The 57671-nt window shown below is 49.3% G+C and carries 47 protein-coding genes, 2 tRNA genes and 1 pseudogene (2 of these 50 cut by a window edge); 30 read left to right on the plus strand and 20 right to left on the minus strand.

Annotated features, from left to right (window positions below; translation table 11 throughout):
• Nucleotides 1–1324: pseudogene (gene htpG, locus QZN53_RS07005) on the minus strand (molecular chaperone HtpG); it reaches 550 nt to the left of the window's first position.
• Nucleotides 1325–1590: 266 nt separating this feature from the next.
• The gene (locus QZN53_RS07010) at nucleotides 1591–2433 is read right to left on the minus strand and encodes an undecaprenyl-diphosphate phosphatase (RefSeq protein WP_163438268.1); all 843 of its coding nucleotides are present in this window, start codon (nucleotides 2431–2433) and stop codon (nucleotides 1591–1593) included.
• Nucleotides 2434–2588: 155 nt separating this feature from the next.
• Between QZN53_RS07010 and QZN53_RS07015 the strand changes: the two genes are divergently transcribed.
• Nucleotides 2589–3302 (plus strand): polysaccharide deacetylase family protein, encoded by a 714-nt coding sequence (locus tag QZN53_RS07015; protein ID WP_163438270.1) that lies wholly within the window; start codon nucleotides 2589–2591, stop codon nucleotides 3300–3302.
• 70 nt (nucleotides 3303–3372) lie between these two features.
• Complete coding sequence (locus QZN53_RS07020) at nucleotides 3373–4257, plus strand: phosphoribosylaminoimidazolesuccinocarboxamide synthase (RefSeq protein WP_012820053.1); 885 nt, start codon at nucleotides 3373–3375, stop codon at nucleotides 4255–4257.
• Nucleotides 4258–4401: 144 nt separating this feature from the next.
• On the opposite strand, the gene QZN53_RS07025 is transcribed toward QZN53_RS07020, so the two are convergent.
• The 6 genes from QZN53_RS07025 to QZN53_RS07050 form a co-directional block, all read right to left on the minus strand.
• A complete protein-coding gene (locus tag QZN53_RS07025) occupies nucleotides 4402–5088 on the minus strand; it encodes a hypothetical protein (protein WP_163438272.1) in 687 nt (228 codons plus the stop codon).
• Nucleotides 5089–5121: 33 nt separating this feature from the next.
• Nucleotides 5122–6207 (minus strand): glycosyltransferase, encoded by a 1086-nt coding sequence (locus tag QZN53_RS07030; protein WP_163438274.1) that lies wholly within the window; start codon nucleotides 6205–6207, stop codon nucleotides 5122–5124.
• On the minus strand, nucleotides 6204–8693 hold the full coding sequence (locus tag QZN53_RS07035; protein ID WP_163438276.1) for an NPCBM/NEW2 domain-containing protein: 2490 nt from the start codon (nucleotides 8691–8693) through the stop codon (nucleotides 6204–6206). Before QZN53_RS07035 ends, QZN53_RS07030 begins: the two co-directional genes overlap by 4 nt.
• Before the next feature lie 85 nt (nucleotides 8694–8778).
• Complete coding sequence (locus tag QZN53_RS07040) at nucleotides 8779–10437, minus strand: EAL domain-containing protein (protein ID WP_163438278.1); 1659 nt, start codon at nucleotides 10435–10437, stop codon at nucleotides 8779–8781.
• Nucleotides 10427–12304 (minus strand): diguanylate cyclase, encoded by a 1878-nt coding sequence (locus QZN53_RS07045; RefSeq protein WP_163438286.1) that lies wholly within the window; start codon nucleotides 12302–12304, stop codon nucleotides 10427–10429. Before QZN53_RS07045 ends, QZN53_RS07040 begins: the two co-directional genes overlap by 11 nt.
• 116 nt (nucleotides 12305–12420) lie before the next feature.
• Nucleotides 12421–13248: an HAD family hydrolase gene (locus tag QZN53_RS07050; RefSeq protein ID WP_163438289.1), complete on the minus strand. Its 828-nt coding sequence runs from the start codon at nucleotides 13246–13248 to the stop codon at nucleotides 12421–12423.
• Between the two features lie 161 nt (nucleotides 13249–13409).
• Between QZN53_RS07050 and QZN53_RS07055 the strand changes: the two genes are divergently transcribed.
• On the plus strand, nucleotides 13410–14369 hold the full coding sequence (locus QZN53_RS07055) for a bifunctional oligoribonuclease/PAP phosphatase NrnA (RefSeq protein ID WP_163438291.1): 960 nt from the start codon (nucleotides 13410–13412) through the stop codon (nucleotides 14367–14369).
• A 35-nt stretch (nucleotides 14370–14404) separates the two neighbouring features.
• On the opposite strand, the gene QZN53_RS07060 is transcribed toward QZN53_RS07055, so the two are convergent.
• Both QZN53_RS07060 and QZN53_RS07065 read right to left on the minus strand, forming a co-directional pair.
• A complete protein-coding gene (locus QZN53_RS07060) occupies nucleotides 14405–15013 on the minus strand; it encodes a LysE family translocator (protein ID WP_163438293.1) in 609 nt (202 codons plus the stop codon).
• A 5-nt stretch (nucleotides 15014–15018) separates the two neighbouring features.
• Nucleotides 15019–15507, minus strand: a complete 489-nt coding sequence (locus QZN53_RS07065; protein ID WP_163438295.1) for a hypothetical protein — start codon at nucleotides 15505–15507, stop codon at nucleotides 15019–15021.
• Nucleotides 15508–15564: 57 nt separating this feature from the next.
• Here QZN53_RS07065 and mraY point away from each other — a divergent pair, with 57 nt between their 5' ends.
• From mraY to QZN53_RS07085, 4 genes are all read left to right on the plus strand, one after another.
• Nucleotides 15565–16713: a phospho-N-acetylmuramoyl-pentapeptide-transferase gene (mraY, locus tag QZN53_RS07070; protein WP_163438297.1), complete on the plus strand. Its 1149-nt coding sequence runs from the start codon at nucleotides 15565–15567 to the stop codon at nucleotides 16711–16713.
• Nucleotides 16714–16899: 186 nt separating this feature from the next.
• The gene (locus QZN53_RS07075; RefSeq protein WP_163438298.1) at nucleotides 16900–17439 is read left to right on the plus strand and encodes a type II secretion system protein; all 540 of its coding nucleotides are present in this window, start codon (nucleotides 16900–16902) and stop codon (nucleotides 17437–17439) included.
• A 23-nt stretch (nucleotides 17440–17462) separates the two neighbouring features.
• Nucleotides 17463–18803, plus strand: a complete 1341-nt coding sequence (locus QZN53_RS07080; protein ID WP_163438299.1) for a UDPGP type 1 family protein — start codon at nucleotides 17463–17465, stop codon at nucleotides 18801–18803.
• Nucleotides 18790–19620: a lauroyl acyltransferase gene (locus tag QZN53_RS07085; protein WP_163438300.1), complete on the plus strand. Its 831-nt coding sequence runs from the start codon at nucleotides 18790–18792 to the stop codon at nucleotides 19618–19620. The genes QZN53_RS07080 and QZN53_RS07085 overlap by 14 nt, the downstream gene beginning before the upstream one ends.
• Here QZN53_RS07085 and QZN53_RS07090 read toward each other — a convergent pair.
• On the minus strand, nucleotides 19617–20450 hold the full coding sequence (locus QZN53_RS07090) for an ABC transporter substrate-binding protein (protein ID WP_163438301.1): 834 nt from the start codon (nucleotides 20448–20450) through the stop codon (nucleotides 19617–19619). The two genes, QZN53_RS07085 and QZN53_RS07090, sit on opposite strands and share 4 nt — an antisense overlap.
• 156 nt (nucleotides 20451–20606) lie before the next feature.
• On the opposite strand from QZN53_RS07090, the gene QZN53_RS07095 reads away from it, so the two are divergent.
• From QZN53_RS07095 to QZN53_RS07115, 5 genes are all read left to right on the plus strand, one after another.
• On the plus strand, nucleotides 20607–21074 hold the full coding sequence (locus QZN53_RS07095; RefSeq protein WP_163438302.1) for a Smr/MutS family protein: 468 nt from the start codon (nucleotides 20607–20609) through the stop codon (nucleotides 21072–21074).
• 78 nt (nucleotides 21075–21152) lie between these two features.
• Nucleotides 21153–21226: transfer RNA gene (locus tag QZN53_RS07100), tRNA-Pro, on the plus strand.
• Between the two features lie 301 nt (nucleotides 21227–21527).
• Complete coding sequence (locus QZN53_RS07105; protein WP_163438303.1) at nucleotides 21528–21788, plus strand: hypothetical protein; 261 nt, start codon at nucleotides 21528–21530, stop codon at nucleotides 21786–21788.
• Between the two features lie 115 nt (nucleotides 21789–21903).
• Nucleotides 21904–22179, plus strand: coding sequence for a type II toxin-antitoxin system RelB/DinJ family antitoxin (locus QZN53_RS07110; RefSeq protein WP_072977381.1), 276 nt, complete (start codon nucleotides 21904–21906; stop codon nucleotides 22177–22179).
• Nucleotides 22176–22478 (plus strand): type II toxin-antitoxin system YafQ family toxin, encoded by a 303-nt coding sequence (locus QZN53_RS07115; RefSeq protein ID WP_163438304.1) that lies wholly within the window; start codon nucleotides 22176–22178, stop codon nucleotides 22476–22478. The genes QZN53_RS07110 and QZN53_RS07115 overlap by 4 nt, the downstream gene beginning before the upstream one ends.
• Here the strand turns inward: QZN53_RS07115 and QZN53_RS07120 are convergent, their stop codons facing one another.
• Entirely contained in the window at nucleotides 22479–23078 is a 600-nt protein-coding gene (locus QZN53_RS07120) for a fibrobacter succinogenes major paralogous domain-containing protein (protein WP_163438306.1), read from the minus strand. It lies immediately after the preceding gene.
• Between the two features lie 74 nt (nucleotides 23079–23152).
• On the opposite strand from QZN53_RS07120, the gene QZN53_RS07125 reads away from it, so the two are divergent.
• Nucleotides 23153–23677 (plus strand): hypothetical protein, encoded by a 525-nt coding sequence (locus tag QZN53_RS07125; protein ID WP_163438308.1) that lies wholly within the window; start codon nucleotides 23153–23155, stop codon nucleotides 23675–23677.
• Between the two features lie 388 nt (nucleotides 23678–24065).
• A complete protein-coding gene (locus QZN53_RS07130) occupies nucleotides 24066–26618 on the plus strand; it encodes an AAA family ATPase (protein ID WP_163438316.1) in 2553 nt (850 codons plus the stop codon).
• Between the two features lie 87 nt (nucleotides 26619–26705).
• On the opposite strand, the gene hisN is transcribed toward QZN53_RS07130, so the two are convergent.
• The gene (gene hisN, locus QZN53_RS07135; protein WP_163438321.1) at nucleotides 26706–27521 is read right to left on the minus strand and encodes a histidinol-phosphatase; all 816 of its coding nucleotides are present in this window, start codon (nucleotides 27519–27521) and stop codon (nucleotides 26706–26708) included.
• 14 nt (nucleotides 27522–27535) lie between these two features.
• Nucleotides 27536–28627 carry a histidinol-phosphate transaminase gene (gene hisC, locus QZN53_RS07140; protein ID WP_163438323.1) on the minus strand — a complete coding sequence of 364 codons (1092 nt, stop codon included), beginning with the start codon at nucleotides 28625–28627 and terminating at the stop codon, nucleotides 27536–27538.
• Nucleotides 28628–28673: 46 nt separating this feature from the next.
• On the opposite strand from hisC, the gene QZN53_RS07145 reads away from it, so the two are divergent.
• The gene (locus QZN53_RS07145; RefSeq protein WP_163438325.1) at nucleotides 28674–29381 is read left to right on the plus strand and encodes a hypothetical protein; all 708 of its coding nucleotides are present in this window, start codon (nucleotides 28674–28676) and stop codon (nucleotides 29379–29381) included.
• Here QZN53_RS07145 and QZN53_RS07150 read toward each other — a convergent pair whose 3' ends face one another.
• Complete coding sequence (locus tag QZN53_RS07150; protein ID WP_163438327.1) at nucleotides 29382–31745, minus strand: DNA internalization-related competence protein ComEC/Rec2; 2364 nt, start codon at nucleotides 31743–31745, stop codon at nucleotides 29382–29384.
• Nucleotides 31746–31844: 99 nt separating this feature from the next.
• On the opposite strand from QZN53_RS07150, the gene QZN53_RS07155 reads away from it, so the two are divergent.
• From QZN53_RS07155 to QZN53_RS07170, 4 genes are read left to right on the plus strand one after another with little or no spacing between them, the layout of a single operon-like run.
• Entirely contained in the window at nucleotides 31845–33089 is a 1245-nt protein-coding gene (locus QZN53_RS07155) for a hypothetical protein (RefSeq protein WP_163438329.1), read from the plus strand.
• Nucleotides 33090–33125: 36 nt separating this feature from the next.
• Nucleotides 33126–33662, plus strand: a complete 537-nt coding sequence (locus QZN53_RS07160) for a DUF4416 family protein (RefSeq protein ID WP_294652213.1) — start codon at nucleotides 33126–33128, stop codon at nucleotides 33660–33662.
• Entirely contained in the window at nucleotides 33659–34645 is a 987-nt protein-coding gene (locus QZN53_RS07165) for a hypothetical protein (RefSeq protein WP_163438333.1), read from the plus strand. Before QZN53_RS07160 ends, QZN53_RS07165 begins: the two co-directional genes overlap by 4 nt.
• A gap of 11 nt (nucleotides 34646–34656) precedes the next feature.
• Nucleotides 34657–35604: an asparaginase gene (locus tag QZN53_RS07170; RefSeq protein ID WP_163438335.1), complete on the plus strand. Its 948-nt coding sequence runs from the start codon at nucleotides 34657–34659 to the stop codon at nucleotides 35602–35604.
• Nucleotides 35605–35694: 90 nt separating this feature from the next.
• Here the strand turns inward: QZN53_RS07170 and QZN53_RS07175 are convergent, their stop codons facing one another.
• The 3 genes from QZN53_RS07175 to ispE all read right to left on the minus strand — a co-directional run bounded on the left by QZN53_RS07175 (nucleotide 35695) and on the right by ispE (nucleotide 37338).
• Entirely contained in the window at nucleotides 35695–36315 is a 621-nt protein-coding gene (locus QZN53_RS07175; protein ID WP_163438337.1) for a 50S ribosomal protein L25, read from the minus strand.
• Nucleotides 36316–36351: 36 nt separating this feature from the next.
• Nucleotides 36352–36423 (minus strand) — tRNA-Gln (locus tag QZN53_RS07180).
• Nucleotides 36424–36471: 48 nt separating this feature from the next.
• Entirely contained in the window at nucleotides 36472–37338 is an 867-nt protein-coding gene (ispE, locus tag QZN53_RS07185) for a 4-(cytidine 5'-diphospho)-2-C-methyl-D-erythritol kinase (RefSeq protein WP_163438345.1), read from the minus strand.
• A 148-nt stretch (nucleotides 37339–37486) separates the two neighbouring features.
• On the opposite strand from ispE, the gene QZN53_RS07190 reads away from it, so the two are divergent.
• From QZN53_RS07190 to QZN53_RS07235, 10 genes are read left to right on the plus strand one after another with little or no spacing between them, the layout of a single operon-like run.
• A complete protein-coding gene (locus QZN53_RS07190; protein WP_088628224.1) occupies nucleotides 37487–37894 on the plus strand; it encodes a DUF2147 domain-containing protein in 408 nt (135 codons plus the stop codon).
• 24 nt (nucleotides 37895–37918) lie between these two features.
• Nucleotides 37919–38707 carry an outer membrane lipoprotein-sorting protein gene (locus QZN53_RS07195; RefSeq protein ID WP_163438347.1) on the plus strand — a complete coding sequence of 263 codons (789 nt, stop codon included), beginning with the start codon at nucleotides 37919–37921 and terminating at the stop codon, nucleotides 38705–38707.
• A gap of 2 nt (nucleotides 38708–38709) precedes the next feature.
• Nucleotides 38710–41109 carry an MMPL family transporter gene (locus QZN53_RS07200; RefSeq protein ID WP_163438349.1) on the plus strand — a complete coding sequence of 800 codons (2400 nt, stop codon included), beginning with the start codon at nucleotides 38710–38712 and terminating at the stop codon, nucleotides 41107–41109.
• Nucleotides 41106–42464, plus strand: a complete 1359-nt coding sequence (locus QZN53_RS07205; RefSeq protein ID WP_163438351.1) for a DUF1302 family protein — start codon at nucleotides 41106–41108, stop codon at nucleotides 42462–42464. Before QZN53_RS07200 ends, QZN53_RS07205 begins: the two co-directional genes overlap by 4 nt.
• A gap of 18 nt (nucleotides 42465–42482) precedes the next feature.
• A complete protein-coding gene (locus QZN53_RS07210; RefSeq protein ID WP_163438353.1) occupies nucleotides 42483–43469 on the plus strand; it encodes a hypothetical protein in 987 nt (328 codons plus the stop codon).
• Nucleotides 43470–43513: 44 nt separating this feature from the next.
• The gene (locus QZN53_RS07215; protein WP_088628228.1) at nucleotides 43514–43813 is read left to right on the plus strand and encodes an STAS domain-containing protein; all 300 of its coding nucleotides are present in this window, start codon (nucleotides 43514–43516) and stop codon (nucleotides 43811–43813) included.
• Nucleotides 43814–44947: a hypothetical protein gene (locus QZN53_RS07220; protein WP_163438355.1), complete on the plus strand. Its 1134-nt coding sequence runs from the start codon at nucleotides 43814–43816 to the stop codon at nucleotides 44945–44947.
• A complete protein-coding gene (locus QZN53_RS07225; RefSeq protein WP_163438356.1) occupies nucleotides 44947–47958 on the plus strand; it encodes an amino acid adenylation domain-containing protein in 3012 nt (1003 codons plus the stop codon). Before QZN53_RS07220 ends, QZN53_RS07225 begins: the two co-directional genes overlap by 1 nt.
• A 40-nt stretch (nucleotides 47959–47998) precedes the next feature.
• Nucleotides 47999–49720: an MATE family efflux transporter gene (locus QZN53_RS07230; protein WP_163438357.1), complete on the plus strand. Its 1722-nt coding sequence runs from the start codon at nucleotides 47999–48001 to the stop codon at nucleotides 49718–49720.
• 2 nt (nucleotides 49721–49722) lie between these two features.
• A complete protein-coding gene (locus QZN53_RS07235) occupies nucleotides 49723–51183 on the plus strand; it encodes a PP2C family protein-serine/threonine phosphatase (protein WP_163438358.1) in 1461 nt (486 codons plus the stop codon).
• 14 nt (nucleotides 51184–51197) lie between these two features.
• On the opposite strand, the gene QZN53_RS07240 is transcribed toward QZN53_RS07235, so the two are convergent.
• Complete coding sequence (locus QZN53_RS07240) at nucleotides 51198–54200, minus strand: DNA translocase FtsK (protein ID WP_294652223.1); 3003 nt, start codon at nucleotides 54198–54200, stop codon at nucleotides 51198–51200.
• 50 nt (nucleotides 54201–54250) lie between these two features.
• Between QZN53_RS07240 and QZN53_RS07245 the strand changes: the two genes are divergently transcribed.
• Nucleotides 54251–57439 carry a CHASE2 domain-containing protein gene (locus tag QZN53_RS07245; RefSeq protein WP_163438360.1) on the plus strand — a complete coding sequence of 1063 codons (3189 nt, stop codon included), beginning with the start codon at nucleotides 54251–54253 and terminating at the stop codon, nucleotides 57437–57439.
• 38 nt (nucleotides 57440–57477) lie between these two features.
• Here QZN53_RS07245 and panC read toward each other — a convergent pair whose 3' ends face one another.
• Nucleotides 57478–57671: the 3' end of a pantoate--beta-alanine ligase gene (gene panC, locus QZN53_RS07250; protein WP_163438361.1), read on the minus strand. Its footprint extends 658 nt past the window's final position; only the last 194 of its 852 coding nucleotides appear in the window; its start codon lies off the right edge, out of view — the gene reads right to left on this strand; it ends in the stop codon at nucleotides 57478–57480.

Raw genomic sequence — 57671 nt, forward strand, 5'->3', positions numbered from 1 at the left:
ATCGGGTTAGACTTCACGGCGTTCTTGTCGCCGATGAGGTAGTAGATTTCCTTCTGGCCTTCCGGCATGCGCTTTACGTATTCGTCGAGGCCCACGAGAGCGTCGCCGACCGTCTTGGTGCTTTCGAAACGGAGCAACTTCTTGAGTTCGTCAAGATGTTCCCAGTTCATGTAGAAGCCTTCCTTAAGGACCATACCGAGTTCACGCCACCAGGCGTTGTACTTCGCGGCATCCTTGTCGGCCATGTTCTGCAAGGTATCAAGCACCTTCTTGATCACGTGCTTACGGATGTTGGTGATGATCTTGTTGTTCTGCAAGATTTCACGGGACACGTTCAGCGGCAAGTCTTCGCTATCCACCACGCCGCGCACAAAGCGGAGCCAAGGCGGCAGCAGTCCATGATAAAGACTTTCTTCACATAGAGTTTCAGGCCATGCAAAGCATCGTTGTGCCAAATGTTGAACGGAGCCTTGGACGGAATGTAGACCAAGCTCCAGAATTCCTGAGAACCTTCGGCGTGGCTGTGGTTCCAAGCGGCCGGTTCGTCGGCTTCGTGGCAAATCACATTGTAGAAGTCCTTGTACTGTTCTTCGGTGACTTCCTTTTCACTCTGGCGCCACAGAGCCGTCTTGTCGTTCAAACGTTCTTCGGGCTTTTCTTCGATTTCACCCTTGTCGTTCTTGGTCGGTTCCGGGTGGAAGTAAATGCCGTAGCTCACGAAGCCACTATACTTCTGCACGATGTCACGAATCTTCCATTCGCTGGCAAAGTCTTCGGCATCTTCGTCATCCTTCAGGTACAGCGTAATCTTGGTACCCACCTTGTCACGCGGGGCTTCAGAAATTTCAAAATCGCCCGTGCCTTCGGAGGACCACATGTAGCCCTGAGTTTCGCCGGCCTTCAAGGTCAAGACTTCGACCTTCTTAGCAACCATGAACACAGAGTAGAAACCCACACCGAACTGACCGATGAGATCCACGCTACCCTTGTCGCCGTCCTTGAGGCTCTTGATAAAGTTCTTGGTGCCGCTACGAGCGATGGTACCGAGGCAGTTGATCAAATCTTCCCTGTTCATGCCGATACCGTTGTCTTCGACAACGATGCGCTTGCCTTCTTTATTCACCGAAAGGTCAATGCGCAGCTGGGTTCCTTGCGGCAAAAGGTCTGCATTGGAGAGGGAAAGGAAACGACGCTTGTCGAGAGCATCCGCCGCGTTGGAAACGAGTTCGCGGAGGAAGATTTCCTTGTTGCTATAAAGGGAGTTGATCATCAAGTTCAGCATGTCGCGAACTTCGGTCTGGAATTCCATCTTCTCTGTTGCCATTATTTATCTCCATTTATCGTTAAAATTTGAAGCGAATCAGCGAAATTGCGTTTCATTTTGAAACAAAATCTACTTTTCGCTTTGTTTTCGCACTTGTATCTGCAAGAACCATGCCAACACAAGACCGTTCGTGCTCACCGCCACTAAGCAATACGAACGCACTCACTCTCGCAACCGCCCCTGTTTAATAACAGGGGCTTTGTTGCTCACAGACCAAAAACAAAAAAAGGCGACCGTTGCGGCCGCCTTAATTCAATTTCAAGAACTTAGATAAAGATCAGTCCGAGGATACCCACGGCCCACACATACCAGGCAAAGTGCTGGAACTTGCCCTTCTGCAAGAAGGTCATGAGCCACTTGAGGGCGATAATGCCAAAGATAAACGACACGACCATGCCCACCAAAAGTTCGGGGGTAAAGCCACCAGCGTCGGCACACTTCATGGCCTTTTCCGGGTCGAGGAGAGCCTTTTCGGGAGTCATGCTCTGGCACTTGATCCACTTGATGCAATCGAGGAGAGCGGCACCGCCCACGGCAGGAATACTCATGAGGAAGCTGAATTCGCCTGCGTACTTGCGGTTCACGCCCATGAACATCATGGCGCTGATGGTAGAACCGCTGCGGCTGATGCCCGGAATGCAGGCGATGCCCTGCACTGTACCGGTCACGAGAGCGCGCCACCAGTTCATCTTGACGCCCTCGTTATCCGGATGCTTGGCGCCGGTCGCACCCCACTGGGACGTGAAAAGCAGGATGCCCGTAAAGAGTTCGGCGACGCAAACGGCACGCGGGTTTTCGAACAGGCCTTCGAGTGCGTCCTTGAAGCCGATGCCAATCAAAGCCGTCGGAATGCTAGCCAGAATGATGTAGCCCGCTTCGCGCAGCTGGTCCGGATTACGGCGGATGCAGCCCACGATGATGTCGGTAATCTTCTTGTGGAAAACCACGAAGATGGACAGCAAGGTGCCGGCATGGAGCATGATGTCGAAGAACATGCCCGCTTCGTTCATGCCTAAAAGTTCGTGTCCAATCACGAGGTGGCCGGAGCTAGAGATGGGGAGGAATTCGGCGAGGCCCTGCAACAGGCCCAAAATAATAGATTCTAACATAGTAGGGTAAATGTAGCTTTTAGACGAGAGACAAGAGACGAGAGACGAGAGATTTTTAGTTTTTTCATTGCGCGAAGCGCCTTTATTTCACTTTCGTCTCTAGTCTGTAGGACCGAAGGTCCGTTCTTTCGTCTAATATTACTATCTTCAAAGTCATGGCTCGCAAATTTCTCTTGTGCTTTCACGATTTCAGCGTCTGGAACTACCAGAAAGTCGCCCCGATTCTTGAAGAACTCAAGGACCTGGCGGGCGCCCCTTTCAGCGTACTCGTTATCCCGGACACCGAAAAGGCCCCGTCCGACATGGTCAAGGGCTTTCGCGAAACACTCCAGAAGCTAAAAGCAGACGGATTCGAGCTCGCCCTCCACGGCTACAAGCACCAGGCCGAATTCAGCCAGGGCCGCAGCTACGCCGGCCTTATCGGGATGAACCTGACCGGCGGCGAAGCCGAATTTGCAGGCCTTAGCGAATTTGAATCGAGCAGACTTTTGCACTTAGGGCTAGACGCCTGGAAAGAATTAATCGGAGACTCCGAAAAGCCCACCGCATTTGTTCCACCGACTTGGTACAGCAACAAGTTCTTGCCGAGCCAGGTACACGCCGAAAAAATGCTCTACGAAGAACGTTTCGCCCTGGTGACCGCCAAAGGCAAGCGCTACGCCTCCCCTGTCGCAAGTTTCGCAGGCATTCCCGACTTTTTGATCAAGGCCGCCTTCAAGTTCGGCGCATTCGCCCTGAAGGTTCCTGTCGGACTCCCCCGCATCGCACTCCACCCGGTGGATTTCCCTGCCCGAACCGACAAAATTCACGATTTGATCCGCATCGCCTTGAACAGCGGACGCAAGCTTTCGCAGTACAAAGATCTTTAACGCTCTGCCACCTACGGCAGAAACTTATAATCTTGCCTTAACTATTTAATTTTCCTAAATTTGGGTCACTATGAGCTTAAAATTTGAAACCCCCATTACCGAAGTTCCGCTGTTCCACCAGGGTAAAGTACGTGACATGTACGACCTGGGCGACAGCTTCCTGATGGTCGCCAGCGACCGTCTTTCCGCTTTTGACGTGGTGCTCCCCACCCCGATTCCTGGTAAGGGCAAAATCCTCAACCAGCTTTCGCTGTTCTGGTTCAAGCACCTCGGCATGAAGAACCACCTCATCACCGCCGACGTGAACGAATACCCAGCCGTGCTCAAGAAGCACGCCGACTACCTCCGCGGCCGTTCCATGATCGTGAAGAAGGCCAACCGCCATTCCGTGGAATGCATCGTGCGTGGTTACATCGTGGGTTCTGGCTGGAAGGACTACCAGAAGACCGGTAAGATCTGCGGTCACGTTCTCCCCGAAGGCCTGCAGCTCTGCCAGAAGCTCGAAAAGCCGCTCTACACGCCGAGCACCAAGCCCGACGTTGGTCACGACGAAAACATCAGCTTCGAACAGACTTTCGATATCGTTGGCGAAAAGGTTGCAACGACTCTCCGCGACATGTCCCTCGACATCTACACGAAGGCCCGCGACTACGCTGCCTCCAAGGGCATCATCCTCGCTGACACCAAGTTCGAATTCGGTGAAATCGATGGCGAAACCATCTTGATCGACGAAGTGCTGACTCCGGACTCCAGCCGTTACTGGCCGGCAGACAAGTACCAGGTGGGCAAGAACCAGGAAAGCTTCGACAAGCAGTACGTTCGTGACTGGCTCGAAACTCTCGACTGGGGCAAGACCTATCCGGGTCCGGAAATTCCGCCTGAAGTCGTGAAGAACACGCTCGCCAAGTACGAAGAAATCTTCGTGCGCCTCACCGGCAAGCAGCCCGAACTTTAAGAGACTGCTCGGCTCTATCGCATAAGCAAGAATGTGATATCGCCTCGCTCTCGCAACCACGCCTCGTTAATACGAGGCGTTTGTTGCTCACGGGAAACCGCACAATTAAAAAACGCAGACCTTCTGGCCTGCTTTTTTTGCAATTTACTTTTTGATCAGCCTCAAGATTCCCTGCTTGTTGTATTCAGGAGAATCCTTCGGGAACGGGTTCTTGGCTTCGGCGCGGAGCACGTAATGCACGCCTTCGCCTAGATCGACTTCGGAGCCGGACTTGGCCGGAACGCCATCGCCGAACAAGGAATCTGCCGCCATCAACAAAGCTTCTTGCGGGTCTTCGGCACTAGCCGCGATGCACAAATCCGGCAGCACAAATGTTGCAAGGCCGAGCGTATAAATCGCATCGCCCGCTTCTACAAAATTGATCCACGGGTCCATCGGATATTCGCCATCGCCCACTTCTTCGCGGAAACCCGCATCGGTCCAGGCAGCGCCACACTGCTGCATGTACACGCCAAGCGCCCCTGCGTTAAAGACCTTCAAGATAGCCATATTCACTTGGGTCACTTCTTCGATATTCTTCACTTCGCCAAGCAGGAACAGCAGCGACTTGTGCGCTTCGATTGCGGTTGCGGTTTCAGCCGGAATATCTTGGTGTTCCCTGAAAATATCGGCAAGGCCCGCCACACGCTCTTTGCGGATTACCTTGAACATCACGCTACAGCCAGGAATGATCGCAGATGTCGCATCGGCAGCAAGCGTCACGGTTTCGGTCAAAGCGAGCGGTTCATTAACTTCTTTAGTGAGAGGGAAAGCGAGAATGAATTGAGGCATAATGATTATGGATGAGAAATGTGAGATGTGTGATTAAAAATGAGAGATTAGTTCTTTAACAGAATCTTTCAGCAGATTATTGTCTTGGGGTTTTGGGAGGGCGACGCGGGCTTTTTCGCTGACTGCAGCAATCAAAGTTTCTGTTGAGAACTTGGATTCATCGATAGTCGCGGCAAAACCTTCGCGGGCAAGGTCGCGGCCCAGAATCACCTGTTCATACTGTCCGGGAGTCGGCACAAAAATACAACGGGCACCAAGCACCGCCATATCCATCACGGTACTATAACCGCCGCGCGAAACAACCCATTCCGCATTTTTTACGACAGCCGCAAACTGGTCATCGGGCAAGTGCGTGAACAAGTCCAAGTTCTGTTCGTTAGAACTCTTTACACCAAGCGACGGCTTCCCTAAAATAATCGCATGGCGACCGGGAATTTTTACAAGGGTCTTGCGCAACAGGTTTTCAAAGCGAGTTCGCGCAGGTTCCACCCCCGAAACGACGGCCACAAAACGATAGCGCACATCCGATTTCGCCGTCAAGTTTTCGCCTTCAAAACGCGAGAGCGCGCCCACATACTTTACCGGCACAGGGCATGTCTTCACATGCGACAGAGATCCCGCATAACCTGGAGTTTCAGGCAAATCCGGCACCCAGACTTCGTCAAAATGCTTCATGACAGAGGCATGCCAAAGCATACCAAGCGGTTCAAACGCCGAAAGCACCTTCGGAAAAGCAATCCGGCGCTGGTGCGTCATATAAATCGATTTTGCATTCCGGCTATAAAAACCGAAACGGTTATCCGACACCAGCACATCGTAATGGTAACGCCGCACCATTTCTTCGGCAAAACGGTGTTCAAAGTTCATCACCGTTCGCAGGTGCACCCCGTTCTTAACAAGCCAGAGGCCCATGTTGTAGCCGTGCTTGGGGTAAACGATGTTATAAGACGGCGCCAGTCGCTGACGCAAGTTCGGAAAGAACTCTCGCAGCAACGCCGCATTCGAGCGCACCACCGCAAGTTCGACCTCGGCTCCTTGATTCAGGAATTCCCGAATCACGGGCACGCATCGAGTCGCATGCCCCAGTCCCCAGTCGAGTGGTGCCACTAGAACTTTCAACGAGTTGCCTCCAGCCAGGCATTCGCCCAATCACCGTGGTCAAAGTCCTTGTCATGCTTGTCGCCTTCGTCCAAACGGAGTTCAAGCACGCGAACGCCCGTAATATCAATCGCAATCGTCTGCTTTTCTGTCGAATACATGCGCTTGCTGCGGAAAAGTTCGCGGTTGTCACCCAGCACAATAAACGAGGCGCCATCGCCGCCGACACTTTCGTCGTCAAGGCCAATAGTCGCATGGAACTTGTTGAACGAACGAGGGAGCGTAAACTTCATGAACGACGGCGCATGGGAACCGATACCGTAACGGAATATTTCCTTGTCAATCGTAATCTTACGGTGTTCCACCGTCGCATTCTTTTGCGGTTGTCCCCATGCCTGTTCGAAGCTATCCATCTTGAGATCCGACAGCAACAACACATTGGGAGACTCCACAAAGAATTCCTTCTTGAGCGTAAGCGTATCGGAATCCGGCATTACACAATCGAACATCACACGATTCATACCCGCCATAATCTTGGTCGAATCCAGTTCCAACGTATCAGACGGGAGCGACAGCATCAATTCTTCTTGCAGTTCGCCATTCAAGGAATAAGTGCAAGTGATGGTTTCGGGGAACCGCTTGTTCACAACCATGGCGTTATTTTCCATGTCGCTCACAAAGAAATTCTGCAAGTAGGTCGACACACCCTTCTTTGCGGTAATCTTGTACATTGCGAGCGGATAACCGAACAACTTGGGTTCAATCAACACGCGTTCACTCTTGTAATCTTTCAAGATTTCGTCCACCTGGTCAGTCGTCTTGAAGCCAACCACGCGAGACTTGCGGTTGAGTTCGCCATAACCATCCTGACCGCGCACCATGTAAATGTTTCCGCCCGAAACCTGCTGCCATTTGGCGAAAGTTTCGTTATCCCAGCTCATAAAGGAGCGTTCACTGAACGAGCTGTGTCCCGAAGCAAGCATCTGCCAGGGGCGTGCGTAAATGAAGATGGAATTCTTCGGATAGCTTTCAAGCGCCTTATCCAAATAGTCTTCTTCGCCCAGCAACTTGTTCTTGTAATAGAGCATGTTGTGGCGGTAGCTATCGCCATGGTAAATCATGAGGCCAACCGAGAGGGCCGTCGCGACAGCCAGAATAATCTTGCCGGCGGCATCGGGTTTCATCTTGGTCGAGAAAGCAAGAGCATCATAAAGGCCAAGAGCCATAATCAACGCAAACAACGGAAGCGCCACCAGCACATAGCGCTGGTTAATATCGATCGTAAACGTACCCGACACGTTCAGGAGAATCACGAAAATCTGCAGGCAGAACGTAATTCCAAGCAAGGCACCGCGCCAGTACCGGCGGGAATAAATCAAGCGGAACAGGAGCCAAGCCGTCGCCGCAAGCAGAATAATGGTAAAGGTCGTATAGAACGGATTCAGCATGATGCCGCCAAACGACGGATCCTGCTCCAGGTTCATCATGACTTCGATATTGGTCTTCATGTTGAACCAGAAGTTTTCCAGCGAATGCGCCGCATGTTCGCCACCCTGGAAATCGTAGCCACGGTAGGCAGCCATAGTATTCACCGACGGCCAGCTCACAGCAATCACCGAAGCCACAAACAGCGGAAGCCTATGCGGTTTTTCAAAGAAGTACTTGTAGTAGTAAAGGGCAAACGGAATAAACGCAAACACCGTTTCTTGACGGGTCTGGGCAAAGAATCCAAGCAGAGGGACCGTAAGCAAGAAATGCTTCCAGTTCACCTTGTTTGCCGGCACAAAGGCATACCACGCCATGAGTACAGCAAGCAAGAAGATATACAGCACTTCGGTCGAAGCAGAGCGCGCCTGCAACAAATAAATTGGCATACCGCCCAAGAAGGCTGTCGCCGCAAGTGCCGCCCATTCGTTCTTGAACCACTTGGAAAGCGCAAAGAAGAAGAACAGCAGGCTAAGCAAGTAGAACGGGAAGTTGACCAACAGGGCCGTATCGCGGTTGGGTTCCATAAAGTTGAACACCAACGAATAAACAAATCCCAGCGCCTTGCCCTTGAAGTTATTCACTTCGGTTTTGCAATCCAGCACTCCGTTTTCCCAAATACCCTCGTTACAGACGCCCCCCGTATGGTCAAAGAACATCTGGAGACCCATGGACTCCCAACTCGTTTCGTCACTAAGCACACGGTGCGTATTACTGATGTTTCCGAACATGAACACCGAGAACACGAGCGCAATACCCGCAAAGGCACAGAAGCTCTTGCCCGAAGGCCTAAAGCTTTTCCAGCCTCGCGCCACAACCGGGAAATTGACGACAACGCCTACGACCAGCAAAATGAATGTCGAGAGGATGGAGTAATAGCCCCAATCAATATCCCAACGGCGGGCATACGAAACGGTTAAATTATTGAAAATAAGGAATGCGACTACCAAAACGGCAAGCGTAATTCCAATTACCACAAAATGCCTGCGGCCAATGCCCAGACGTTCAAGAATATTCTTCATGCCGTTAATTTAGTTAATAGTTAACAGACAAAAGCCCTTCCAGACACCTGAAAGAGCTTTTTCATTATTCATTTTTAAAAATTCATTAAGATTCGATATACTTATCCATGAATTCGTTAACCGGCAGCGGTTTCGAATAATAGAAGCCCTGCAGGCTCTTAATCTTGAATCGCAGCAGGAATTCACGCATTTCAGGCGTTTCGATACCTTCAGCCGTCACCGAAGACGAGAAGGAGTCTGCCAGTTCCGAAATAAAGCGCACTGTTTTCTGATCAGAAGAATCCTGTTCGATATTCATGACGAAGCTGCGGTCGATTTTCACCGTAGTCACCGGCAGTTCACGCAACACGCCAATAGAACTGAAACCGGTACCGAAATCATCAAGCGCCACCTTGATTCCCTTGTTACGCAATCTCGTGAAAATGTCCTTGAGAAGAGCCATATCCAAAAGGCGGCAACGTTCCGTGATTTCCAAGCACAGATTCTGCGGCGGGAAATTTTCCTGTTCTAGAATATAAAGCACACTTTCGACAAAGTCAGGCTTTTCAAGCTGCGTGTACGAAAGGTTCACATTGATGACAAAACTCGGGTAAGAATCAAGGAACTCCTTAGCATCCTTAATGGCGGTTTTCAAGATCCACTTACCCAGTTCCGGGAACAAATTATCTTGTTCCAAAACATCAACAAATTCTACCGGGGGTACAACACCGTACTCTTCGTTTTTCCAACGAATTAGCGCTTCGGCACCAACAATCTTTTCGCTGTCGGCATCCACAATCGGCTGGTAGCACAAGTAGAAACCTTCGCACCCATTCACGATGCTGTTGCGAATCACATTGATTCGCTCGATGGCAAAGCGTTTGTCATCGTTCACATCGTTCTTAAGAATGTACAGTTCGCCCAAGTGATTATTCTTGGATTCATAATAGGCAAAGCGCAGGCAAGAATAAACAGTTTCTACGCTGACATCAAATTTATCCAAATTGATTGCGCCAGCGACAAACGAAAGAACCACGCGGGAGCCATCCACATTAAATTCATGCAAGGAATTGTACTGGATTCGTTTGTACAAATTCTGAAGATCTTCGGGAGTGGCGTTCTTGCACACGATGGCGAACTTGGTTCCATCCATTCGGTACCAATTACCCAGGCCATGGGCCTCGACCTTGATCATCTTTGAAAAATCCTGAATCACGCGGTTTCCGAACGTGTAGCCGTAAATTTCATTCAGACGAGAAAAATCATTAATGCCCAAAATCATCACCTGCAGGCTTTCACCACGCCAACTCGTCGACTGCAGGTCTTCCAAAAAACCGTAAAGGCTTCTCATGTTGGAAACATCGTCAAAATAGCTCAGGGTGTCATTGTTCTTGATCATCCCGCCGAAATAGTCCGGGTTTCCATGTTCGTCACGGAGCAAAACACCTCTACAGGTGCAAACAATGTAGCGGCCATCTTTTGTCAGCACACGATACTGAAGATTATGTTCATTCGTCTGGCCGGACATGACCTTGTCAATATTTTCTTTATAGGCGGCGCGATCATCCGGGTGGATTTTTTCCATCCAAGTATAAGCTACCCCCTGCATATATTCGTCAGGTAAGCCAAAATAGTGAACGGCCTCTTTAGACCAGCGGGTCCAATCCGTCCTCATATCGGTGACATAGGTGTATGCACCATTTGCAAGTACAGAAAAAGCCTCGTACAAGGAATCAATTTTAGCTTTGACAACGCTATCCATCATTTTCTCCTTCTGATACCACAATGCAGTTCTTGCCGTTATTCTTGGCTTTGTAAAGAGCCTTGTCGACACGAACGAATGCAGTATCAGCACTTTCGCCCCTCCGAAGTTCGGTTACACCGGCACTCACGGAACGACGTCCAGCTTTTTCAAATGTAATATCATTGAACGCGACACGCACCCTATCAGCAAAATCTATAGCCGTTTTTAACGAGGAATCCTGCAAAAGCACCATGAATTCTTCGCCACCCCAACGGCCTATGGGAGATTTTACATTCAGAATCACAGGAACAGGCTGTAAAGAGTCTCCACCATGAAGTTCGTATTCCATTGCACACATGTCTTCAAAATCAGTCATATTAAAGCCAGCCGCATCGACCCCGGATACTCCGATTTCATCGGCAACCCTTCTTAAAAGACGGCTAAATTCTTGAATGACATTATCACCTTCCTTGTGGCCCCAGGTATCATTAATTTGTTTGAAGTCATCGATATCGAACATTACAAGGCAGCCTGGCCGCCCTGACGTCACGCACTGGGTAATTCGGCGTTGAATTTCGCCACGGTTAAACACCTCCGCCAAGGAATCCGTAATAGAGGTCAACTGCAGTTTTGCGTAAGTTTCGGCTTGCTCCTGTGCCGTCACATCGATAAAAGTAGCCAGACGGTTAATCATGGAAACCTTGCCCGAGAACGCCTCCTCGGGCATTTCAAAGTCATAACGTTCCCCGCCCTTGCCTTCGCGCATTCCAGCAATCACAAGGGTCGCATTGTGCTGGTTCACGCAACAGCCCGTGCGCAAGAATTCGCTAGAGGAATAAAAACCCGAAGTAGACGCAATGCTCTGCAGCGGGAGCGTTTCACTACTGATTTCTTCTTTACCCCAAAAGATTCGACGAACCACACAAGAAAACGCCTTGATTATTTCAGGGCTAAACACCCCTACATTACGTCCGTCATTTCGGACACTTTCAAGAATAGTCCACGGGTCGCCATAAGCAAGTCGCACTTTCACGCCTTCTTCGATATCCGAAGACATGACTACGGAACCATCTTCGTTACAGGCTACCGGAGCACGCATGATGTCAATTCCATTGCGCTTGTAGAACAACGGGAATTCCAGCGTGTTGTAAATGAAGTGTTCGTCATTCTGGATATTCAAATAGCGGTGATAGATTTCATAAGCAGGCTCGCCATTCAGTTCATACAGCACCGGTCCCCTTGCTTTTGTCACTACAAATTCACGGCCAAGGGGTTTCCAGCCAATCACATGGGTGGTATGGACAAAGAAGTCTTCACCCCCCATCAAAAGCACTAGGACACCCTTTCCTGAATATCCGCCCACATTCGAAAAAATGCATGTTTCCGTACTTGTCAAGTTCGGATTAATGGCACCACCGCCAAAAATCGCAATCGAGGGGTCCACATCCTTGAACGCATCGCAAAACGGTGTCATAGAAACACCAAGAGTCGTCAGCTGCAGTTCAACCGCCTTCACCCAAGGATTCGCCTTGATTTCTTCTTTAATACTGCCAACCACATCAACGGCATTGTCCGCATCCATCGTATACTGCAACAATTTTAGCTGAGTCGTAGGGTATTCAAAAATCGTACAGACAACAGAAATTTCGGCATTGGAAATTCGCCCATCGATGATATTGCCACCTGTCGAGCAGCCCATGTAAATGGAATCCGGAAAATTCTGCGAAATAACGTCACAAACCAGGTCTATCTGCCCACGATCCATGGAGTTCGAATAAATCTGGAATACCACATGAGAAAACACTCGTGATTTACACCAGAGACTAATCTTGTCAAGGTCGCGTTTTAACGTAGTGATACTGTGGTAATCGAACTGGAATTGTTTCATGTCTCTGCGGTATCCCTATATTATATATCTATATAGAAGATACAACAAAGATTACCATTTTGTTCAAAAAAAGTTACCCAAATTATTCCAAATTGGAATATTTGAGGTAAAAACGCTTAAACCGCGAATTTCTCAATAATTTCGGCAATTCCGCCGTGATTATTGTCTGCTTTCGTGACGTAATCGGCCACAGATTTTGCCACATCAGAGGCATTCGCCATGGCAATTCCAACACCTGCAGCCTCAATCATGGGGCAATCGTTTTCTTCGTCGCCCACGGCAATGGTATCCGAGAGCGGGACCTTGTAATAATCGGCCATGAATCGCACCGCATCGCCCTTGTTGGACTGCATGTGCGAAAATTCCAGCATTTCGGGCTTGCTGAACACATCAAAGAGCTTGCCCGCCGTAGTCTTGCGCATTTCGGCGCGAAAATCGAGCAGGCTATCGTGATCGAACGGCGTAATGATATTCACCTTGATAGGCGGCTTTACCACCACGTTGATGAATTCGCCATAATACTCGCGAATATCCTTGACAACCACGAAGTCCATCTTCATCAGCCGGCAATACGTCTTGAGTTGTTCAGTCTCGTATTCCGAAACTACCAGGTCGCCCGAGTACGTGTGCGCGTGCATGCCCGCCTTGTGGGCCGCATCCATAATGAATTTGACCGATTCTACCGGAATGTAACGCGTCAGAATGGACTGTTCGGTGGCGTAATCGTAAATAAGCCCGCCGTTGAAACTCACCAAGAAAAAGCCCGGCTTGTCGAAGCCGTACTTTTGCGCCAGCTGCTTTGCGCTGGTCAGCGGACGCCCGGTGCAGAGCACCAGCTTGTGCCCGCGTTCAAGCATTCCCTCGATGGCCATCATGTCCACGTCGAGAATCTGCTTGTCGTCGGTCAGGAGCGTGCCGTCAAGGTCTGTAAAGAGCAACTTCATGTATGTAAATATAAAAATTAGGAATGTGAGATGTGGAATAAATGTGTCATCCTGAGCTATACGAAACTTAGGACTTTAGTTCTGTAGTTGAGTTATGCTCTTTGGGTAGAAGTGCGTAGCACGAAGTCGAAGGATCCCACATTATTGCTATATTCATTAGCATGAAGATCGATGATTTTTTAAGCGAAGCAAGTTCCGTAGCCATTTTCGGGCATGTACGCCCGGACGGCGACTGCGTAGGTTCGACCACGGGCATTTACAACTACATCAAGGACAACTTTCCCAGCATTAGCGTGGACTTGTTCCTTGAAAACTTTCCCGACAGCTACAAGATTCTGCGCGGGGCAAGCGATGCCCGCTCCACATGGACAGCCGAATGCAACGGTGGCAAGCCCTACGATTTAGCATTCTTGATGGACACGCCGAGCTTTGAACGCGTGGGCGCGAGCGGCGCCGAATGCATCAAGTCCGCCAAGAAGACAGTCAACATCGACCACCATATTAGCAACCCGTTGAACCTTTGCACCCTGAACCTGGTAGAGCCCGAAGCAAGTTCTGCAAGCGAGGTTCTATACGTAAACCTCAACAAGGCCAAAATCAGCCGCGAAACCGCCAGTTCCCTGTACCTGGGAATCGTGCATGACACAGGCGCCTTCAAGTTCAGTTGCACCGGCAAGCGTACCATGCAAGTCGTGGGCGACTTGATTGAAAAGGGTATTGATTTCGCGAAAATCGTGAACGAAACCTACTACACCCGCACCTACAAGCAGACGCTGATTACAGGCTATGCCATGCAGCAATGCAAACTCGGCTTGGGCGGTAAAGTCGTTTACAGCTACATCACGCCCGAAGACATGGAACGTTTCGGTGTCACGCCCGTGGAACTTTCCACCGTCATTGACACCATCCGCGAAGTCAGCGGCACCGAAGTGGCCTTACTCCTGTACCCCGTGAACGGCAAGTACAAGATTAGCCTGCGCAGCAACTACATTGTAGATGTGAACGCCATTGCCAAGGAATTTGGCGGAGGCGGCCACACCCGTGCCGCTGGCGGCGATACCAGCGACGCCCCCGAAGTTGCTATCGAGAAGATTCTGAAACTGATTGAAAAACAGCTATAGATCGCTTCGGGGTTTCACCCCTCGCGATGACGTTATTAGACTAAAAACAACGCGACTGCGAGAAGTACGAACACTGCCCCGCTGAACCAGTTGAGGTTGCGGTTTGCCTTCGGGCTATTCAGCAAGAACTTTTTGACAGTCCCGGCCAAAAGCGCTACCGAGCCGAACACAATAAATGTCGCCAAAATAAATTCGGCTCCGAAAATCACCATTTGAAGTGTCGGGTTCAACGGGCGCTCCATCTTGACTGCCGGCGGAATGAACGAAAGCAAAAAGAGTATCACCTTCGGATTCGTCAGGTTCATGATAACGCCGCGCAGGTAAAGCTTGCGAAGCGGCAAGTTTTCGCCATTTTCATTTAATTTAACGGTTCCAACACGCACCCGAAAGCTCTTGTACGCCAAATAAAGCAGGTAAGCCGCCCCTAGGCACTGCATTACAAAGAAAGCCTTCGGACTTGCGGCAATTAACGCCGAAACACCAGCCACCAAAAGACAAGTATGCACGACAACACCCGTGCAAAGCCCACAAATCAAGCAAAAGCCCGCCTTGGCGCCATGAGTTGCACTCTGCGCAAGCACAAACAGGTTGTCGGGGCCGGGAGCGACCGCCACCACTAGCGCAGCAATGAAAAATTCAAGCATAGGAACTACAGCTTATCCAAGAAGCTGTCGACATCGAGTTCGTCAAGGTCTTTCTGCAAATCCGAAAGCATGTCATCCGAAATAACTGCCGGGCGGACCGATTCGGCTTCGTTAGACGCCATGGCTCCAGCAATTTTCTCGGCCACATTTTCAAATTCCGACGGAGCAGATCCTTCACGCGGCGTCGGCAAGTTTTCGCCCTTTTCGGTACGTTCTTCGGCCAAGGCTTCGGAAGCTTCCACCATCTTCTTGAGGGCTTCGGCTACAGCACCCATTGCACCGCCGTTGCTGACAACGGCATCTATAGCGCGGCTCAGCTTTTTGCGGAGTCCGGCAAATTCGTCGCGATCCAGTTCAGCGACCTCACCATGGTAATACATCAAAGGGGTCTTGCAGCGGGCGCAGCAAAACACCATCATGTTGGCGCCATCACCTTGGATTTGCGCGTCAAAAGATGTACCGCAATGGGGGCAGTCAATATGGAATTCACTCATGACCTATAATTTAGAAATTTTACAACGAGTCCGCTTATATTTTTTTATTATTGCTACATGCTTTGTCAGTGGCTTTATCATTTAACCAGCATTGATCTTTTCGACGGCCGTCTGTTCCGTGCAGGTACAGCCGCCATGCTTTCCATCATTTTAGTCATGTGCCTTATGCCTGTCTATATCCGCAAGCTCCAGAGCCTTGACGCAACCAGTGACTTCGATAAAGACGGAAAATCCAAGTCTCCCCCGATCATGGGCGGCCTCCTCCTGGTAATTGTTGTTGAAATCGTGTCGCTCCTGGTGTGCAAGATGAACGGCTACACCATTTCGACCCTGATCGTGCTAGCCGCATTCTCTGCCGTAGGCGCCATTGACGACATCGCGAAAGTCAAGGCCAAGCGCCTGATTAAGCTCGGTAAGCTCAAGGCCGCCGACTACATGGACAAGGCCGATGGTATTTCCAGCAGTCTTCGTCTGTTCCTCTATTTCTTGTTTAGCCTGGTCGTTGCCATTTTCTGCTATAAGTTCATTCCCGAACTCAAGGGCGACCTAACTATCCCCTTCTGCCCCATTAGCGTTTTCCAGATTCACCTGCCCAACTGGATTTTCGTGGGCTTTATGACCTTTGTGATTGCCGCCTCGGCTAACGGTACGAACTTTACTGACGGTCTCGACAGCCTTGTTTCTGTACCCATTCTTTCGAGCATGATTTTCGTAGGCCTCGTGGCTTACGTAAGCGGCAACTTTATCTTTAGCCAGTACCTGAGCGTTCCTTACCTGCCGGGCTGCGACGAACTTTTCCCGCTCGCCATGTCCATTGCAGGCGCACTCCTCGCCTACTTGTGGTTCAACAGCCCTCCGGCCGAAATCTACATGGGCGACGCCGGTTCCGTGGGCTTTGGTGCAGCCATTGGCATCATGTTCATTCTGGTGCAGGCAGGGCTCTTCCTCCCCATCGTTTGCATTATCATCATCGCCGAAGCTTGCTCCGTATTGCTCCAGATTAGCTGGTTCAAGTTCACCAAGAAGACCACCGGCGAAGGCAAGCGCATCTTCCTTTGCGCACCGCTCCACCACCACTACCAAAAGAAGTGGGAAGGACGCTTCCCGAGCAAGCCCCTGATGAATTCGAAGATCGTGTGGCGCATGCACCTCATCAGCATCTTCGCCCTCATCGTGAGTATGGTGATTTTCTTCGGTATCCGCTAAAATTGGCCATAAATGAATTTTTAAGGCATTCCTCCCAAGGAATGCCTTTTTTTGACACTGATATAAAAACAAACTTTTTAAGTAACATAAAAATAGGCTGCGATTTCGTAAATAAAAGTTTATATTACTAGTTACGATGGGGAAATCTCCATCAAAAAACATCAACAATTAAAGGGGAGCTGTCATATGAAAAAACAGGGTTTTACCCTTATTGAGCTGATGGTTGTCATTGTGATTATGGGCATTTTGGCAGCCGTTGCAGTTCCCAAGTTGTTTGGCATGATTGCCAAGGCAAAGGTCGCTGAAATTCCTCCAGCGGCAATGACCTATATCAAACTACAAGATGTTTATGCTCATGAACACCATGCCGTAGGCGGGTGGACCACGATTGGTTATTTTGGTCCCGGTACCGAAATAAAAGGCTTTAGTGACGCTCAAGTAGCCACGAGCACAGCTCACTTCACCTACTGGAGTGTAATTGACCCTAACGGAAAGTGGGATAATGTCGGAAGAAGCGAGACAAGAGCGTGGGTCGCCACCTCAAAAACGGCTTTGAACGATTGTCCTTCAGAACACCAATGGGGCGTGCAGGCCTGGATTGACAGTAAAGACAACCGCCTTGGCATTGAAACATGGCTCGATGACGAGGAACACTGCTTACCTTTGGCAGCAACATTCCTGTATCTCGGCAACGGCAAAATTTTTATTCCTGGTGGACCTAGTTAATGCGCATTGCTATATTGTAGCGCATGAGCAACATCATCGAAACTTTGAATGCGGCGGGTCAGCAAGAGCTGGTCGCCAAGCTTGAATCTTTGAGCGGCGATGCCCGCAAGAATTTGGAACGCGACATTGCCACCCAGGATTGGGAAGAGCTAAAATCCCTTTATACCGAAAAATCCAACGCATCGCTTGACGACAACGTGTCGGGCGACTTGAAGCCGATGCCATTCAAGATCGCAACTGACGACTTGCGTTACGACTTCTGGAAAGAAACCGGTGAAATTTTGTTGGGTAAGGGCCAGGTGGCCGCATTCCTGGTGGCAGGTGGTCAAGGTTCCCGCCTCGGTTTCGATGGTCCGAAGGGCATGTTCGATATCGGCCTCCCGAGCCACAAGAGTTTGTTCCAGCTGCAGGCAGAACGCTTGCAGAACTTGGCAGCCCAAGTAGGCCATGCAATTCCGTGGTGCATTATGACAAGCCCGCTGAATCACGAGGCTACGGTCAACTTCTTTACCGAGCACAACTTTTTCGGATACGCCCGCGAAAACATCCGATTCTTTGAGCAAGGCACGATTTGCGCGCTTGACCCGAACGGGAAAGCCGTCGTTGACGAAAACAATCGTTTGGCCTTGGTGCCCGATGGCAATGGCGGGTGCTTCAGAGCACTCGCCCAGAGCGGCACTCTCGCCTGGTTGATTGAAAAAGGCGTTCGCTACGTATTCCTTTACAGCGTCGACAACGCGCTTTGCCGCATTTGCGATCCGGCTTTTGTCGGCGCCCTTGCAAGCGAAGGCCGCAGCATGTCCGCATCCAAGGTGGTGCACAAGGCCGGCCCGAACGAAAAGGTAGGCATTTTCGCCTTGCAGAACAACAAGCCCGGCGTAGTCGAATACAGCGACTTGCCCGAGAACTACCGCGACATGACGAATGCCGACGGAAGCCTTACCTTTGACGGCGGAAACATCGCTATTCACTTGTTCAAAACCGAGGGCCTCCGCAAGTTGCAGACGAGCAAGCTCCCGTGGCACACCGCCCGCAAGACCGTTTGCGGTATCGAAAAGTGCTGGAAGTTCGAACAGTTCCTGTTCGACGCATTCCCGCAGCTTGGCACGATGATGCCGTTCGGCGTGGTGCGCGAAGAGGAATTCAGCCCAGTGAAAAATGCCGAAGGAAACGACAGCCCGAAAACCGCCCGCGAAATGATTGGCAGACTCCACCGCGAATGGCTACGCAAGGCTCATGTCGAAGTGAAGCCGGGCAAGCTTTACGAAGTGTCGCCTACGCTGAGCTATGCCGGCGAAGGGCTTAGCCGCCGCGTATTCGAACGAGAACTCGGAAGAAATATTTTAGAATTTGACGAAGAGTAAGACATACAAGATTCTTGTTCATAGTTTGCTTCGAGTGCCGGATGTTTTCTATTCGGCACTTTTTGCGGTTGCGTTTCCAGTCTACAAGGCATTGCATACCAAGCGCGCTTACGGGCGCACGGTAAAGCACCTCGAAAACGCGAAGGCCTACTTAAAGACCAGTATTCTAGCGCGCGATGTATTCAAGGGAATCTTTTGGAATGCGCTCGATTCATATCGCGGACTCGCCCGCTTTAAAAGCGTCGAGAATCGAATCGTCTACGAGAACGAAGAAATCATCCGCGAGGCGGTAAAGCTTGGTCCAGTAGCCGGCATCAGCATTCACCAAGGCGCATTCGAGCTTTTGCACCGCGCCCTGTGCCGTTACAGCGAACACGTGCACCTGATTACCGATTCCGTGGGCGACCAGGCATTCCGCGAAGTGCTCAAGGAACTCCGCAGCGACCCGCACCTGACCGAATACCACCCCGAAGAAACCGGCAAGCTGATCCGCGACCTGTTCAAGACCAAGGGGATTCTTGCGATGGTATTCGACCAAGGAAAGAATACCAAAGGCAACGAAGTCCAACTTTTCGGGCAAGCGAGCACGCTCTACTTACGTCTCCCGCAAAAAGTGAACCAGATGGGAGCATCCGTCGTCACGTTCCGCACGTGGACCAACGCAAAGCGGCAAATCGTCATCCGTTTCGAAAGCGCCTATCCGCCCAAAACCGAGCCCGAAAAGCTCGTCGCGGGAATAGCAAAGGAAACTGAAACGTGGATATCAGAACACCCTGAACAGTGGAGCTGGAATTACCACGGAAACTTTAGGGTCTAGCCACCCAGCAGCGTATCCTTGATGCGTTGGAAAGTCGATTCTTCTTCGCCGCTACGCACCATGATCACAATTTTTGACGTGGCATAGTGATCCGTAAAGTTAATGATCTGGCTGCGTTCTTCGGTCACCGACAAGGCGGCAAGTCCGAGGTCAGCAGCCCCGGCACGAACAGAATCTATAATATCATCAAAATCCATATCGATGATTTCGAGATTGCGCCCCAGGTAATTGGCCACATAGCGGGCGATTTCAATATCGATACCCACGATTCCGCGTTTTTTGCAACGGAATTCAAACGGCGGGAATTCGGCATTGGTCGCCACCCTGAGAACTGGGCCGACAGCGGAATCTTGGGAAACATGGTATTTGGTCTGCCCCCCAATATAACTGTCGAAAATGGAATCGTAAACGCCCATGGCGCGCATCTGGATTAAAGCAATATTCACAGAATCCAACAGGCCCATATTTTCTTTTGCAACAATGCCTGCATACGATTCTTCTTTGAAGGTTTCGTTCAAGATTCGCAGCGAGGGATTTTTGCGGGCGAAAACCTTGGCGGGAGCATCGTCACTGAGCACGGCATCAATTTTGCCTTGGAGCAAGGCGTCAACAGTCTCGGCGAGAGTCGGGAATTTTTCAATCTGGAATTTAACGGAATCGCCACCAAATTCTGAGGCATAAATTTCGGCGGTAGTGCCCTCGATTACCCCAACCTTCTTGTTTCCGAGATCGTTAATCGAGAAAACCTCGTTTTTGGGAATATCAGTCTTAGTACAGCCCGTAAAGGCTATAAACGCAAAAAGCGCTGATAAGACCCACAAACGACGCATTGTTACGAAAACCTCAACTTTTTATTACAATATAAGAAAAAAGAGTCCAAAATCAATGCAAAAAATTGTAATAATTACGGATCAGAAGGCAAAAAAGGATTCAATATCGGCAATTTCGACAAAAAAATCTATTTTTTACCGCAAAAAGAGAGAATCATGGCGCTAAACGAAGAAGAAGAATTCCAACTGAAGTGGATTAACAACCACCATATGGAAGACAAAGACGCGCAGATGCAGATGGAGGCCGAAGCGGCCGCCGTACGCCCGACGCGTGCCCCGCGTGGGCGTAAAATGCGCCGCAACCCCAGCGCCTGGGAATTGCCCGTGCCCGAAGACGAAATTGACCTGCACGGCATGACCTCGGATGAGGCCGCAGAAGCCGTGGAGCGGCGCATCGATGACCTAATGATCGCAGGCCTCAAGATCCTCAGGGTCATCCACGGCGGCGGAAACCCCAGCTACGGCAACGTCAAACGCATCATCGACCGCAAGGTACGTTCCGAATGGAGCAACCGCATCCAACTGTACAAAGTCGAGCCCGACAACGCTGGTTCGAGCATCATGATCCTCGGAAAACCGCGCCCCGCCCCGACAAAAGCCCCCAGAAAGCCCGCCAAGAAATAAAAATTTGATTTTTTTCATTTTTTTGGACCTTTCCCCTTTAAATTCTTTCCATTTTTTTCTATTATTGGACCACCGAACCGGAATATAGCTCAGCCTGGTAGAGCGCTTGCTTCGGGAGCAAGAGGTCGTGAGTTCGAATCTCGCTATTCCGATAAAAAGAAAAACCACCCTTCTGGGTGGTTTTCTTTTTATTCCCGGAAATAGCGAGGTCAAGAACGAGCGACGCAGTCGTGAGTTCGAAAAGCGAGCGAGGCGAGCGTCGCGACAGACCGCTCGCGGGCTGTCATGACCGAGCCGATGCCGCGGACGCCGAAGGCGTCAATCTCGCCAAGTCCGATTTTGGCGCAAGCCAAAACCCGGAGGGCAAAGCCTGAAACGAAGTGAAGGCTTTGTCTAATCTCGCTATTCCGATAAGACAAAAAGACACCTTCTAGGGTGTCTTTTTTGTCTTATATGGATTTGGCGGGATTGAGAACGAGCGACGAAGTCGTGAGTTCGATTACGCTCTTAGTGAACGAAGTGAAACGTAGAGCGGAAGCCTTGACCTGCAACAACGTTGCAGGCAAGCCCGAAGGGCGAAACGGGAATAACAAGACCGTTTCGGCAATCTCGCTATTCCGATACGCCGAAGGCGTCAATCTCGCGTTCCCCCCACCATTCAAAAATTCCCACGATCTTGCAATCAACCTTTTGCACGCACCAGTCATTTCCTGATTTATCTTTTAAATTCATTCAAGGAAATGCAAAAAACATGACAAAAACGCCATTTTTATAACATTTACACCACAGACACTTTACAAACGCAACTAATTGTTGTATATTTAGAGGTATGAGTACCGTGGTAACAAACATACGAATCGACAAAGAGCTCAAGGCTCAGGCAACCGAACTATTCAACGACTTGGGCTTGACGCTTTCCCAAGCGTTTACGGTTTTCCTGAAGCAAGCCATTCTGCACCACGGCCTGCCTTTTGCCGTTACAAGACCTCCGTCCAAAGAACTCCTCGAAGCCATCAAGGAAGGCGAAGAACTCGCCCACGATCCTAATGCAAAAACTTATGCTTCGTTCGATGAACTGCTTGAGGAACTGGACATAAAAAAATGAGTTCTAAAGACGGATTCAAGTATAATTTACGGATTACAAGCCGCTTCAAGAAGCACCTTAAACAAATTGCCAAAAGAAACATAGACAACGTCACAAAGATTAGCAATGTTGTCAATTCTCTACAAAAAGGGGAAACTCTTGAAGCACGATTTAAGGACCATGCTTTAGTTGGAAATTGGACCGGTCACAGGGAATGCCACATTCTTCCCGATCTTTTGTTAATCTACAAAATCGAAGAAAACATTCTTATTCTAGAACTTGTAGACACCGGCTCTCACGCCGATTTATTCGGGAAATAATTACCGCACGCAGCGAACAGAGAACCCGAAATTCTTGGGTTTGGACATGTAGCCAAATGCCATGGATTTGCTGGTGAGGTACCACACGCGGGCAGAGCCGGGGGCAATGCCTTCGGAGGAATCGTCGGAGCTCCAGAAGAAGGCGAATTTAGCGGTATTGCCGTAGGTTTCGTCGTCGAAGCGGTTGCCGGCGGGCATCGCCGAGAATTTGAGAGTGTCGTTGCCATTGGTGTCGCCCGACCAGCCGTAATCGGCCTTGATCAAGTAACCCGCGTTAAAGTCGGCGCCTGCCGCAATCCAGAGGCTTTCGAAGTCGGCGTGCGTGGGCAAGCGGAACCCGGCGGGGCATGCTTTTTTGGCCGCATCCCAAGTGTAGAGCCTGCCGTAGACCATGCACTGGTCGTCATCATCCTTGTAGCAGAAACTGCCTTCAGTTTTATAATTCAGGTTGTCGCCCAGCCATTCGAGACCAGCGATTTTTACCGTGCGGTACGTCTGCTTGTCACGCGGGTCCTTGAACTCGTTTTTCTTTTTAGACTTGGGAGCCGCCGAGGCGTAAGCCACAAACAAACTAACAAATAAAACCAGCCAGAATTTCATGGTGTAAAAATAGCATAATCAAGGAGTCTCCCCCGCGCTTTTTTTCTATTTTCTATCCAAACCCAAGGAGTCCTATGTTTTTCAAACGAATTTCTGCCGCTATCCTATGCGCCATGGCCCTGAGCCTTGCGGCCCCCGAAGCCGAATCCGGGGAAGACATGATGATTTTCAAGGCGATCCTGCAGAGCCCGATTTTCAAGGACAACTTTGTGCAGTCGTGTACCGCACAGTCCATGGAATGGCTCGGTGCAAGCCAAGCCGACAAGACCTGCAATTGCGCGTTTGACCGCATGGTGAAAGACAGCAAGTTTATCAACCGGATTCTGAGTTCGATGAACAACGAAAGCATCGATTTTGAAAAATGGGGATTTGACTTTATCGAGCCGTGCATTCCCCAGAGTTACCCCGCCGAAACGGACAACGCCTTCGTGAAAGAATGCTTGAAAGCCGGCGACGTGGACAAAGCGACCTGCGAATGCGTGCTGAACTCCATCAAGAAAGATTACAGCGTGCGTGACCTGATGAAAACCGCCTTCGAAGACCAGAAAAAGCTGGAAGTCGACTTGATGCTCAAATCGGCGCAGTGCCTTTCAAAATAATTCGGGAAATATCTCTATAAAAAAACTAACGGCATCCCCCCCAAGGGATGCCGTAGTTGGTGTTTGGGATGTTTGGTTTCGTATCTATAAGATAGATTCGTACGGGGGCAAAAGGTATAGTTGTAAGACATAAAGCGTTGTTGTGCTTTACAACGCAAAGTAACAAAAATGTATCAAATGTAGCCACACGGTGAATTTCAGTCTCAAAATGAGTCAAAATGGCGTAAATTTTTGAAAAAAAAGCATTTTTTTATTAAACAACCCCCAATGGTATTGTTGTAAAACTGCCGTTTTTTAGCAAAAAAGTGCCCAAAACGGGCAAATTTTCTCATTTCGGGGCGTTGGCACGGCCTTTGCATATATATGGCGTAAAAAAAGAGAGGAAAACATGTCAGATTTTAATAACGATGCAGAAAAGGTATTGGCCAAGGCCCAGAGCCTGCGTGACCGTTGCTCCCATTCCTACCTGGGTGCGGCCCATTTGGCGGTAGGCCTAGTAGAAGGCCCCGATGCCACCCTGAAGAAACTTTATAAATCCAAGGGCGCGAAGACGAACGAGCTTCGCGGCAAGCTGGAACCGTTCGTGCAGAAGATTCCACGTATGGAAGGTGTAAACCCCGACGTGGAACCGGATAACGACTTGAACCGTATTTTGCGTGCCTCTGTGCAGGCGGCGCGTCAGGTGAACCGCATGGTGACCCCGGGCGATATGCTCGTGGCCTTGATGAAGTTCTCGGGCGACCGTGGACTCGCGAAGGTGTTCGAAGATGCGCTCGGTTCTGTGGAAGTCGTGGAAACCTGGCTTTCGGACCCGTTTGCGGGTGCCGCCAATGCCGAGGAACAGTCTCCCTTGAAATTGTACGGGCGTGAACTCGTGGAAATGGCTGCCGACGGAAAGCTTTCGCCGGTGATTGGCCGTGAAGAAGAAATCCGCCGCGTCATCTTGATCTTGAGCCGAAAGACGAAAAACAACCCGTGCCTGGTCGGTGAACCTGGCGTGGGCAAGACCGCTATTGTCGAAGGGCTCGCCGAGCGAATCTATCGCGGCGATGTGCCTGACGCTCTGAAGGGCAAGAAGTTGTTTGCGCTCGATTTGTCTGCCTTGATGGCGGGCGCAAAGTACCGCGGCGATTTCGAGGAACGTTTGAAAGCTGTGCTCGACGCACTTGAAGAAGACGGCAACACGTTGCTGTTCATCGATGAAATCCACACCATCGTGGGTGCGGGCAAGACCGAAGGCTCCATGGACTTGGGCAACATGCTCAAGCCGAAGCTGGCCCGTGGCGAGCTGCACTGCATCGGTGCGACCACGACGCAGGAATACCGTAAGTACATCGAGAAGGATTCCGCCTTGGAACGCCGTTTCCAGCCCGTGCAGGTCGACGAGCCGAGCGAAGAGGAATCGATTTCAATTCTTCGTGGCATTAAGGACGGCTTTGATGCGCACCATGGCGTGCGTCTGCACGACAACGCGCTCGTGGCGGCGGTGAAGCTTTCGAACCGCTACATCAGTGACCGTTTCTTGCCGGACAAGGCCATCGACCTGATTGACGAGGCCGCAAGCCTGGTGAAGACGCAGATGGACACCGTGCCCGAAGCCTTGGATACCTTGCAGCGTAAGGAACTCCAGATGAAAAACGAGGAGCAGGCCTTGGCGAAGGAAACCGACGACACCAGCGTAAAGCGCCTGAAAGAGTTGCGTGAAGAACTCGCGACGACAGATGCTGCAGTCAAGCTGATGCAGGACCGTTGGCAAGAAAGGCGCGCGAAGAATGCCGAGTTGCAGGGCCTCAAGAAGTCCTTGCAGCAGGCAAAGGACGAGATGGAGCAGGCCGAAGCCCGCTACGACTTGAACCGCGCCGCCGAACTCAAGTACAACAAGATCGTGAACCTCGAAAAGGAAATCGCCGCGAAGACCGAAGAAATCAGGAAGTCTGCAAGCGACGGCGACTTGAGCGAAGAGGTGACCGAAGAGACGATTGCACTCGTGGTGAGCCGCTGGACCGGAATTCCGGTGACCAAGCTTTGCGAAGGCGAAAAGGCGAAGTTGTTGCACTTGGACGAACGCCTGCACGCCCGCGTGATTGGCCAGGACGAAGCTGTGGAAGCGGTTTCGGAAGCCATCTTGCGTAACCGTAGCGGCTTAAGCCGCGAGAATGCGCCGATTGGTAGTTTCTTGTTCTTGGGCCCGACGGGTGTTGGCAAGACGGAACTTGCCCGTGCGCTTTCCACCGAACTGTTCGACAGCGAAGCAGCCCTAGTGCGAATTGACATGAGCGAATACATGGAAAAGCACAGCGTGAGCCGTTTGATTGGCGCGCCTCCGGGATACGTGGGTTACGAAGAAGGCGGCCAGCTGACCGAAGCCGTGCGTACGCATCCGTACTGTGTGATTCTGCTCGACGAAATCGAGAAGGCTCACCCCGATGTGTTCAACACGCTGTTGCAGGTGCTTGACGACGGTCGTCTGACCGATGGCAAGGGCCGTACCGTGAACTTCAAGAACACCTTGATTCTGATGACGTCGAATCTGGGCGCCGCTCATTTCCAGAACCGCGCGGGCGATGCAAAGCCCGTGACCTTGAAGGAAATCGAGCCGGAACTCCGAGGCTTCTTCAGACCGGAATTCCTGAACCGCTTGGACGAAGTGTTGGTATTCCAGAGCCTCACGAAGCCGCAGATCAAGGACATCGTGAAGCTGAAATTCAAGGGACTCGCCGAACGCGCTGCCCGTCAGGATTTGCAGCTCACGCTGACCGACAAGGCGCTTGAAGCGATTGCCGATGGAGCCTACCAGCCAGAATTCGGCGCACGCCCGATTCAGCGTTACTTGGAAAGAAACGTGGAACGCCCGCTGAGCCATGCAATCCTCGCTGGCGAAGTGAGTGCGGCAAAACCGGTAGTCATTGACTACGATGGAACTGCGTTCACGGTGAAGTAAAATTCTCCAATCATCCTCCTTCCTAACAAAAAATGACCTGCATCCTAAACGATGCGGGTCATTTTTTAATGTCTTTTGATTAGCGTTTTATTTGGCAGACATGATTTTCGCGACTTCGTCGTGAATCAGACCATTCGAAGCCATGCTCGTATAGCCTTCGTAAATCGGGGCAACAGGCTTGCCGCTTGCATCGAAAAGATCCGTAATGCCGTCGATGGTGCTGAACTTGCCGCCCGCCTCCTTGAACAGGAGCGGATACGGAGCAATGTCCCACAGCGACACCACAGGGTCAATCATCAGTTCGGCACGGCCGGCGGCAACCAGGTAGTAACCATAGCAATCTCCCCAGCCGCGATGCAGTTTGGCTGCGCGACGTACGGCAGCATACTTTTCGCCATAGCCTGCGGTTTCCATGGTATTCACGGTGCCCGAAAGCACTAGAGATTCCGAAAGAGTCGCAACTTTGGAGCAATTCACCGGCTTACCGTCGAGGAATGCGCCGCCATCTTTGACCGCCCACACCGCCGTATTCATGGCTGGAATGCGAATGAGGCTCGCAATCGGCGTGCCCTTGCGATACAACGCAATCAGGGTTCCGAACAACGGCACGCCATGAATGAAGGCCTTGGTGCCATCAATCGGGTCAATCACCCACTGGTATTCGGCATCGGGATTTTCGATTCCGAATTCTTCGCCAATCACGCCGAAGCCCGGAGTTTCCTTTTCCCAGAACTTGCGGGCAATTTCTTCGGAGCTTTTGTCGGCGACGGTCACAGGCGTATTATCCTTTTTCCATTCCACGCCTACGCTTGCCTGAAAATACTTCATGATATTTTCTTGGGCAAGGTCTGCGGCCTTAAGCGCAATTTTCAAAAGCTCTTGATTTTCAGCAGTCGCTGCCATAACACCTCCGGCGATTAATTCTCCGCCTTCCACTTTTTAACGAGGCTGACCAGGAGTTCGTTTTCTTCGCGCTTGCCGAGAGTCACGCGGATGTGTTCGGGCAGGCCAAAGCTTGTAAGTCCGCGAACGATCATGCCGTTCTGTTCAAGGAACAGCACGAGATCCTTCGCCTTCGCACCGATGTGGACGCAAATGAAGTTACCCTGAGTCGGCAACACTTTGAAACCGAGCGATTCAAACTCCGGAGTCAGATACTTGATGCCTTCGGCATTGAGTTCGAGCGTACGCTTGACGTGTTCCTTGTCGGAAAGGGCGGCAATTGCAGCCACTTGGGCAGCCTGGTTCACGTCGAACGGCGGCTTGATTTTCCACAAGGCGCGGATAACTTCAACGTTACCGAATGCGTAACCGATGCGCAGCCCTGCAAGGCCGTAAATCTTACTGAACGTGCGGTTGATAAACAAGTTCTTGTACTTGTCCAACATATCAATCAGCACAGGATAATTGCTTGCCGTTGCAAATTCAGAATAAGCCTGATCGAGGAATACGAGCACGTTGCTCGGTACCTTATCCAGGAAGTCAATCAGTTCCTGCTTATTGTAGTAAACGCCAGTCGGATTGTTCGGGCTGCAGATAAAGACCACGCGAGTCTTGTCGTTAATAGCCTTCAAAAGTTCCGAAAGCGGAGTCTTCTGGTCACCCACACCGATACCGATAAAATCGGCGCCGTTGGAAAGTGTGGTAAACTTATAGACCGAGAACGTCGGCGTAATGCCAATGCAGTTGTCGCCCTGACGGATAAAAGCCTTACCCACCATGTCGATGATTTCGTCGGAACCGTTACCAATAACAATCTGGTCAGTGTTCACGCCGTAAAAATCAGCGATGGCATTGATCAGCTTAGGAGCATCACCACGCGGGTACAAATGTAAAATATCCGCAATTTCACGATAGGCTTCAATAGCCTTGGGGGAAGCCCCCAGTGGGTTTTCGTTCGAGGCCAGCTTCACAACCTTGGTCAAACCGTACTTGGCACGGATTTCTTCCATGGATTTGCCGGGAACGTAATCAGAAAGTTTCAAAAGCTCTGGACGCGGATCAATCATGATATCCTCTTTTTTTTGCGCCTAAAATTTAGCTAAATTGAGTCCCATGAAAATTTCCCATTTCATTATTTTTGTGTTAATAGGCCTTTGCATTCAAAACGCCTTCGCTTTGGACCGTATTTGGAACATGCGTTACACTCTCGGCCCCGATGCTAGACCCTCGCCCAAGTTTGGCGCCGGTCTTGGCTTGCGTTCGGACTTCGGAAGTAACGTGCTCTTCCCCGTGAACATTTTGGGTTCACTAAACAAGGAATGGGAATTGGGCGCCAAGGTGGACATGTATACCTACAACAAGATGGACAACATGGAAGCCTCCATTGACATCGGTGGACGATACCGTATGGGCGCCGGCCGATTTGTAGAATTGGACGGCTACTTTGGACTCAACCGCAACAACGGTAGCGCCATGGTGCTCACCTACGGCAAAGAAGTTTATATCGCAAGCAACTTTTCTAACTCCTACGAAGCACGCGCCGGTTTCTTTGACGGCGTTACCGGAGAAGACGGCTACGTCAAATTCACCCTCGGAACCATTCCGACACTGCACTTTGGCAAAAGCTTCCTTTGTATGATCGAAATTACCTCGAGCGGAAGCGCCGGACATTTCCGCGACGACTTTATGGTCGACATCATCCCGAAGCTGGAACTCGCCCTTGGCAGCACACGTGTGCGCCTGGAATTCGATATCGGCGTTCTGCAGGATGATAACAACGACCAAAAGAGCATCGGTCTGTACGTGCAGACGGCCCTTTAGTTAGCGCCACATCGTTTCGACAAACATGGTATCTTGCCGGAAGACGACATCGATCGTTCCGCGTTCAGCCGTATTCAGGTACGGAATATTAAGAGAATCCAGTCTTTGAATCACCTGTTTGCTCGGATGGCGAAAGCGGTTCTTGCGGCCGCTCGAAATGAGGGCGAGTTTTGGTTTGACACGATTCAAGAATTTTCGGCTACTTGACGTTTTTGAACCATGATGGCCAAGTTTCAGCACATCGCTTTCCAAATAAGCATCCGTTTTCATGATTTCTTTTTCGCCTTGCACCGTCAAATCACCGGTCAAGACGGCCGAATGCCCGAGCCCCTTTACCCGAAACGAGATGCTTTGCGTGTTGGCGTCTACACAGCGCTTGGTATCGGGGTGAATCACCTTGATTTCAAAGAACTTTTCTTTGTACAGCAGCCCGCGTGAAATGTCGCGGAGAAGAATGCCACGCCGGTAAGCTTCGGAAATTACCTGCTGCCAGTTTTCTTTTTCATCAATTCGCGCGCAATCCGTTAGCCAAAGTTCCTTGACCGGAAACATCTTGATGATTGACGCCGCCCCGCCAAAATGGTCCTGGTCCGCATGCGTAATGACCAAGGCATCTAGCTTGGATACCCCGATATGGTGCAAGTACGGGACAATGATGTCTTTCCCGGAATCTTGCCGCTTGATATCGCCCGCATCGACCAGAATATGGGAACCCGAAGGAGTCGTAAGCAAAAGACTGTCGCCTTGCCCGATATCGATGGCCGTCAATTTCCAACTCGGTTTGATAATGGCATAATAGCCTTTATAGGCAAACGTAACCGCAAAAAGAATCATGCAGCACAGTGAAAAGCGTCGGGCGATTCTGTTTTTACCGACAACGGGCATCAACACAATCAATACGCCGCATAAAAGTAGAATCGACGGATCAAAAGGCCCTACTGTGATAGAGGCTTGCGAAGAATCCGACAACAAGCGCGTTAAAAGCGAAGCAAGCCTCAAAAAGAAACGCGCCGCATAACAGAAATGCTCCCGCAAGAAATCAAACGGAGAAAGCAACGCAAACAGTCCCGCTTGCATGCCCATCGAAATCGCAGGCACCACCACAATATTGCCAAGCCACGCAAACGGCGAAAGGGTTTTGAAATGATGTATCAGGAAGGGCGCCGTCGAAAGTGTTGCGCACAGGGTCACGTAAGTCGGCTCCACCACAAGCGATTGCAGGCGCATCCACCATTTATTCTTCTGGAGTTCTTCAGGCAACTTTTTGAGCGGGTTCCAAGAACCCCCTATCAAGATTCCCATGGTCGCCGCCACCGAAAGCTGAAAGCCCGGATTCCAGATGACAGAAGGCTCGGGAATCATAATGAAAAGGAGAGCGACCCCCAGGCTATTCATAGTATTCGCTGTCCTTTGGAACAATGCGCCGACCTGCGGCACGGCGAACATGAGCACCGCCCGCCTTACGGCGGGCGACCCGCCGGTCACAGGAATATACAAGAACAAAAGTACAATCGCCAAAATGCGCACACTTCGATGCGGAAGTCCTGTCGCCTTCAAAAAAATCATGAGCATTCCGGCAAGCAATACCACATGAAACCCTGAAATCGCCAAAACATGCACAAGCCCCGAACGCTGAAAATCGCTGCGCAAGGCATCGGGAATACCACTCCGGTCGCCCGCCAAGAGCCCAAGCAAGAGCCCTGTTTCGGACGGATCCAAGTAATCGCTAAACCTAGACCCAATCCATTTACGGAACTGATAAAAACTGCGCTCCGGCACCCAACTTTTGCCATAAGCAGTCCAATGGACAAACTTGCCATACGCCAAGAGTCCTTGTGACTTGAGCCAACTGCGGGTATCAAAAGCTCCCGGCACTGTAGGCGGCAAAGCCGGATAATACGACGCCTCGTAACAAAGCGAATCCCCGGGCATGGGGTACTCGGGCAACGAACGTTTTTCTGTCAAACGAACTCGATAAGGCGAAAGCGGCTCCCCCGCAACCGTTTGCGTCGTGCGAATGACAATTGCCATGCCACTCTTTTTGGATTGCGTCGTTTCAACAATCCCACAAGCCTCTTTAAAAGCACCAATCGCAGGCAAATCATTTTCATTTTTGCGCATCGATAATTCATGGCAAACAAAGGCCACCACAACACTAACCAGAACAACCCATTGCAGCGACTTCTTGAAGACATGCGTCACAAGACATATAATCGGCCACAAAAAACAAGCATACAGCGGTTCATCGAGCCCCGCAAAAAAAATCGTCATTACAATGGCGCTCAATAAGGCAGGTTTTCCCATGAGCGGAGTCAGCAGATTGTATAAATCAGCCAGAATTTTGTATTTTTTTCTAGAATTCATAGTTATAAAGCCCTTCAGAAGAGTCCCTCTTCTATACACGCTTTTTTGGAGGCACCGGAACGTTTTTTTATGAAAAATTTTTGTAAAAAATTTTGTGTATTGTACTTTTTAGGCTTGGTGCTTCTCCTGGCCGGCTGTGGTGATGATCCAGAGAAAGAATTTATCCTTTACCCGGACAGTGGACTTGCTTTTGGACTTTTCCCCAATGACTACGCCCAAAACGATTCTTCGGCGGCAAACCTGGCTCACGGCATTACGCTCATAGTTCACCCCAAAGCCTCTTACCAGCTATCGTTCGACGTAGATCCCAATTTTGAAGCCCCCAAGCTCCAGCTTTTTAGAATTTACCTGAGCAAAAACGGCGAAGATTTGCGCGCCCAAGAGGTTCGCACCTTGGATCCAGAAGTTAAAAACGGTCGTTACATATACTCCTTTGTTTGCGAGGAACGAGAAAGCGCCTTGTGGGCAACAAGTTTGATTCAAAACGATTCTTATTATCAAGGTCACGTTTCAAACATCCGATTCACGGGCGAAGGCGCCTACTCCGACCATTTTTCAATCAACCTGATTCTGGTCGGCGATATCGAAGATGAACTCGAAGACTTTAGTGCCAAGGAACTGGCTTCTAGCTTGCTGGCGGAATACCGCAAGCACTATACTTCTGTAACGATTGACACGATTTATATCAACCGAGCCGCCGAGCACCCGACTCTCGGGAAAAACTACCCGGCAAACGAGCCCTGGATCGCAGGCCGTTCTTCAGATGACGTTATGGTCTCTGAACTGGGTGGCTGGCCCGGAATTGAAAACGCATTGGATATTACCCTAGTGCACTTTATTGACCAAGAAGGCATTTTGGGATATTCAAACCTGTTTAGTTCCAACCTCGGTAAGGGAACCGGAAGTACAGTCGTTCTGGGAACGCACATCAAGACCCCGGCTGGCGAAGAACCGATTGACATGCAAGGAATCATTGAAACGGCACTCCACGAAACCGGACATTTCTTTGGGCTCCGCCATACAACCGCAACGAGGGCCGATATTGAAACAATCTTTGACGACTACGATTTTGGCGATTACTCGAACCTTGAAGACGGCCTCGAAGATACGCCCTCTTGCAATTCACTTGTTGCAGCAAGTTTTGCCAAAGTTCAAAGAACCGATTTTCGCATCAATCGCTTGATGCCGCGCATCCGCATTTTCGCCAACACCCCGTTCAAAGTCGAGAACTGCCCGGATGCCGGCAATTACATGTTCCCGCTCACGGTAGAAAACAAGACTCTCACGTTTAGTAAGCAGCAGTTGGCAATTATCCGCCAGAACCTGATGATTTTTCCGCATTGATATATGAAAGCTTCACAATTTTCTGAACAAGCCCAATTGATCGCATTTGTCTTGCAGCCCGGTGCCGAATGGCTGCCCGAAGTGATTGACGCCCTCGAAAACACCTGGGGCAAGATTCGCCACAAGGGCAAGCTTTACGCCTTCGACAAGACGCCCTATTACACGCCCGAAATGGGAGAAGGCTTGTATCGCGGAGTAGTTTCGTTCGAACGTACGATTCCGCCTGAAACAATTGCCACTGAAAAAGAACGCAGTAACGCGCTGGAACTTACGATGGCGCAGGCCAGCAGCCCAGATGCACGCCGAGTGAACATTGATATTGGCTACATGGACTTGGACAAGGTGGTGTTGCCGAGCTACAAGCGTGGGCCCTTCAAGCTTTACGCCGGCAATGGCGTGTGGCTCGACATGCTCCTGACTTATGCAAAAGGGCTGTTCCACCCCACCGCCTGGGCTTTTGAAGATTTTAAGCGCAACCCCTACCAGCACGACTTGCAACTTATTCGCGAGCGTTACAAAAAGGCCGGCAGCGGGAAAAACGACTCCTCTAAGGAAACGGCGGTACGACTTTGAAAAAACTGGCCTCGATTGTCATTGGCATCATCGTCTTGCTCGTTGGAGTTCGCTGGTTCATGCAACAATCGGCAGCCAAGGAGGCTTTTGACAAGCACGAAGCGCTAATCGCCGAGACCAATGAATGCCTTGAAATGGCAGAATGGAACTGCGCCGAGAGAAACGTGCGCACGCTTCTCAAAGAAACGCCTGATGACCAGAACTTGCAATTACACCTGGCAGGAATCCTTTTCGAGCAGGAACGCTACGAAGACTGCATTGCCTACATTCAGTCGCGAAAATTCAAACACGAAGACCTGGATTATCTTAAACAGAAAAGCGAATCCCTGATTCGCGAAATGGACGAGCTCAAGATTGAAAGATCCATGCACTTCCGCGTGGAATTTGAAGGACGCCCTTCCCGCAGCGACGTGATGGAAGCGCTCTCGGTGTTAGAAGTCGCCTACGATTCGCTCTGCCACCTGTTTGATTTTCACCCCGAAAACAAGATGCACCTGGTGCTTTATGAATCTTCACAGTACCAAGGCATCGGTCCTCGCCCCGAATGGGTCGGAGCCGTATTCGATGGCAAGCTCCGCATTCCCGTGAACGTGATGGCCTACCGTGAAATTTACCGTCCGATGTTCTTCCATGAACTTACACACGCCTTTATTCGCGCCATGACTCGCTATCATGTTCCGCTTTGGGTAAACGAAGGAATTGCCCAAGTCATTGACGCTTCCCGCACGGGAATGGCTAGGCCAGAAGGAGGCGTTCCCAGTATCGAAGCCCTGACAACTCCGTTTGTGAACGAAAACAATACCGGTGCCGCAATCAAACTCTACTGGTATTCGCAAGCCATGGTGGAACGGCTTTTGGCTCGCAACAGGGACCTTGTGCATTTCAAAAAGTTCATTCAGGACATGCGCGCCCTCGGCGACGATGAAGCGCTCAAAAAATACTACGGCGTCACCACGCAGCAACTGCTAGATGAAGTAAAGTAGCGGAGGATTCTATGGCGAAGAAAAAACACATCGTGATTCTTGCTACTGGAGGCACAATTGCTGGCGTCGGCGAACCCGGTAAAAATACGGGCTACGTATCAGGGCAAATTTCTGCGACAGACTTAGTGGCATCTGTGCCGGAACTTTCGGAATACGCTGAAATTACAGCCGAGCAAATTTGCAACGTGAATTCCGATGACATGACGGACAAGCTGTGGATCAAGCTTTCAAACCGCATTGCCGACTTGCAAGCGGACGATTCTGTGGATGGAATCGTCGTCACTCACGGCACCGACACCATGGACGAAACAGCCTACTTTATCAGCCTGACAGTCAAGTGCGAAAAGTCCGTTATCGTGACAGGCTCCATGAAGCCCGCAACCGCTAAAGATCCCGACGGGCCCGCGAACTTACTCGGTGCCGTTCGTGCCGCAGCAGGCTTTGCCGTCGATGACGACCCGCCGGCAAATTTGGTCTGGGTCTACTTTGCAGGTGAACTTTTCGATGCACGCAATGTGCAAAAATGTAGCGCATCGGCAATTAATGCGATGGGCGTCAGCGCCCCCGGCGAAGGCTCCAACTGGAACGCCCTCAAGGAACAAAACTTCTTTGACGTTTCCAAGCTTGAAAGCCTGCCGCGTGTAAACGTGGTCTACTTTACCGTAGACGCAAACCCGAAAATCCTGGAGTACGCCGCCTGCGTTTCCGACGGGCTTGTGATTGCAGGTGCAGGCTCGGGTGAATTCAGTCTTGCGTGGGCGAAAGTCCTCGAAAGCATCGATATTCCGGTCGTCATTGCAAGCCGCACTCACCACGGACTTGTGACTCTGAACGAGTCACTTGCGCCCGGCCGCATTTGCGCTGGCCGCCTGCCGCCCCAAAAAGCCGCAGTGCTCCTCAAGCTCGTGCTTACGCAGACAAGCCGCACCGACGACATCAAGCGGGTATTCGCGCTTTAACCAACCCGTTCCAGCGAACAGTAAGAACCGTAAACAAAAAACCTGCCCTTGTTCTGGGCAGGTCCTTTGAAATTTTTCTTTTTTGAAAAATTACTTGGCTTCAGCAGCGGCAGCCGGAGCAGCTTCAGCAGCGGCAGCGTCGTCAGCCTTCTTACCGCTCTTGGCAGTAATGGTGAAGATAACAGTGCGCGGCTTGCAAGCGAGTTCGATACCGTCTTCGAGCTTCAGGTCCTTGGCGTAGAAAGTCGTCGGAGCCGGGAATTCGGAGATGTCCATTTCGAGCACGGCCGGAATCTTGGTCGGCACGGCAGCGAGCTGGATGTAGCGGTTCTGCTGAGCAAAGGTACCACCCTGGGTCTTAACACCAACCGGGAGGCCGTTGAGCTTGACGAGAACGCGAACCTTGACCTTGGTCGTATCGTCGATCTTGAGGAAGTCGATGTGTTCAATTTCCTGAGTCAGGGGGTTCTTCTGGTAGTTGTAAATTACGGCAGCGTTGCCGGCCTTGCCATCAATTTCCAAGTCGAGAAGCGTGTAACGCTTACCCGGGGCGAGGACCTTGCGAACATCGATTGCGCTAACGCTGATATTCACAGACTCCTGACCCTTACCATAATAGACAGCCGGGATCTGGCCAGCCTTACGAAGGCGGGCGTTGTCGCGGCTCTTGCCTAGCACTCTCGAGGTTGCTGCGAGCTTTGTGAGTTCCATAATTTTACTCCAATTAGTAAATGGTTAAAAAATTCATTGGGGTAGCAGGATTCGAACCTACGAATAACGGAATCAAAATCCGTTGTCTTACCACTTGACGATACCCCAATGGTGGCGCAAATATAGCAAATTTGCGCCATTTTCAAAGGGTTCGGGCTAAAAACCCTCAAAAAAGCGGGTCACCACCTGGTACCTAGAGATGGGTTTCAGCTCTTCGGCAGCCTCTTTGGCCTGCTTGCGGGTTTCGAAAACGCCAAAAACAGACGCCCCCGACCCCGACATCAGGACGGCCTTCGCCCCGAGACGCTTAAATTCGGCCTTCATTTCTTCGACAAGTGGGTGCTTGGGGAACACTGATTCTTCGAACGCATTGAAGGTGTTTGTGAGTGCAAAGTCGATCGATGCGGACTTGCCCGTGCGCATGCACTTGGACTTGTATGTTTCCCAACGGTCCGGGCCAGACTTGGGAACGCCAGCGTAGGCATCCTTGGTCGGCACGGAGTCTAGCGGAGTGGCCACCAGCAAGTACTGTTCGTCACTCAGCTGCAACGGCTTTACAAAAGTGAGCTTTTCGCCAATACCTTCGGCCATGGCGGTACCGCCACGAACCAGGAAGGGAACATCTGCTCCAAGTTTCGCCCCAATTTCTTCGAGCTTTTCAAATTTGAATTTGAGCTTCCACAGCTGGTTCAACAAACGAAGCGTTGCAGCAGCATCTGCAGAACCACCGCCAAGGCCAGCGCCCAAAGGCATCACTTTATTAAGGTAAATGTCAGCGCCGAGCGTCGTGCCCGATTCTTGTTGCAAAAGCTTGGCGGCCTTGTAAACCAAGTCCGATTCCAGCGGATAATTCTGCGGTTCGTTGTAGCAAAGCGTAATGCGACCATCCTGACGCGGCTCGGCACTTATGGTATCGCCTGCGTCAATGGTCTGGAACAGCGTGCCCAAGTCATGGTATCCGTCTTCACGCTTGCGGATGACATCTAAGAACAAATTAATCTTAGCAGGAGCGTATTCTTTCATGCCATTAAACTTAGCAAAAATATTCCAATTTGGAATACCTAGGACAAACTTTTCATTACCGTAAAAAAAAAACAATATATATTAAGGGATGATAGTTTCTAACTATTAAATAAGCCCAAAGCTTGTAAAACCAAAAGAAGAGAAAATTATGAAGAAAATCGTTTTCACCATTTTCTTATGCCTTGCTACATTGGCAGTGGAAGCCCAAGTCGACAAAATTCTGGGACCGTGGACCGCCATCGACCCCGATACCGACAAGCCTTACGCCACCGTACTCATCTATAAAAGCAGCAACGGGCTGTATTACGGCAAGCTCACCGAAATTCTGGATTCCGACGACCCCGCCGACCAAAAGCTCATCGGCACCATCATCATCAAGGACATGAAAGAAGATGACGGTATGCTAAAGGGCGGCTCCATTTACGACCCCGAAGAAAACAAGACCTACCATGGAAAGATATCACTTACCAAGGACGGTCGCCTAGAAATGCGCGGTTCGCTTGACCGCTGGGGACTTTTGGGTGCCACGGAATATTGGAAACGCAGTAAAAAGTAAAAAAAGATGGAATAAGGAGAAAATATGAAGAATCTGTTTATTAAAGTGCTCGGCACTAGCTTATTGTATGCGGCAACCACCTTTGCCCAGTCAGCAAACGAAATCGCCAAGAAAGTTCACGACTTGCCTTCCGGAAAAACATCGTCTGGAACCATTTCGGTTACCCTGATTGACAAAAACGGGAAAACCCGCAATCGCGAAATCGCATCTTACACCATGAAGGACGGAACCACCGACAAGACGGTCCTTGTTTTCAAGACACCCAGGGACGTGGCAGGAATCAGCTACCTCACCTACGACTACCCCGACAAGGCCGATGGTTCCACCGTCGATAGCGACAGCTGGATTTACCTCCCTGCCATGAAAAAGGTGCGCCGCGTTTCGGGTTCCAGCAAGGACGACGATTTCCAGGGAACAGACTTTACTTACGACGACCTGGGCACGCGCAGTCTTTCCAAGGACAACTTCGCCATTCTCGGCGAAGAGAAGGTAAATGGTGTTGACTGCTGGATTCTCGAAGCCAAGGCAAAGGATCCCAAAGCAAAAGTCAGCCGTCGCGTGTCCTGGGTGAACAAGAAAACTTACGTGGTCCACAAGGGCGAATACTACGACAAGCAGAACCACCTGCAAAAGACACTCGTTGCCGACAATATTCAGCAAGTGAACGGCTACTGGACCTCTCTCAAGATGACCATGACCAACGTCCAAACAAACCACAAAACCGTCTACGAAATCAAAAACCTTAAGTACGACGAAAAAGTAAACGAAAGTTACTTTACAGTCAGTGCGTTGGAACGTGAACAGGTCAAGTAAAAATGAGAGTTTCTAGAATCAATCATTTTTTTCGCAAGGTCGGAACCACCCAGATTCGTTACCGTTGGCCCATTCTAGCCATACTGCTCGTTATTACCGTAATCTGTAGTTCCGGTCTTGCCGATTTCGCTCTTTCGCGTGGCGAAGAGGGCTGGTTTGGCGATTCCGACGAAATCACCATCAATACGAAAAAATACGAACAGGTCTTCGGGAACCTGAACGGCGTCGGAGTCCTCCTCGTAAAGCAAGGCGATGGCGATGTCTTTAGCGAAGACATCCTGAATGTCATCGATAAAATCGGGACGCGGTTACAAGACGAAATTCCGTTTGCAAACAGGCTCACCTCGATTATCAATGTCAATATTCCCGTAGGTAACGAAGAAGGTTTTGAAATCGTCAAGCCTTATGAGAACGGGATCCCCTCGGACTCGGCGGAGCTCGCCAAGGCACGTGCCCTCGTGATGCGCGGGAACGAAAAAACGAACGCCCTCATCAACGCACTCGTCAGTGACGACGGACGCGAAACCTGGATTTCCTTGTCGCTCCACCCGTTCGAAGGCAAGGAACTTGAAGAGAAATTCGAAGGCGACGTAGAAGAAGTCAACCTGGCTATCGGCTACAAGCTGATGGAAATTATGGAAAGCGACGAATTCCAGAACAAAGACTATAAACTGTATGGCGGAGGAATCCCGTTCGACAGCGCCTGCGAAGACCGTTACGAAATTCCCGAATACGGCATCAGGGTACTATGCAGCGTCGGCGTGATGCTTTTATTCCTGGCACTTTTCTTGCGCAATTTCTTTGGCGTTTTCGTTCCGGCAATCACTACCCTCAGTGCCATCGCCTCGGTATTTGGCGGCATGGCCCTTTTCGGAGTAAAGGCAGATTCTACGCTCGTCACTTTGCCAGTCGTTCTGGGCATGGCATTAGCCGTTGGCTATTCGGTGCATTATATAAACATGTTCAAGTTGCAATTTAGACGCACCGGCATCCGTAAAGAATCTGCCATCAAATGCATCGAAGAATGTGGTTGGCCGGTCCTGTTTACGGTGCTTACGACCATGGCTTCGTTTATCAGTTTCCTGTTTGTCGACATGAAACCCCTTGTATGGATGGGTAAAGCCGCAGCTCTTGTGGTGCTCGCGATTTACCTCTATGTAACAATCCTGATTCCAATTCTACTGTCGTTCGGCAAGAACGGCGTGCCCGACACTACTAGCAAAGACGGAGCGACAAAACTGGACAAGGTATTTTCAGCCTGGTCCGATCTCGTCTATAAAAGAAAATGGCACTTTATTGTGGCTGCAGCCCTGATTATTGCAGCATTTATTCCGGGAATGTTCAAGATTACGGCGCAACTGGACTACCTGAGTATTTCGGGCGACAAGGTTCCCTATGTGCAAGAAATCAAGAAAATGCTAAAGACTAAGCTCGGAAACCAGTACAGCTATTCCATCATGATCTCTTTTGACGAAGAAGGCGCATTCAAGAAGCCCGAAAACATGAAAGCACTTTTGGAACTCGAAGATTACGTAGGCGCTCTTTCGCTTACCAAGTGGTCGGGTGGAAAACCGCGCGTGACCTCGGCGACAAGCATCTTGAAAGAAATGAACCGAGCTCTAAACGAAGGCAAGGATTCGCTTTACACTGTCCCCGAAGACGAATACGTACTTGCGCAGCTGATGGAGCTTTCGTCTATCGAAATGCGCGAAGACTTTAGCGAAACGATGGACGAAGAATTCAGAATTACAGAAGTCAGCGTGGACATGACCCAATTCGCTACCGAAGAAGCGCTCCAAAACATGAACGCTTTAAAGGCTAAACTCGCCGAACTGTTCCCGAACGCCCAATGCACACTGCTTGGCGACATGATCCGCTATTCCGAAATGAGCAATCGCATTGTTTTTGGAGGTCTAAAATCCTTCGGATTTTCGCTCATCATCATCGCCATCATGCTGATGCTTGCATTCTCCAGTTTCAAGCTTGGAATTATCGGCATGATTCCGAACGTGGCCCCTGTCATTTTGGTGGGCGGTGTCATGGGATACTTTGACTTTGCGCTGGACTTTAGCACTGTCACCGTGATGCCCTTGGTATTGGGTATTGCCGTAGACGACACAATCCACTTGACCACACACTTGAAAGTCCGATACGAAGAATGCGGATCCCTATCGAGGGCGATGGAAGCGACCTTCCGCGAAATCGGGGCTTCGATGTTCCTGACCACGTTGATTCTGTGTGCGATGTTCGGCGTTTACCTGTTTAGCCCCTTGCGTTTCTTGATGGTGCTCGGTCTGCTAATCATTGTCGGCCTTTCAAGCGCCTTGCTCGCCGACTATACGATTACGCCCGCACTTCTGCAAGTGTCAAAACCGTATGGCAAAGAAAAGGAGAAAGCATGAAACGATTTACCGCACTCAGCTTAGCCATTGCCGCTACCGTTTGCGCCCAAGAAACAGTCTTCTTGGGTAGCCTAACCTCGCAGGCCGGGGTAGGACTCCCGAACGCACACCACAACAAGGGCGACTTTCTGCTCGGCCAGACGATCTTTGACGGCACAATCAAATCGTACCTGGACGAAGCCATGGTTTATGTAAACGGCCAGATTGTCCACGACGCCTTAGGCGCTCAATCGACAAACGGCTCATCGGCATTTGTGGCCGATGACGGCACTTTCGCCTTAAAACTACGCGAAGCATACATCGACTGGAAGGGCGAAATGCTTGCGCTCCGTATCGGTCGACAAGTGGTCTCTTGGGGCAAGGCAGACGACATCCAGATTACAGACGTATTGAATCCGCGAGACGAAACAAATGTAGTTGCAGCCGACTACAGCGAATCCAAGCTAGGTGTAGACGCCGTGCGCCTATCCCTATTAACCGAAAAAACGCAGGTGGATGCCTACTGGATTCCGTTCTTTACGCCAAGCATTCTGCCACTTGCCAAGGGAAATCCACTGCATTCACGCATATTCCCGGAGGAAGTGGATGGCGTCGGGATCAATTATCCAGAAAAATACGACGACTTTGAACTTCCTGAAAAAAGGCTTTCGAAGAGCGAACTCGCACTTCGCGCAAGCTCATATACTTCGGTCGCAGATTTGTCGCTGTACGGATTCTATGGTTGGGATGACCTCCCGTTAATCCGATACAACCCCAATATTGTTTTTGGCGATGGCGAAGATATGCCTGCAACCAGCTACACAATCGATGTGACTGGTGAATACAAGCGTATGTACATGATCGGAGCCGATGCAGCGATTCCTGCCGGAGATTTCGTATTCCGTCTTGAAGGAGCCTATTTCCCAAAGAGGCACTTCCAAACAGATGTCAACAGTCAACTCTTTAAGTATTCGGAAGACTCGCGCCCCGCAAGCAAGAGAAAGAATCAAGTCTTGGGCCTTGCCGGGCTAGACTGGACACCTAGCGGAGGTTGGACGATTACAGCACAATATGTTGCAGACGGCGTAATCGATCACGATAGCGACCTTGAACGAAACGAGTTCGAGCACCAGGCAACCTTGAGTATTGAAAAATCGATCCTGAACGAAACGCTCACCATTATGGCCTCGGGCGCTTTGGATCTATGGGATTTTTCTACGGCAAGCGAACTGGAACTGGACTACAAGCTAACCGACGCGATTACGCTTAGCCTGATTGGAGACCTGTACTTGGAAGGCCCCGACGGCAAGGAGGGGCTATACGGCGAATACCGCGATTATAGCAGCGTCACTTTCAAAGGAAAAATGTCATTCTAACGTTCTGGAGGGGAAAGCATGAAAAAAGCATTATTTGCATTCGCTGCCGTACTTTGCTTAAGCAGTCAGCTTTTCGCAGAAGAAGCCCCGAAAAAAGCCACTCAAGCACCTTCGCCTTGGGAGTTTTCAGCGACGACCTCTGCGGCCTACTATCCTGAAGTAGAACACGATCGTGGAAGCACTCATATTACAGGCATCAGCGGTCCATACGACGGCATCGAGGCCGTTGCTGAGTTTGACGCGGCCTACACGCTCCCCTTCTTGCGTGGAGACGACGAATTCACCGCCGACAACCATGTAACCTTCAATATGGGTCTAGAAATTTCACCCATTACGGTCGCACCCGTCGCATCGATTACCGTATCGCCCATTGCCTTTTTGGAACTAGCAATCGGCGGCACGGCAGGAACCGGCTGGAACGCATTCGATTTATTCCAAGGCATGGCTGCATACAACGAAACCAAGCCCGAATATAAAGACATGACGCCCTTTGCACACTGGTACTTGTACGGCTGGGGAAGCGCATGTCTCATGTTCGATCTTGCCGCCCTCTGGGAAGGCGACTGGCACCACGTTGTAGCGACAGCCACCTACAAAGCCGGCTACCAGAAATTGACTGGCACCGACAGCGATGTTTGGCTCTGGCAGGAGACAGACGGCATGGCAAGCGGCTGGGTGTACGAGCAGGAATACTTTGTAGGCTACCAGATGCCTTTGAAACTTTCGATGATCGGCGTCGGCACCACGCTTTCGGGCCATTATAAGTCCAGCGATTTCGGCGACTATTCATCAAACTACAAGGGCGACTTCATGACCATCGATATTTGGCCCATGGCTGAAATCACACTTGACAAGAAAGACAAGCTTTTTGTGCTTTTTGATTTCCAGTCGCGCCGCAGTTTCCACGAAAAATACAAAGACGTAGAACACGAGCCCCTAATGACATACAGCGGCAGGGAATGGATATTCTACACACTCGGCTTCCAGTGGAAACATCTGTTTTAATTCTTTTCACAATTTTTTTACTAAAATATAATACGGAGCCTAGAATGGAACTTAGAACTGTTTTGAACGATGCTGAAATGACAATTGCTCTTTCTGGCGAGCTGAACACCCTCACCTCGCCCAAACTCGCAGAAGAAATTGCAGCACACATCGAAAAGGTAAACTCGCTAATCATGGATTTCAAAGAATGCGATTATGTATCCTCGGCAGGGATCCGAGTATTACTTTCAACATTCAAGGTCTTAAAAAAGAAACAGGGAAACATGCAACTTCTCAATATCGGCGAAAACTTCAGGGAAGTCCTGGACGCAACCGGACTCGACGCCGTTTTCGGTTTAATTTAAATGACTAACTACGAAATAGAGATGGAACTTGACAAAGCTTCAAAAGCCCTGTCAAAAGAAACGCAATCTATAAATCTATCTTACTGGAATGCCGGCTCCGAATACAAGGCTCAGCTCAAAGATATCCTCAAATACGAATCCGTACAGGATATTTTTGACTATCAATATTATCTTCCTGAATCCATCAAAAAAAACATTGCAACCAAATTAGGCTTTTCAAGCGAAGATTTCTACGAATCTCAGGGTTTCGCCTTCTCGCAAAGCACCCATTCGATTGTAACAATCGCAGTATTTCTTTCACAAAGAAATTTGAAAACAGGAATCATTGCGCCAGCATACTTTACGGCACAGACTTGCCTAGACGATTTAAAAGTTGACTACCACGTTTTTAACGAATTCATTCCCAACTTCAATCAAAATTTTGATATCGGCCCCCTTATAAATTCGGACTGCGAAGCATTTTGGTTCACCTCTCCCATCAACTCGACAAGCGTTTATTTCAATCAAAATGTCGTAAACGGCATTCAAGAACTTCTAGATGCAGGAAAATGGGTCATCTTGGACGAGGCCTTATGCGTAAACGGAAAGGAACTTTCAAGAACATTAGGAATTCAAGAAAAACTAATGTACATCTATAGCCCGCACAAGGCTCTAGGAATTCAGGGAATTAAATTTTCTGTCATTGTCACACATAAAAAGTTCTCTGACGAAATTGATAGGCTTAAAGATTGTTACGGAGGCTCCCTAAATTATCTAAGTCAACTGGGTGCACGTCATTTCATCTCCCAAAATTACGACGAATGCCTTCGTTTTTACAATCAATTTTGGAGCGACAATTACAAACGAGTTCATCAGATTCTAGCAAATTACCATTTCGCCCATGTATCACCTGATATATCCGGTCATTATGCCATGATCTTTCTTGACGGGTGTATAGGAACGGAAAATTTTATTTTCGCCATAAAAAAACTAATCCAGGAAAAGGGATATTTAATTTTTCCGGGTGTCATGCACGGTTTTGACATAAGCAAACAGTTCTGTTTTAGAATCAACCTGCTCCTGAACAAGAGTGATTTGGAAAAAGGACTTATTTCAGTTCTTGACTACATGGGCAAATTCATCGAGAATGCATAATGGCTAAAGAAAAATTTTTCGCCGTACATGACAAACTTACCGAACACGCTCAAATGACGCCCGGTGCCATTGCCGTTATCTGCGCAGACAAGGAACTTTCGTACAAGGAACTTGACCAGGAATCAGATTATTTGGCGGCATCGCTTTTCGCCCTGATTCCAGAAATCAGACAAGGGGATTTCATCACTCTTGTATTGGACAGGTCTTTCTCTATTCATATCGCCATCATGGGCGTTTTAAAAACGGGTGCGGCCTTTATCCCACTTACACTCGACACGCCTCCTGAAAGAATTGCATACAGCATCAACGATTCCAAATCGCCAGCCATCATTACAACCGCAAAAATCAAGGCGGAACTTCTAGAAATAGGCAAATGCACTTGCAAGATTTTCACACTAGAAGAACTCCTTGCCAAAGCGAAAAAAGAACATTTAAAAAAACAAGTTGTTCATGTAAGCCCCGATGACATGGCAATGTGCATTTACACCTCAGGTTCTACAGGAAATCCCAAAGGGGTCTCGCTTAACCACAGGGCCATTTACGAAGAATTCTTTCCAGAACAATGGATCGCCATTGCCCAATATCAAATTCATCGATTGGCCGACATATCCCCATTCACGTTCATCCTTTTTTATACAGGATTCTTTTATTGCATTTATGCAGGCGCCCTATTTTTCCTTAACAAAGAAAACGAGCTTAAAGATTTAACAAAATTTTCGGAACAGATCAAGAAGTATCAACTGGATTCCGTAATTGGAATACCTTCATTCATAGAAATTCTACTTTCTGCGGCAGACAAAGAAAATTTTGAAAGCATTATAGGCCTTTACATGGGCGGAGAGCCGCTCTCTCCGGAGCATGCCACGAAAATTTTCAGCAAACTCCCTACCGTAAAAATCATCAATGGGTACGGTACGACAGAAACATGCTCCATGGCCGTGTGCAAGGTATTGCGAAATACAACAAATTCCTTCACAAATGGAATTCCATACCGGACAAAAGTCTTCATCGTAGATGAAGAAGGAAACGAACTTGGACCAAACCAAAAGGGAGAACTTTTAATACAGGGCAAGACCCTTTCTTGCGGATACTTGAATCGTCCCGATGATACGGCAAAGAGCTTTATAGAATACAGAGGCGAAAGAACATACAAATCTGGGGATCTTGCCTATAGGACCGATAGCGGAGAAATTGTGATCTGCGGGCGAACCGACGATATGGTAAAGTTAAACGGACAGCGAATTGAGCTCCAAGAAATAGAACAATCCATCTTAAAAATTGAAGCCATTAAGCAAGCAACCGTTATTTTAAAGACCAACGAAAAAGAGAATTTCCTTGTCGCATTCATTGTTGCAGACACAGACATATCTACAAAGGCTATCAAGGGTGAGCTATCAAAATTTCTTCCGCCTTATATGATTCCTTCGGTTTTTGTAACGCTTGAAAAGATGCCCTTAAATAAACACGGGAAAATTGACAAGCAAAGCCTAAAAACAATGGATATTTCGTTTAAGCATTTAAACGAGGACTCTTCAGAAATTGGCATCGAAAACATCTTATGTTCAGCGGTCAAAAAAGTTCTTGATCTAAAAAGAGACCCTTCCAAAGAAGATAATTTCTTTGAGCTAGGCGGATCCTCTATATCAGCCGTTGAGCTAATCATCGAGATAGAAAAGCATCATTTAACGCTGACGGTTTCAGATATCTACTACGGAAAGACAATCGATCGAATTGCAAAAAAAATACAATCAAACAAGAACTCAGATGACAATGAAAAATATGAAGAACAATGCCGAAAAAAAACATTCGACATAAAGGCAGAGCAAGAATTTTTCCTATCTGAAGAAGAACAAAAATCCGGCAGTAATTACGTTTACAACTTTTCGTACGTTGTCACACTCGGAAATCAATACGATGAAAAAAAACTATGCGAAGCCGTAGACAAGACACTTCAAAAGCATCCGATGATGATGTCTGTTTTTTCGAAAGATGAAACGGAAAAATATTCCGTCTCATACCGCCCTGAATTGATAAAAAAAACAGAATTGTGGCACACCTCCGAAAAAGAATTCAACAAGTTTAAAGAAAAGCCGGAGCGTCCATTCAATTTATTCGGAGAACATCTGTATAGAACCAAAGTCATTGTAACAGAGAAAAACAAGTACCTCTTTGTGGAAGTCCATCATTCTCTAGGAGACTATTACTCGTGTTTTATATTCGCCGTACAGACCTTCAACGAGTATTACCAAGAAAAATCAGGAGATGACTTTTATTATTCGTACTTACAAGACCTAGAAAACACCAAGAAGTCCACAAAATATGCTGAGGCAAAAAGATATTACGAATCCCTAAAGGGCGATTTCAAATGGTGTTGCGTACTTGAATACGACCATACAAAATCTTTCGGAAAAAGTGCTTATTTGGATTACGATTTAGGAATTTCCCTAGATCAAATGAACCAAGCCGAAAAAAGACGTTCTACATCCAGGAATGAACTTTCTATCGCGGCGGCAATACTTGCCCTTTCCGAGATGACGGAAAAAAAGAAAATCTGCTACACCTGGACTTATGACAACCGGAAAGAAGGCAAATACCTAGAAACAATCGGCAGTTTCGAAGAAAATCTACCCATCTTTATCGATCTTGAAAAAACGGATTCTCCCTCAAAAGTTCTTTCCGAGATTTCAGAACAAATCCTAAAGGGCATTTTCTATTCGGAATGCCTAGGTGATATTTTCTACAATGACGAACTGGACACATACACCTTGGAAATCATCTATCAAAAGCAAGTCCATGAAAACACCATGCTGAACCTGATTCCGCCGGAAGTTCAAATCGAAGAAGTGGGTTTGAACCGCAATGCGGCAATGCCTTTCGAAATAGAGGTGCGCGAAAGCCCTTCGGGACTATCCCTGTTTATCGAGTATGCGGAAAATCTATACACTCCAAAACAGGCGTTACATTATGCAGAACTGTTAAAAAAGAATTTGACCCTTTTGATGAGTACCTAATCAAATTACCATTTTTTAACCTATTATTATATTTAAATGAATGAGCAAGACTTTTCTGTCTAAAAAATTTCTTTCGCTACTGGTTTCGGGAACAGTCTACATGATTGTCGTTCCAATCTTGTTGCTGTCGGATTCCGTGATTGCAGGCCTTGTATTAGGAGAAACGAGTGTCGCCGGCATCAGCCTTGTAACCCCCGCATATTCCCTAGCCGCCTTTTTTGGCGGAATCCTTTCGATTGGCGTTCCCATCTTGTACAACCGCGCCATGGGAGAATTCGATCAAGCGAAAGCAACCCAGTATTTCAGGGTCGGATTGACCGCTGCTGTTAGCATAGGCGTACTCTTGTTCTTAGCCTTTACGCTGTTGGGCGATACCTATCTCCATTTTTTCGAAGCGACCCCCGCTGTTTTTGAACAGGCCAAGCAGTATTTCTTTTGGTACAAGCTAACCATTCTGATTTTGCCTTTATTCCTACTGATGTGCGAAGCCGTATTTTCAGATGGAGACGACACGATTAGCACAATCGCAGGCATCGTACAGCTAGTTGTCAACATAGCCCTCTCCATCGTCCTAGCAAAATCCATGGGCATCGAAGGAATCGCCCTGGGTTCGTTTATCGGTACCGCACTTGCACTTTTAGTGACTAGTCTCCACTTATTCAAGAAAGGAAACTCGCTAAAAATCGGATTCCATTTTTCAATTGCAAAAATTTTTCACATAGCGAAATACAGTACGATCGATGCGAGTACCTATCTATTTTTCGCCTGCTTTGCAGTGATTGTCGAAAAATACATCACATTCGCATTCGGTTCTGAAATGCTGATTATTGCCTCCGTTATTTTCTTTGCAAAAGAGTTTCAGATTATTTTTGACGGCATCGGAGAGGCCATTACACCCCTCATCAACATCTATCTAGGCGAAGAATCCTACCGCGGCATTAAAAATTGCTACAAGCTTGCGCAGAAAGCGGCTGTTGTCGAAGGGGTTTTAATGACCGTCATCATAGCGGCAGCGGCTCCACTCATCGTAAAAATTTATGGCATTGAGAATCCAGAAATCGCCGAGGAGGCCATCAACGGGGCACGCATTATTGCACTTGGGCTCACCGGAACCAGTCTTCTCTACTTGCTCTCTTCGTATTATCTGCTCATCGACAAGATTTTTCTTGGGGCACTTCTCTGCGGATTACGCGACGTGATTGTCGCCGCCCCCCTCCTATTCATTCTCGGCGAAAAATTTGGAATTTACGGTTTCTTTATCGGGATAGCCCTTTCGAGTATTTTCGCCTACATCGTCTCGACACTATTTATCCGCACCAAATACGGCAAAGAAAACTACCCGTTGCTACTTGCAGATAAAGAAAAACGACTGAACTACCGCTTCTACGAACTCAAGCTGGAGCCGGAATTGATTATTGATGTTCAAAAGCAGATAGAGCGATACCTTCAGGAAAATGGCATCAACAAAAAAATCATAGCCAAAGTCAAATTGCTCATTGAAGAACTTTTTATGCTTGTTTTTGAGAAAAACGGGAACACGGCAACCTATGCGGAATGTTCCGTCTTTATTCGAGAAGATGGAATCCAGATTATCACTAAAGACGATGGAGTTTTATTCGACTTATCAAGCGACGATGTAATCGCAGGTTCCATTACCGAGTTCATGGTTTCGGGTTACATGGAAAAAATGAAAAATAACAAAATGTACCTAACAACCATGAGTTACAACCGTAACACATTCAAGGTAAAATTCGAGGCATAAATATGACCTATGAAGAAATTGCAGATACCCTGTTTGTAGAAATATCCGTTTTCACGACCTTGCTAACCGCATTCATGTTGTACAACAACATCGTATTGTACAAGATGAGTTTCAAGGACAAACTTTCCATTATGCTTATATCGGCAACGGTCTTATCCGCCTTTGACGGAATATGGCATTTTGTAGATGGGAATCTTACATACAAAATTCTTAATTATGCCTGTGCCTATATTTTTGCAATTGCAATGATGCTTGGAACATCGATGTTTACGCGATTCTCGTTGAATCAATTTGGACTCAAGATGAGTTCAAAAAAATTGCACTACGCGCTATTTATCGCACCCACCGTTCTTACCGTTATTTTATGCCTAACGACACCTTGGACCGGTCTAGTATACTCCATCGACGAACATGGGGAAATACAATATGGCATCATCTTTGATTATTGCTTGGTACCGATTGCGTTCATGTACGCAGGTTCACCATTGTTGCAGTCCTTCTATTACTTAATCCGACGGCGAAAATCAAATGCAGAAAAGAAATTCTATGGTCAATGTATTTTGATAACCTCCTTTTTGATTGCAGGAATTGAGTTTATTCAGCTATTCATCTTGGAACTTGATGAAAATTATCTAGAAACCAGTCTTTCATCCGCCATCGCGCTCACCTTCTTTACAACAAACGTGAACACGAATAGATTCGTCAAGAATCGCGAGAAAATAGTGGCCGTCGAAACCGACCTGAACCTCGCCGCAAACATTCAAACAGGTTCTCTTCCTTCCGCAGAGGGCGCTCTTGTCAACCACCCCGACGTAAACATCTACGCAACCATGGATACTGCCAAGGAGGTCGGCGGAGATTTTTACGATTTCTTTGAAATCGACGGCACGCATATTGCATTTGTCATCGCCGATATTTCGGGCAAAGGTGTTCCCGCGGCCCTCTTCTCGATGACCGTAAAGACGATGATCAAAGACCATGCTTCGATGAAACTGTCCACGGCTCAGATCTCTACCGATGTCAACCGAATCCTGTGTGAAAACAACCCCGAAGAAATGTTTGCCACAGCATGGATTGGCATTCTAGACACCACGACACGCATCATGAAATTCACAAATGCAGGCCACAACGCCCCCTGTTTTGCAAGAAAGGGCGAAAATTTTGAATTTTTGAAGAACAAGCATGGGTTATTCCTTGCAGGCATGGACGATACACAGTACAAGGAATCCGAGATTCAATTACAGGATGGCGACAGCCTTTTAATCTATACCGACGGATTAACCGAAGCGCACAATGGCTCAGGGGAACTTTATGGCGAAGAGAGACTGCTGAAAAAACTCAATTCGGCCGATGTCCGTGGCGGCAAAGCATTCTTGACTCAGATCAAGGAAGACCTGCAAGCTTTTGTGGGAAATGCCGAACAATTCGACGACATTACCATGTTGTCCATTTCTCTCAGGTAGACAAAGCCGCAAACTTACCCGAATTTTCCGGAGCGCTGCATGCTCTGGATTTCTTCGATGCCAAGCAGCATGGCGCGGGGTTTCGAGTTACCCTTGGCAGGGCCACACACGCCGAGGCTGTAAAGTTGGTCCACAATTTTACCGGCTCGGCTGAATCCCACGCTAAAGTGGCGCTGCACCGCCGAGGTCGAAAGCCCGCGGCATTCCACCGCCCAGACGGCCACATCGTAGAGCAGTTTGTCAAGCTTGCCCAAGTCCTTGCCTCCGCCCTCGCCGTCTTCGTCGCCTTCGCCGTCGCTAACGTCGAACGATTCCACCTGCGGATAGAATACGTTCTGGTCGGAGCAGGCATCGGCAAGCTTTTCCGCTTCTTCGTCGCTCAAGAAGGCGCCATGGACGCGCACCGGTTCAGGGTCGTTCACGGCCTTATAAAGCATGTCGCCGCGGCCCAGGAGCTTTTCGGCGCCGGCATGGTCCATGACCGTGCGGGCGTCAATCTGCGATGCCACCTTGAAGCTGATACGCGTCGGCAAGTTCGCCTTGATGATACCTGTAATCACCTTCACAGAGGGGCGCTGCGTTGCAAGCACAAGGTGAATGCCCACGGCACGAGCCTTTGCAGCAAGGCGCGCCACGTTCTTTTCAATTTCCTTTCCGGCCACCATCATGAGGTCAGCCATTTCATCGATAATCACCACGATGAATGCCATGCGATGGCTGCGGTCTTCTTCGGGCACTTCATCGGGCAACTCGCCCGCTTCGAACTTGGCGTTAAAGCCACCAATATTACGCACCTTCGCCGCCGCCAAGACTTCAGTACGGCGGTCCATTTCGTAACACAGCCACTGTAACGCCTGAATAGCAATTTCGGGCTTGGTAATCACCGGGGCCAGCAGATGCGGGATGTTTTCGTACATCTTGAGTTCCACCGCCTTCGGGTCCACCAGAATCATGCGGAGTTCGTCAGGAGTCTTACTAAAGAGCATAGACGCCATGAGGGCGTTAATGCAGACAGACTTACCGGAACCCGTCTGACCGGCAATCAGCAAGTGCGGAGCCTTGGCCAAGTCCATGGTGAATGCTTCGCCGGTAATGTCTTTACCGAGAGCCACCAGAATCTTTTCGGGCGACGGCTTGAACTTTTCGCTCTGGAATACATCGAGGCTGTACACCGTCTGGAATTTGCGGTTCGGAATTTCGATACCGACTGCAGCCTTGCCCGGAATCGGGGCCAGAATGCGCACCGACGAAACACGAAGCGGAAGCGCCAAGTCTTCTTGCAGAGCAGAGAATCGGCTCACCTTCATGCCCGGGCCCGGTTCCACTTCAAAACGGGTAATCATGGGGCCCGTTTCGCAACCGATTACGCGGCCCTTCACCTTGAAGTTTTCAAGCTTTTCTTCGAGCATCTTGCCGATGGCGTTCAATTCTTCTTCGCTGTAGTCGGCCGTCTGCGGTTCATGTTCTTCCAGGATATCGCTAATAGCAGGCACCTTGTATTCATCGTAAACCGTCGTCGGGTCGCGCTGCGGAATCGGGGCAGCCTTCATACCCGCAGTCGATGTACCGTTCGGCACCGTTCCAATCGAGGCACCCAGCGTTTCATCCGGCATTTCAGGAACTTCGCCCACATCGTCGGCGCCGTAAACTTCGGGCACAAACGTTTCATCGTCTGCCGCACCATCACCGCCGAGCAAGTCTTCGGCATTGATATTTCCACGAGTCGGCTCGCCCGCCATCATCGTGCGTTCGTCTGCAGGAACCTGCGTCATGCCTCTTTGCGTTACACCCTTTGCGGCAGGCATCGTTCCCGTCGGCATAGCACTTTCTACCGTACGCGTCGCCATAGAGCCCGTTACCGGAGAACCTTCGCGGCGCACGTCGCCCTTGACCTGCATACGGCCGCGGTGATCCTTTTCCCAAGCGATCAAGTCGCGGGCACGCTTGAGGGCAGCAATCTTGTCCTTGACTTCCACAATTTCAAGGGCGTTCATCTTGCCGCCATTCTGGCGCAAGTAATCTTCGAGTCTGCGAATTTCAGGATCTTCGTCCAGATTGTATCCGCCGACCACATTATTCGTAGAATCAGCCTGCAGTTCAGCCTCTTTCGCACGGCGAGGCGTCAGCGTCTGCAAAACTTCATCCGGAAGGTTCGGCACTTCGTCCGTCGTTCCGTTCAAGCTGAATTCATCATCCATCCAGCTATTGCGACCATTGAACGGCGTCACCTTATTCTTTCGACGAATCTTGAAGCCATCCGGTTGAATATTCACGGTGTTGTCATCCATGTACACACCGCGCGGAAGCGCACCCTGCAGGTCCATATTCGTCTGCACTTGGGGCATACGGCGGGTATCTACCGGTTCATAGACATCCCCTTCAATCGGTTCCTTTTTCTTGAACACCGACTTAAGCCAGGCAGTCGTCTGCACCACAAACTTGAAATGTCTCGGACGAAGGCCAAACGCAATCACCAAAATCAAGGCTATTCCCAAAAGCGAAATGCTCAGCGGCATCAACAAAGAGGCCTTACCAAAAATGGGGACCGCCACAAACTGGTTAAAGAACTGTCCGAACGCACCGCCGCCCTGAATCAGCAAGTCTTTCGCAACCTTTGTTTCGCCATAGTTTCTAAGCGAGCAAAGAAACGAAATGATAATCGACAAAAGGGTAAGCCCCACCGCATAGCGAATAAAACGGGTACGTCTCGAAACGGATACCAGGGCAGCACCCCACAAAACCAGAGCCGACGACACAAACAGCGATGCGACCCTGCCAAACACAAATGCCAAAGCATCGGGGAACATCTTGCCCAGATACGGGCCCAGAACGTTTTCACGCACGCCACTATAGGCAGAACAAATACAGCCAATCATCAATATAGAGCCGAACCCGACCAAGGCCCAGCCACCGAGAATGGCACCAAAACCCTGCTCTGAGGTTTGGAAATCATCATTTTTAGAAGATTTCGTCGATTTTCCAGCTTTTTTCGATGTTGTTTTCTTTTGAGTAGCCAAAATGCCTCCGCAAGTACCTCCTAAATATAGCATTATATTATCTTTTTCTTATGCAAATAAAGTTTTCGAAAAAGATTAAGAAAGTTTTATCAGGCTTCTCTATTTCGGCCCTTATTGTTCTATTAATTCTTGTTTTCGGAAGCACGCAAACCACCACCTTGCCCGAAGCCATTCAAGACTCGACACTTGGAAAATCCCAGCGTAACAGTGCCGAAACTTTGGAAAACATTTTTTACGATTTATTCTTCAAGTTCTCCACTCATTCCGAAAGAGCCGAAGACGAAGAAGACACTCACCAGCGTGTATCCATTAGCGACAGCCTTGACCAGAACATTTACATTGTCGATATTGACGAAGCCTCCCTGACTAAACTGGGTAACTACAATGAATGGGACCGTTCCATTCACGCCAAAGTCATCGAGAACTTGAGCGAAGGCGGTGCTGCAGCAATCAGCTTTGATATTCTGTTCAAGAGTGCCGACTTCGGTAAGCAAAAAACGAACCAAGCCGTAAGCGTACTTAAGAAAATCGCCCCCGAAGCAAAAGTCGATTCCCTATACCCTTCGCTCCTTGCCAACTACAACTTTGACTCCATGCTAGTGAACGCCGTCAAAGAAAGCGGCAACACCATTGTCTGCTACATGTTCGACGAACGCAAATCGTACAAACACGCCTCTCAATGGATTCCGCTGAGCATGCAAGAACGCGCCGACGCCATCGGATACAGTTCTACCCTGGACACTACCCAGATTGACAAAATCGACTACGTGGAGCCCAAGGACTTGCTCGACAACATCTTCCCCGAACTTGCTCAAGCAGGAGCCAAATTGGGTTCAGTAAACGCCTACCCCGATGACGATGGCGTGGTCCGCAAAGTTTCGATGCTTTACCGATTCCCCAACCCGAACCTAGACGTTATTCCCTTCCTGGACACCACCAATGCAAGCGACAAGGAAAAATACGACGCCCTTCTGAAAAGCGAAAACAAGAACTACGTGTATTCCACCATGTCGTTCATGACCATTCTGCACCTTTTCCACAAAAATCCCAAGGATATCAAGGTCAAAATGGGCAAATACATTGATGTGGGCAAGCCGTTCGGCATCTACCGCGACTCGGCCGGCACCTACCACACGACCTACCCGAACTTCAGTTACCACATGTTCTTGCTTCTCCGCGAAACTCTTGCCGAAAAGAAAATCCAGTCCAAGGCAAGCGAAGGTATTCTTGAAATTTCTCACAAGGTCTTTGCAAGCAAAAACGAAAAAGGCAAAATCATTTTGGAACTTTCAAACGGCGGAACGAGCTGTTTACTCGACGAAGAACAATCCAAGCTCCTGATGATGGTAAACACCGACCAGCTTGACGCCCTCGAAGAACAGGAATCTGTAAAGCTCAATCAAAACTACATCATCCGCAAAAACGAAGATGAAGAAGGTTTCTACCAAATCGTGAAAAGGCCCGTCACCATCGGCAACGACGAAAACGATGGCGACGAAGAGGAGGAAGAAGAAGATGATGATGACGACGCTTTCGACTTTACCCGAAATGCCGTCAAGACGTTGACCTTCTACAAGGATTCCCTCAAGCGCATGCCCGCCGGCCAAAAGAATATTCTTTCGCTGGACATGCAAATCCATTTCAACAAGGCTACCAAGAAATGGAATTCGAACATGGCTATTCTTTCAGATGCCGTGATTCGCGACATCCAGGCCACAAAAGACGAAGCCATTGATACCCTCAAGCCCGGCGAAGAACTCCGCTTTGGAAAAATCAAGCGCATTCCTATCGACCAAAATGGCCGTTACCAAGTCAAGTACAAAGGCCGTTTCAACGAAATCAACAATAGACGATTCCAGCACCTGTCCTATTACGACGTTTACAAGGGACGCATCGACAACTTGTTCTATCAAGGAAAGATTTTCATTCTCGGGTCTGCAGCAGCGGCTCTATTCGACTTCAAGACAGTCCCGCAAGAAGAAAACTACCCGGCAGTGCTAATCCACTCCACCATTATCAAGAATATTTTGGAAGATGACTACCTTGTAACCTTAGGCGAAAAGAAGCAACAGGTTATCGTCGTCTTACTTGCGCTCATCTGCCTTATTCTAGGTCTTTACTTTACGAGCTCTATTTCTGTGGCGCTATCTATTTTATTGATGGGCGTTTACACCGTCATCGCTTACAAGTATTTCCAAGGCGGGCTCTATATAGGCGTTTCAAAACAGTTGCTCGCCATGCTCCTGACTAACATTACGGCACTTGTCGTGCAGTTCTACTTTGAAAATAAAGAAAAGAGCTTTATCAACAACGCCTTTAAGCAGTACATCTCGCCAGAACTGATCGACGCCATGGTGGAAAACGAAATTATGCCGACCCTGGGTGGCGAAAAATCAAACATTACCGCCTACTTTACCGACATTGCAAGTTTCTCCACCTTCTCCGAAAAAATTGGCGACCCGAGTAAACTCGTTGACCTTTTGAATGAATACCTGACCGCAATGACGGACACCTTGCTCGAGAACAAGGGAACTCTCGACAAGTACGAAGGTGATGCCATTATCGCATTCTTCGGCGCGCCCATGCCTCTGCCAAACCATGCCCAGAGTGCCTGCGAAACCGCAGTCGAAATGCAACGAAAGCTGATTGCCCTGCGCAAGAAATGGATTTCCGAAGGCGACAAATGGCCTACCGTCGTGCACAACATGCACATGCGTATCGGAATCAACTCCGGCGATATCGTGACGGGCAACATGGGTTCTTCGATGCGTAAGAACTACACCATGATGGGCGATGCCGTTAACCTCGCCGCACGTCTTGAAAGTGCTGCCAAACAATACGGCGCCTACATTCAAATTAGCGAAGACACACAAAAGGATTTGGAAGAAGGCCACTTCATTTACCGTTCCCTCGACACAATCCGCGTGATTGGTAAGAGCCGACCGGTCAAGACGTTTGAAATCTTGGAAAAGGCCGACTGCAAGAACCAAGATTCCCTCAAGGAACTTGTGGGCATTTGGGAAAAGGCCCGCGCCTGCTATCTGAATATGCAATGGGACGAAGCCATCGAGCTATTCAAGCAATGTCTTGAACTCGAGCCCCACCACCCCGACCGCGATCCAGGCAGCAAGACCACGCCTTCGCACGTTTACATCAAGCGCTGCAAAGCATATAAAATCACCCCGCCTGTTGCTGAAGGCGAGGTATGGGACGGCGTTTTCATCGCCACCGAGAAATAAAAAAAGCCCGCTTTCGCGGGCATTTTTTTTGCAATCTTTTAATTCAGTTCGATGTTATCGATCAGGCGCGTCTTTCCAAAGAAGGCGGCCACCAGAATCACGACCTTGTCTTCGGGTCCCAAGATTCCCGCGAACTTCTGGAGGTTCTTCTGGTTTACGAGTTCAACGAACTGCACAATACCATGTGCCCCCAGAATGGACTTCAACACGACATCGCGAATCTTGCTCACGG

The organism is uncultured Fibrobacter sp., assembly GCF_900316465.1.
Taxonomy (GTDB): Bacteria; Fibrobacterota; Fibrobacteria; order Fibrobacterales; family Fibrobacteraceae; genus Fibrobacter.

Bases quoted from the DNA above. Each gene is read 5' to 3' on its own strand.
- QZN53_RS07210 (WP_163438353.1), top strand. From the start codon at position 42,483: ATGAAAAAAGCATTATTTGCATTCGCTGCCGTACTTTGCTTAAGCAGT.
- QZN53_RS07055 (WP_163438291.1), top strand. From the start codon at position 13,410: ATGAAGATCGATGATTTTTTAAGCGAAGCAAGTTCCGTAGCCATTTTC.
- QZN53_RS07195 (WP_163438347.1), top strand. From the start codon at position 37,919: ATGAAGAATCTGTTTATTAAAGTGCTCGGCACTAGCTTATTGTATGCG.
- QZN53_RS07050 (WP_163438289.1), bottom strand. From the start codon at position 13,248: ATGAAGTTGCTCTTTACAGACCTTGACGGCACGCTCCTGACCGACGAC.
- QZN53_RS07230 (WP_163438357.1), top strand. From the start codon at position 47,999: ATGAGCAAGACTTTTCTGTCTAAAAAATTTCTTTCGCTACTGGTTTCG.
- QZN53_RS07025 (WP_163438272.1), bottom strand. From the start codon at position 5,088: ATGCCTCAATTCATTCTCGCTTTCCCTCTCACTAAAGAAGTTAATGAA.
- QZN53_RS07235 (WP_163438358.1), top strand. From the start codon at position 49,723: ATGACCTATGAAGAAATTGCAGATACCCTGTTTGTAGAAATATCCGTT.
- QZN53_RS07080 (WP_163438299.1), top strand. From the start codon at position 17,463: ATGAGCAACATCATCGAAACTTTGAATGCGGCGGGTCAGCAAGAGCTG.
- hisC (WP_163438323.1), bottom strand. From the start codon at position 28,627: ATGATTGATCCGCGTCCAGAGCTTTTGAAACTTTCTGATTACGTTCCC.
- QZN53_RS07150 (WP_163438327.1), bottom strand. From the start codon at position 31,745: ATGAATTCTAGAAAAAAATACAAAATTCTGGCTGATTTATACAATCTG.
- QZN53_RS07010 (WP_163438268.1), bottom strand. From the start codon at position 2,433: ATGTTAGAATCTATTATTTTGGGCCTGTTGCAGGGCCTCGCCGAATTC.
- QZN53_RS07130 (WP_163438316.1), top strand. From the start codon at position 24,066: ATGTCAGATTTTAATAACGATGCAGAAAAGGTATTGGCCAAGGCCCAG.
- QZN53_RS07125 (WP_163438308.1), top strand. From the start codon at position 23,153: ATGTTTTTCAAACGAATTTCTGCCGCTATCCTATGCGCCATGGCCCTG.
- hisN (WP_163438321.1), bottom strand. From the start codon at position 27,521: ATGGCAGCGACTGCTGAAAATCAAGAGCTTTTGAAAATTGCGCTTAAG.
- QZN53_RS07175 (WP_163438337.1), bottom strand. From the start codon at position 36,315: ATGGAACTCACAAAGCTCGCAGCAACCTCGAGAGTGCTAGGCAAGAGC.
- QZN53_RS07145 (WP_163438325.1), top strand. From the start codon at position 28,674: ATGAAAATTTCCCATTTCATTATTTTTGTGTTAATAGGCCTTTGCATT.
- QZN53_RS07090 (WP_163438301.1), bottom strand. From the start codon at position 20,450: ATGCGTCGTTTGTGGGTCTTATCAGCGCTTTTTGCGTTTATAGCCTTT.
- QZN53_RS07245 (WP_163438360.1), top strand. From the start codon at position 54,251: ATGCAAATAAAGTTTTCGAAAAAGATTAAGAAAGTTTTATCAGGCTTC.
- mraY (WP_163438297.1), top strand. From the start codon at position 15,565: ATGCTTTGTCAGTGGCTTTATCATTTAACCAGCATTGATCTTTTCGAC.
- QZN53_RS07205 (WP_163438351.1), top strand. From the start codon at position 41,106: ATGAAACGATTTACCGCACTCAGCTTAGCCATTGCCGCTACCGTTTGC.
- QZN53_RS07115 (WP_163438304.1), top strand. From the start codon at position 22,176: ATGAGTTCTAAAGACGGATTCAAGTATAATTTACGGATTACAAGCCGC.
- QZN53_RS07035 (WP_163438276.1), bottom strand. From the start codon at position 8,693: ATGAAGAATATTCTTGAACGTCTGGGCATTGGCCGCAGGCATTTTGTG.
- QZN53_RS07215 (WP_088628228.1), top strand. From the start codon at position 43,514: ATGGAACTTAGAACTGTTTTGAACGATGCTGAAATGACAATTGCTCTT.
- QZN53_RS07190 (WP_088628224.1), top strand. From the start codon at position 37,487: ATGAAGAAAATCGTTTTCACCATTTTCTTATGCCTTGCTACATTGGCA.
- QZN53_RS07065 (WP_163438295.1), bottom strand. From the start codon at position 15,507: ATGAGTGAATTCCATATTGACTGCCCCCATTGCGGTACATCTTTTGAC.
- QZN53_RS07225 (WP_163438356.1), top strand. From the start codon at position 44,947: ATGGCTAAAGAAAAATTTTTCGCCGTACATGACAAACTTACCGAACAC.
- QZN53_RS07120 (WP_163438306.1), bottom strand. From the start codon at position 23,078: ATGAAATTCTGGCTGGTTTTATTTGTTAGTTTGTTTGTGGCTTACGCC.
- QZN53_RS07170 (WP_163438335.1), top strand. From the start codon at position 34,657: ATGGCGAAGAAAAAACACATCGTGATTCTTGCTACTGGAGGCACAATT.
- QZN53_RS07020 (WP_012820053.1), top strand. From the start codon at position 3,373: ATGAGCTTAAAATTTGAAACCCCCATTACCGAAGTTCCGCTGTTCCAC.
- QZN53_RS07040 (WP_163438278.1), bottom strand. From the start codon at position 10,437: ATGATGGATAGCGTTGTCAAAGCTAAAATTGATTCCTTGTACGAGGCT.
- QZN53_RS07220 (WP_163438355.1), top strand. From the start codon at position 43,814: ATGACTAACTACGAAATAGAGATGGAACTTGACAAAGCTTCAAAAGCC.
- QZN53_RS07015 (WP_163438270.1), top strand. From the start codon at position 2,589: ATGGCTCGCAAATTTCTCTTGTGCTTTCACGATTTCAGCGTCTGGAAC.
- QZN53_RS07200 (WP_163438349.1), top strand. From the start codon at position 38,710: ATGAGAGTTTCTAGAATCAATCATTTTTTTCGCAAGGTCGGAACCACC.
- ispE (WP_163438345.1), bottom strand. From the start codon at position 37,338: ATGAAAGAATACGCTCCTGCTAAGATTAATTTGTTCTTAGATGTCATC.
- QZN53_RS07075 (WP_163438298.1), top strand. From the start codon at position 16,900: ATGAAAAAACAGGGTTTTACCCTTATTGAGCTGATGGTTGTCATTGTG.
- QZN53_RS07045 (WP_163438286.1), bottom strand. From the start codon at position 12,304: ATGAAACAATTCCAGTTCGATTACCACAGTATCACTACGTTAAAACGC.
- QZN53_RS07060 (WP_163438293.1), bottom strand. From the start codon at position 15,013: ATGCTTGAATTTTTCATTGCTGCGCTAGTGGTGGCGGTCGCTCCCGGC.
- QZN53_RS07105 (WP_163438303.1), top strand. From the start codon at position 21,528: ATGGATTTGGCGGGATTGAGAACGAGCGACGAAGTCGTGAGTTCGATT.
- QZN53_RS07110 (WP_072977381.1), top strand. From the start codon at position 21,904: ATGAGTACCGTGGTAACAAACATACGAATCGACAAAGAGCTCAAGGCT.
- QZN53_RS07095 (WP_163438302.1), top strand. From the start codon at position 20,607: ATGGCGCTAAACGAAGAAGAAGAATTCCAACTGAAGTGGATTAACAAC.